Genomic DNA, 54491 nt, shown 5'->3' with positions numbered 1-54491 from the left:
CAGCGCACGGATGATCTCGCTCGCCATCAACATCGCGCTGATGGGCTTCATTCTCGTCGAAAGCGTGCGCGCTTCGCTCGCGACCAGGCTCGCAGCCGGCATCGATGCGGCGACATTGCGCAGCCTGGCGGAAAAGGTTGCGGCTGGCGCGCCCATCGCCCCCGGAACCGGCTTGTCGGCAGCGCTGGCGCGCCAGGCGCTCGCCGACGGCTTCGGAGCGGTCATGCTCTATGGCGGGATCGGCGTCTGGCTGCTCGCGGCAGCGAGTTTCGTAGTCTTCGCCGGAACGTCAGCGCCGAAGGGCGCGGTGCCCTGCCAGGCGCAATGACAGCAGGCGATCAGCCATAGCCGTGCAGACTCGCACCGTGGCGCTTGAGCCAAGCCTCAGCTTCCTCGGTGCGCGGGCAGAGCTTGTGCGTCAGCGCCCAGAAGCGGTGCGAATGGTTCATTTCCTTGAGATGCGCGACCTCGTGGGCGGCGAGATAGTCGAGCACCAGCGCCGGGGCGAGAATCAAGCGCCAGGAGAAGCTGAGATGGCCCTTCGAGGAGCATGAGCCCCAGCGACTAGTGGTGTCGCGCAGCGTGATCTTGCGGGCGGGGATGCCGAGCACGGCGGTGTGCGTGCGCACCGCCTTCTCGAGATCGGCGAGAGCCTCACGACGCAGGAAGTCGCTAACCCGGCGCGCGACATGGGCCGCCTCGCCGCAGACCGCGATGATCGGCTCGCCCTCGGTCGAGACCGTTGCCCGGGTCAGCCCGCGCACCTTGGTCCAGTGCACGATGCGATGCGGCACGCCGCGCAGGGGAACGAGGGCTCCGGCCTCGAAGGCCACGCCTTGCGGGCGCTTGGCGAGGCGCGCCGCGATCCAGCCACCATGATTCTCGGCGAAGATGCGGCCGGTCGCGAAGTCGACGCGTTCAGGCAGGGTCAGCGTGATTTCGCCGGTCGCCTGCGAGACACGCAGCGTCAGCCGGCGCGCCGTCGAGCGCCGCCTGACGGTGACCGGATAGAGCGTGCCGGCATGGGCGACCTCGATCCGGTCGGGATCGGGCTTGCGCCTGAACAGGGAGAACCGCATCCCCGCGATTGTGCGGGATTCGCAGCGGGAGCGGAAGGGGTCGGGCTTAACTCAGCCCGCGACCTTCAGCACCTTGCGGGCCGTTTCCGCGGTGTCGTTGCGGCGCTCCTTGGCCGCCTTCATGTCGAGGGTGAGCATGAAGTCGGCGATGCGCGGCGCGATCTCCGAGCGGAAGCGCGAGCCGTTGAAGACGCCGTAATGGCCGACGCCCTTCTGCAGGTATTCGACCCGCATGTCGTCGGGGATGTTGACGCACAGATCATGCGCCGCCTTGGTCTGGCCGACGCCGGAGATGTCGTCGTTCTCGCCTTCGACCGTCATCAGCGCGACGCTGCGGACCGCCTTGAGGTCGACCGGCTTGCCGCGATGCAGCATCTCGCCCTTGGGCAGGGCGTGCTTGACGAAGACGGTGTCGACCGTCTGCAGGTAGAACTCGGCGGTCAGGTCCATGACCGCGAGATACTCGTCATAGAAGTCGCGGTGCTTCTCGGCCGAATCGCCGTCGCCTTCGATCAGGTGCTTATACATGTCGTAATGGGCGGTGAGGTGGCGGTCGAAATTCATCGCCATGAAGCCGGAGAGCTGCATGAAGCCCGGATAGACTTCGCGGAAGGCGCCGAGATGCGGGAACGGCACGCGGGTGATGCAGTTGCGACGGAACCAGTCGGTGCCACGCTCCATGGCGAGCTGGTTGACCGCGGTCGGCGAGCGGCGCGTGTCGATCGGCCCGCCCATCAGCGTCATCGAGCGCGGCGAAGCCGGATCGCCCTCGGCCTCCATGCGTGCGATCGCAGCGAGCACCGGCACGGAAGGCTGGCAGACGGCCATGACATGGGTGTCGGGGCCGAGCTTCTGCAGCATGGCGATGACGTAGTCGATATAGTCGTCGAGATCGAAGCTGCCGGCGGCGAGCGGCACCAGACGGGCATCGATCCAGTCGGTGATGTAGACCTCATGATCGGGCAGGAAGGCCTCGACCGTGCCGCGCAGCAGCGTGGCGTAATGGCCCGACATCGGCGCGACCAGCAGCACCTTGGGCTGCGGCTTGCGGCGCCCTTCGATCTTGCGGTCGAAATAGATCAGGTTGCAGAAGGGGCGCTGCCAGACGATTCGCTCCTCGACTGCGACGGTGACGCCGTTCATCGTGGTGGTATCGAGGCCGAAGGCCGGCTTGCCGTAGCGGCGCGTGGTGCGCTCGAACAATTCGCAGGAGGCAGCGATCGAGCGGCCGAACGGGGTGTAGGTCAGCGGATTCGCCGGGTTCTTGAAGGCGAGCTGCATGGCATCGGACAGAGCCCGCGCCGGGCTGACCATCATGTGAACCGCCTCATAGGCGTGGTAGGCGAACGACATGGCGGCCCTTTCGCGCTTTCGCAGCGCCGCATCCCACGATGCAGCGCAACAAGGGAACGCAGCCTAAGTAGAATTTGTTCTCATTCAATCGTTCAAAGGGCTAAGATTTCCTTGTGATGCCAATTAGCCACAGCTTCCTACTCCCGATTCGCCGGGCGCTTCGCGAAGATCGCGCGCCGTGACGATCGCCGACCTCGTCCCATCCGCTCCCGGCGGCACGCCGCGCCATTTGCGGCTCGACACGCTGGTGCGCCTGCGCTGGCTGGCGATCGCCGGACAGAGCGTTGCCGTCGCCGGCGTGCATTTCGGGCTCGGCTTCTCGCTGCCCTTCGGCTGGTGTTTCCTCGCCATCGCGGTCTCGGCCTGGCTCAACATCGCCCTGCGCATCCGCTTTCCGCTCAGCCACCGGCTGCGCGAAGGTGCGGCGACCGCGCTGCTCGGCTTCGACATCCTCCAGCTCGCGGCGCTGCTCTATCTCACCGGCGGCCTGCAGAACCCGTTCGCGATCCTGTTCCTGGCGCCGGTGATGATTTCCGCGACAGCACTGCCGCCGCGGCATACGCTGGCACTGGGCCTCCTCGCCGCCGGACTGGCGACGCTGCTGGTGTTCGTGCACTGGCCCCTGCCCTGGGCCGGGAGCGACCGCCCGTTGCTGCCGCCGCAATACCAGCTCGGCAACTGGATCGCGCTTTTGCTCGGGCTCGGCTTCACCGGCATCTATGCCTGGCGCGTCGCCAAGGAAGCCCGCGATCTCTCGGAGGCGCTTGCCGCGACCGAGCTGGTGCTGGCGCGCGAGCAGCATCTCTCGCAGCTCGACGGCCTCGCAGCCGCAGCCGCGCACGAACTCGGCACACCGCTCGCCACGATCGCGCTGGTCGCCCGCGAGCTCTCTCGCCTCGCGCCGGCCGAGGGCGAGATGGCGGAGGACATCACGCTGCTGCGCGAGCAGGTCGAGCGCTGCCGCGGCATCCTCGGCAAGCTCGCCTCGCTGCAGGACGACGATGCCGGCCCGCTCGACCAGCTCTCGCTCAGCCTGCTGATCGAGGAAGCAGCCGGGCCGCAGCGGCCCTTCGGCGTGCCCTTCGAGATCGCCCTCGTCGGTGACAAGCCGGAACCGGTCTGTCGGCGCAATCCCGGCATGATCTACGGGCTGGGCAACATCGTCGACAACGCCGTCGATTTCGCGGGCTCCAAGGTGACGATCACGGCACAATGGACCGAGGGCGCGGTCGTCCTGACCATCGCCGATGACGGGCCGGGCTTCCCGCCCGAGGTGCTGTTGCGGGCGGGCGATCCCTATCTTTCGCGCTCGCATGCCAAGGAATCGCGTGCCGGTGGCGGTCTCGGCCTCGGCCTGTTCATCGCCAAGACGCTGCTGGAACGCAGCGGCGCGACGCTGGAATTCTCCAACCTGCCGCTGCCGGCGACCGGCGCCAGTATCCGCATCACCTGGCTGCGCGCCGTCTTCGAACGCGACGATCGCCTCGCGGGACCTTCAAACCCGGAGCTTTTGGCCCCATATGCGACAGAATGAGGCGTTGCGGCGTTTGAGCGCGTCGCGCAATCGATACAGCGAATATTGAGCCGGGCAGATGGCCCCGGCAGGAGATGATGGCGATGGACACGGCGCCGAGCGCAGAGGTCAGCGACAATGCCGGCAGGGACATGTCCCTGCTGCTCGTTGACGACGACAAGCCGTTCCTGACCCGACTTGCCCGCGCCATGGAAGGGCGAGGCTATTCAGTACGAACGGCCGAATCCGTCGAGGCTGGCCTTGCCGCAGTCGAGGAGGCGGCCCCGGCCTTCGCCGTTATCGACCTGCGCCTCGGCGACGGCAACGGGCTCGACGTGATCGCCCGCCTCAAGGAGAAGCGGCCCGATGCGCGCGGCGTCGTCCTCACCGGCTACGGCAACATCGCGACGGCGGTGAGCGCAGTGAAGCTCGGCGCCTTCGACTTCCTGGCCAAGCCCGCCGATGCCGACGAGATCCATTCGGCGCTGGCGGCCGGACCGAATGCCCGCCCTGTGCCGCCGGAAAACCCGATGTCGGCCGACCGGGTGCGCTGGGAGCACATCCAGCGCGTCTACGAACTCTGCAGCCGCAATGTCTCCGAAACGGCGCGCCGGCTCGGCATGCATCGGCGTACCTTGCAGCGCATCCTCGCCAAGCGCGCCCCACGATGAGCGGAGAGCCGCTCCCCGAGCGGATCACCGAAGAGCTGATCGCGGAGCTGGTCGACACCTTTTACGGCCGCGTTCGCCAGGACCCGCTGATCGGCCCGATCTTCCTCGCCAAGCTCGGCAACGATTGGGGTCCGCACCTTTCCAAGCTGCGCGATTTCTGGTCGTCGGTGACGCTGATGAGCGGGCGCTATCGCGGCAAGCCGCAGCAGGTCCACATGCCGCTCCCGCTCGAGATGCCGCATTTCGAGCGCTGGCTGTCGTTGTTCGAGGCGACGGTGTCCGAACTCTGCACCGGCCCGGCCGAATTCCTGTTCATCGACCGCGCGCGTCGTATCGCCGACAGCCTGCAGATCAGCCTGAACATCGGCCCCAAGGCACTCGACCTGCCGCAGCGGGCGGCGGGTTAGGTTCCCGGATCCTCCAGCAGGGCGAGGCGCCCGGCAGCCAGCCTGGCGAAAGCGATGGTCAGCATCTTCCTGCGCGCCGGCGCCAGTTGGTGACGCGGCGGCTCGCGCAGCATCTCGCCGCCGAAGGCATCGGCGACGATCAGGCCGACATCCTCGGGCAGGATCTCCAGCGGGAATTCGGGCGCGACGGCGAAGAGGAAGCCGTCGCAGTAGTCGCGGTAGTCAGGCCATTTGCCGTCGACCCGATAATCCTCGATCCCCGACTTGACCTCGACGACCAGCAATTCGCCCGACGGCGAGAGCGCGACGATGTCGCCGCGCCGCCCATTGGCGAAGGTCATCTCCTTGACGACGGCATAGCCGCGCTCGCGCAGATGGCGCGAGGCGCCGCGACAGACGGCACGAGTGATCTCCGGACGCGCGGGCGGCGGATTGAGGACGGAATCGGCGACGGCCATATCTGCTATGTTCTTCTTTTGTGCTCGCCGATGCAAGTGCCGCTTGCGGTGACCGCAGGCATGGCTATGGTCCGCCCGCCTTGGAACGCTTCGCTCCCCTCCTGCTGATCGCGCTCGCCGCCGGCCTCGCCTTCGTGCTGTGCCTGCTGCTGCGCCCCCTGATGATGCGCTATGCGCTGGCGCGGCCGAATGCACGCTCCAGCCATCGCGTACCGACGCCGCAAGGCGGCGGCATCGCCGTGCTTGCCGGCGCCTTCCTGGCGTTGGGACTCGCGCTGGCCTTCATTCCGATGGATGCAGGCGCCCGGCACGGCCTCGCCCTGGTCATGGTCGCCTCCGCCCTGCTGGCCGTCGTCGGCGCCTGGGACGACATCAGGCCGCTCTCGCCGGCCCTGCGCCTGCCGCTGCAATTCTTCTGCGTCGGCATCGTCATCTTCTACGCCGCGCCGGAGGTGCGCCTGCTGCCGGAGACGCTGCCGCTATGGGCCGAGCGTGGCCTCGCGCTGATCGCCGGCGCCTGGTTCGTCAACCTCGTCAACTTCATGGACGGGATCGACTGGATCACTCTCGCCGGGCTGGTGCCGCTGACCGGCGCGATCGTGCTGGCCGGCGCCAACGGCATCGTCGATCCCGCCACCGGCTTTCTCGCCGCGGCGCTGCTCGGCGGGCTGCTCGGCTTCGCACCGTTCAACAAGCCGGTCGCACGCATCTTCCTCGGCGATGTCGGCTCGCTGCCGCTCGGCCTGCTCGGAGCCTATCTGCTGTATCGCCTCGCCGGCACTGGCGCGCTGACCGCGGCGCTGATCCTGCCGCTCTACCACGTCATGGACTCGACGATCACGCTCCTGCGCCGCCTGATGCGTGGCGAGAAGGTCTGGCAGGCGCACCGCTCGCATTTCTACCAGCAGGCGACCGACAACGGCTTCAAGGTCATCGAGATCGTCACGCAGATCGGCCTGCTCAACCTTGGCCTGATCGGGCTCGCGGCGGTCAGCATCGCCGTGCCCGGGCTGTGGGCACAGCTCGGCTGCCTGCTGACGGCGCTGGTGCTGACCATCGCCGTGCTGCGCCGCTTCGCGCGCAAGCGAGCGCGGCCGTGAACGGCGAGCGGGTCCTGCTCACTGGCGCGACCGGTTTCGTCGGCCGGCATCTGCTGCATGATCTCGCCGCTCGCGGCTACCGGTTGCGGACCGCGGGCCGTAACGCAGTGCCCGCCATTCCCGGCGTTGAGCATGCCACCATCGGTGATCTCGGCGCCCCGATCGACTGGCAGCCCGTACTCGACGGCATCGATCTCGTCGTCCACAGTGCCGGGCTCGCCCATGCCGACGGTGAGATCCCCGAAGAGCGCTACCGGGCAGTCAACACCGATGCGACGCTGGCGCTGGCACGGGCTGCACAGGCAGCGGGCGTCCGGCGCTTCCTCTTCCTATCCTCGATCCGGGCACAGAGCGGTCCAATCAGCAGCGGACCTCTCAGCGAGGCCGATCCGCCGACCCCGACCGACGCCTATGGCCGCTCCAAGCTCGCGGCCGAACAGGGGCTCGCCGGGCTCGATCTCGACTGGGTCGCGCTGCGGCCGGTGCTGGTCTACGGGCCTGGGGTAAAGGCCAATATGGCGGCGCTGCTGAAGCTGGCGCGGCTGCCCCTGCCGCTGCCGCTCGGCGAACTTTCCGCAAAGCGTTCGCTGCTCGCGATCGAGAACCTCGCGGGGGCGGTCGCCTTCGCATTGACGCAAGCCTGCCCGGCACGGCGCAGCTACATCGTCGCCGATCCGGAGCCCCTCTCGGTCGCGCAGATGCTCGCCGCGATGCGCGCCGGCCTCGGGCGCGGGCCGGGGCTGATCCCGGTTCCGTCGTCCCTGCTGGCGCTGGCGGCACGGCTCGCGGGGCGCCAGGGCGCTTATGAGCGCCTGGCGAACGGACTCGTCGCCTCGTCCGCCGCCCTGATCAGCGCGGGCTGGCGACCGCCTGCGGAGACGAAGGCTGCGCTGGCGCGGCTGGCGGCGAACCCGCTTGACGCCGGCTGAAATCGGGGATCGCCGCCTCGAGCACCGCCTCGGCGCCGAGCCGGTCCTGCGCCGCCAGCGCCCGCTCGAGCTCGTCGAGCCAGCCCCGCATGCGGGCACGGCCGGCGAAGATGGGCTTGGCCGCCATGACGCCGTCGAGCCCGGTCTCGGCCATCGGCTCGTCCTTGGCGAAAAGGATCTCGTTCAGGCGCTCGCCCGGCCTGACGCCGGTCACGGCGATCTCGATATCGACGCCTGGCTCGTAGCCGGCGAGGCGAATCATGCGCTCGGCGAGGTCGATGATCTTGAGCGGCTGGCCCATCTTCAGCACGTAGACGGCGGCACGCTCGTCCTGGGCCTCGTGCTCGGGCGCATGCGAGGCCGAGGTCAGCACGAGGTCGCAGGCCTCGCGGATGGTCATGAAGTAGCGGATCATGTCCGGGCTGGTCACGGTGACCGGGCCGCCGCGCTCGATCTGTGCCTTGAACTTCGGCACCACCGAGCCGACCGAGCCGAGCACATTGCCGAAGCGGACCGCGACGAGCCGCATGCCACGATTGCCGGCGGCGAATTCGGCATCGCGGGCCTGGGCGTACATCTCGGCGAAGCGCTTGGTCGCGCCCAGCATCGAAACCGGCTCGATCGCCTTGTCGGTCGAGATCATCACGAAGATGCCGGCGCCTGCGGCGATCGCCGCCTCGACGGCGACGACCGAGCCGAAGATGTTGGTCTTGATGCCCTCGCCCCAATCGGCCTCGAGATAAGGCACGTGCTTCAGGGCGGCGGCATGGATGACGATGTCGGGCGCGAAGGCCTTGAACAGCGGACCGAGGCGCGCCTCGTCGCGGACATCGGCGAGCGCGCCGGTGACCCGCATCGGCAAGTCCTGAGCCGCCAGCGCTTCCGTGACGTGGAACAGCGCCGGCTCGGAGTTCTCGACGACGAGCAGTTCGGCAGCGCCGAAAGCGGCACAGCGCAGGCAGATTTCGGAGCCGATCGAGCCACCGCCGCCGGTGACGATCACGCGTTTGCCCTTGAGGAAGCCCTCGAGCCGCGCACGGTCGATCTTGACCGAGGGGCGCACCAGGAGGTCCTCGATCTCAAGCGGCGCCAACTCGCTGCCACGCATGCCCTCGCCGAGCGTATCGAGGCGCGAGATCGGGATAGCGAGCTTGCGGGTCTGGGCGAGCCATTTGTCCGGCTCGGCCTCCGGCGCCAGCGCGCTCGGCGTCGCGACGATGCGGCGGAACGACTCGCCACGCCCATCGGCATCGCTCGCGACCGTCTCGATCTGCGAGAGCAGGCCGAGCACCGGGACGCCCCGGATGGACTGGCCGAGATCGTCGGGGCGCGGCGTCAGGATGCCGGCGGGGCGCATCTTGCCCATCGCGCCCGATTCCATGGCGCGGATCACCATTTCGATGTCGGTGCCGCGGCCGAGCAGCAGGGCCGGCAGCGTCGCCTCGCGCGAGGCCTGATGCTTGGAACGGGAGTATTTGAAATAGCGATAGGCCAGGCGCGGACCGCCGAGCAGCGCGATCTGCACCAGCCAATAGAGGACCAGCGTGATCTTGCCGAAGTAGAAGTAGCCATAGAGGTTCGGCGAGACCAGCACGTAGTCGACGACCAGCAAGGTCAGCGTCAGGACCGTCACCGCCCGGACGATGTTGGACAGATCCGGCAGCGAGGCGAAGCGCCATTTCGAGCGATAGAGCTGGAAGAACCAGTAGACCGCGCCGGCATAGGCGACGAGGAAGGGCAGGATCGACGGCAATTGCCGCATCCGCTCGTCGAACAGCCAGCCATCGAAGCGCACGGCGAAGACGAAGACGATCGCGAGTGCGGTCATCGCCAGATCATGGACGACGACGGCGAGCTTCTTGGCGCTCTGTTTGGTGAGATTCAGCATGCGCGGCGGGGTATCCCGCTCCGCCAGCGCCTTGTCAACGCGGCTGAAAGCACATGCTCAGGTCGCGGGGCGGCTCGCACCCAACCCGGAGAGGATGAAATCGATCATCTCATCGATGCTCGGACCCGGCAATTCGGCACATTGGCCGAGCAGGAGCGGGTGACAGAAGCGCAGCATCGCCATGCGCACGCAATGGGTCGCCGTGATCGGATCGCGAGCCGTGAACTCGCCCTTGGCAATGCCGTCGGCGACGACGGCGCGCAGGATCGCATCATAGCGCTCGATATGGCCACGGATGACGTCCCAGCTTTCCTCCATGGCGCAGGCGACCATCTCGTGCAGGCGGTGATTGTCGAGATAGCGGGCTGCATTGATGCGGCAGGTGGCGGCGAGAATGTCGCGAAGACGCTCGGCGGCCGGGCGCTTCTCGGCGGCGATGGCGGCAACCGTCGCCTCGAGCTCCGTCATCGATCGCTCGGCGACGGCCTCGTTGATCGCCTTCTTGGAGTCGAAGAAACGATAGACATTCGCCGGGCTCATGCGCAGCGACTTGGCGATATCGGCGACAGTGGTCTTCTGGTAGCCGATCTGGCGGAAGAACCGCTCGGCGACGTCGATGATCTCGTGCCGTGTATCGCGCTCTATTGTGCTCATGCCAGGGCAACTTCCCGGTCTGACAACTTGTTCCCATAGGCCGTCTGCGGACGCAATCGTTGAGTATGACGAATTTCGTCAGTCGTCAACAAATTGATCGGCAAAGCTTTATTTGTGTCCTCCTGACAGTTTTTCGCCAAAAGGCTCTGCAATGTTAGGGCCGCGAGCGCGCCAGTTCGAGCAGCGCCGCGGTATCGAGATGGCGCTCCAGATGCTCAGCCAGCCGGTCGAGGGTTGCTTCGATCGCCGGCTCGTAGGCCTCTCCAGCGGGCATCGCGCCGCCGGCGAGATCTTCGAGCCAGGCGCGGCGCAACGGGTCGGAGGTGAGCACGCCATGGAGATAGGTCCCGACGACGCGGCCATCAGCGCTACGCGCGCCTTCGAGCTGGCCTTCGACGCGGAACGGTGCGCGCGCCCGGTCAGGGCCTTCACTGACGCCGAGATGGATCTCATAGGCGCGGCCGGCCGTGCCACTGCCGGGATGTTCGACCGCCACCTCCCGAACCGTCTTGCCCGGCGTGAGCTCGGTCTCGATGTCGAGCAGGCCAAGGCCCGGGGCTGCGCTGGCAGGCCCCTCCAGGCCGAGCGGATCACGCACGCTCCTGCCGAGCATCTGATAACCGCCGCAGAGGCCGAGCACATGGCCGCCACGACGATGATGGGCGAGGATGTCGATGTCCCAGCCCTCCTCACGTAGCCTGGCGAGGTCGCGCAGCGTCGTCTTCGAACCCGGCAGGATCACCAGCGCGGCATCGCCGGGCAGGGGTGTGCCGGGGCCGACGAAGACGAGCTCGACACCGGGCTCGAGCTTCAGCGGGTCGAGATCGTCGAAATTGGCGATGCCGGGCAGGACCGGGACGACGATCTTCAACGCGCCCTCGCGCGCCGGCAGGCCTCGCATCAGATCGAGCCCGTCCTCGGCCGGCAGGCGGGCGGCCTCGGCGAACCAGGGCACGACGCCGAGGCTGGGCCAGCCCGTCGCCCGGGTGATGGTGTCGAGCGCCTGCGTGAACAGGCCGACATCGCCGCGGAAGCGGTTGATGACGAAGCCGCGGATCATCGCCCGATCGTCGGCGTCGAGCACAGCATGAGTGCCGACGAGGCTGGCGATCACCCCGCCGCGGTCGATATCGCCGACGAGGATCGCCGGGACGCCGGCCGCACGCGCGAAACCGAGATTGGCGATGTCGCGGGCGCGCAGATTGGTCTCGGCCGGCGAGCCCGCCCCCTCGACCAGAATCAGGTCGGCACCATCACTCAGCCGTTCGAAGCTCTCCAGCACCTTGGGCAGGAAATCACCGCGGCGGCTGAAATCGCCCGAGGACAGATGGCCGGCGACGCGGCCCTGCAGAATGATCTGGCTGCCGCGTTCGCTTTCGGGCTTGAGCAGCACCGGGTTCATGTCGACATGCGGAGCGACCCGCGCGGCGCGCGCCTGCAGCGCCTGCGCCCTGCCGATCTCGCCCTGCGCAGTGGCAGCGGCGTTGTTCGACATGTTCTGCGGCTTGAACGGGCGGACCTTCAGGCCGCGATCGGCGAAGAGACGGCAGAGGCCGGCGACGAGCAGCGACTTGCCGACATTGGAGCCGGTGCCGAGCAGCATCAGGGCGGGGGTTTGGAGGTAGGAGCGCATGGGCCCTGCCTAGCTCGCTTCCGGCCCCAGAAAAAGCTCACCGATCCACGCCAGCGTCCCACGGCTCCAAAGGGGCGAAGAAACCGTGGAAGTGCTGTCGTGAACCGGCTGAGGGCTAGAGAATACTGACTGCTGACGAATGTCAATATTCATCACTCCGCATAATCTGCCGCTTTTTCGGGGCGATGCACACCGGCGTTGCGCGTGCTATGGCGACCTTCAAGCCTTCCCGCCCGCCTTTCCGAGCGAAGCCAGCCGCGATGAATCCGATCTTCTCCGCCCTTCCGACGACCATCTTCGAAACCATGTCGCGGCTCGCGCGCGAGCACCAGGCCGCCAATCTCGGCCAGGGCTTCCCCGATGATCCCGGCCCCGAGGATGTGCGCCGCAAGGCGGCCGAGGCCGTGGTCGACGGCTGGAACCAGTATCCGCCGATGATGGGCCTGCCCGAGCTGCGGCAGGCGACAGCCACGCATTTCCGCCATTGGCAGGGCCTCGCGCTCGATCCGGACACCGAGGTGATGGTGACCTCGGGCGCGACCGAGGCGATCGCCGGTGCGCTAATGGCGATCGTCTCGCCCGGCGACGAGGTCGTGCTGTTCGAACCGATGTACGACGCCTATCTGCCGCTGGTGCGCCGCGCCGGGGGCATTCCCAAGTTCGTGACGCTGACTCCGCCTGAGTTCGGGCTCAGCGAGGAAGCGCTGGCGCAAGCCTTCTCGCCGAAGACCAAAGCGGTGCTGTTCAACAACCCGCTCAACCCGACCGCGACCAATTTCAGCGAGGCCGACCTCGATCTGCTGGCTTCGTTCTGCGTCCGGCGCGACGCAATCGCGATCTGCGACGACGTCTGGGAGCATGTCGTCTTCGACGGCCATCGCCACAAGCCGCTGATGAGCCGTCCCGGCATGCGCGGGCGCACGGTCAAGATCTCCTCGGCCGGCAAGATCTTCTCGCTGACCGGCTGGAAGGTGGGCCTGGTGATGGCGGCGCCGGAGCTGATGCGCGTGCTGGCCAAGGCGCACCAGTACATCACCTTCACCACGCCGCCGAACCTGCAGGCGGCGGTCGCCTACGGCCTCGGCAAGGACGACGCCTATTTCGAGGGGATGCGGGCCGATTTCCAGCGCTCGCGCGACCGCTTCGCCGGCGGCCTCAGGGATCTCGGCTTCAGCGTGCTGCCGAGCGCCGGGACGTATTTCCTCAATGTCGACATCGGTCCGCTCGGCGAGGCGGACGACGTCGCCTTCTGCCAGCGGCTGGTCGCCGAGCACGGCGTCGCCGCCATTCCCGTCAGCGCCTTCTATGCCGAGGGCGCGGTGCGCAATGTCGTGCGCTTCTGCTTCGCCAAGCACGATGCGACGCTGGACAAGGCGCTGGAGCGGCTCGCCGCGCTGCGCGCCAGGGCCTGATCAGCCCTTGCGCAGCGTCTCGACAAGCGTGGCCGCCTGGCGCAGCCTCGGCTCGCGTCGCTTGGCCTCGGACGACAGGCCCAGGCCGCGCAGCGTCTCGATCGCCATGACGAGTTCGGTGGTCGCCTTCTCGGCCTCGGCGCGTTCGCGGGTACGGTCAGCCAGCTCCAGCCGCGCCTCCGCCCGGTTCGCTGCGCTCTCGGCCCAGAGCGAGGGCACGATCTCGCGGCGCCGGACCTCGAGCGCCGCATCGAAGGCGGCGATCGCCTCTTCGAGCACCACCGGCTCGCGATAATAGGTGGCGAGGCCGACGAGCGCAGCGCCGATGCGGTCCTGCACCTCGGCCCATTCGAGCGGAACGCTGTCGCGCGGCCGGTCGTCGAGCACCAGCTTGAAGCAGTTCACCGCCGCTTCGAAGGCCGACACGCCGCTGGCACGCAGGCCGAGCGCGACGTGCGCCTTGCCGAGCTCCCATTGCAGTCGCGCCCATTCGCGCGGCATGTCGGCCCGCGTCAGGCCCGAGAGCCCAGCGCGGAAGGCTGCGACGCCGTCGTCCAGCAGGCCGGCATCGTCCTCGATCTCGCCGAGACGGGCCAGCGCCTCGCCGAGCCGGGTCTGGAGCGCGGCCCAGAGGCGCGGCGCCTTGGCACGGGTCAGGTCCTCCAGGGTCGTGCGGTAGATCTCGACGACCTGGCGGAGCAGGGCGCTGCCGCCGTCGTAATGCGACAGGCCGGTGAGCGAACGCGCCAGCCTGAGCTGCGTCTCGGCCCAGGGCACGGTCTGGTCGAAATTGTCGAGCTTGCCGAGCATGCCGCGCAGCTGGCCGATCGAAGCGACGAAAGCCGTCCTGTCGGAAAAATCGGCGCCGCGCCGCGCCAGCGCATCGGCCTGCATCCACGAATAGGTAAGCCCGCTGCCGGGCTCGGCCGAGTCGGCGATCAATGCGGCCTCGGCATAGCGCTCGGAGGCGTCGTGATAGGCTTGCGGATTGAGATGCAGCATCGCCACCGCGCCACGATCGGCGCGGCCGGCGGCAGCGGCGAGCAAACGATCGCGTGACAGCGCATCGGACGCGGTCGCGCCATCGAGATTGCGCTGTTCGGCTTGGGCGAGCAGCCGGTCGGCCTCGGCGAGCCGGCCATCGGCCAGCGCCTGGATCGCCTGAACCTGCAGCCGGTCCCGCTCCGGATCGGCTCCGGACGGCTTGGCCAGCCGGACCTGCAGGCTGCGGAAATCACCGGCCCTGCGCGCCAGATTGTGCTCGATGCGGGTGAAATCGGGTTTGCCGGAGGCCTCGCCCATCGAAGCGAGCACACCCAACAGCAGCGCGCGGGGAACACCCTCGCGCTGCGAGACCCTGGCCAGGATGGTGGCGAGTTCCGGATTCACGTTTCCCGCCACCCCTAGATCACGATGAATTTGGATCGAATCGATCCAAATTCATAAAACGTGATCGATTCTAAGAACTTAGAGCAGGATTCCAGCGAAAAACCGGTTCCCACTTTTTCGCATCCTGCTCTAATGCGACTGCGGTCAGACCGCAGCGATGACCGCGATCTCGACAGTGTATTGCGGGCCGGCGAGCTTGGCCTCGACGGTGGCGCGGCCCGGCGTGTTGCCCTGCGAGACCCAGCCGTCCCAGACAGCGTTCATCTCGGCGAAGGTCGACATGTCCGAGAGCCAGATGTTGACCATCAGCAGCTTCGACTTGTCGGTGCCGGCCTCGGCGAGGAGGCCGTCGATGATCGAGAGGATGTCCTTGGTCTGCTCGCCGACGCTCTTGCCGGCCGCCTTATCGGCGACCTGACCGGCGAGATAGACGGTGTTGCCATGCACGACGGCCTTGGACATGCGCGGGCCGGGAGCGATGCGCTTGATGCTCATGATCTGGTCTCCATCAGAATGGGCCTCGCTGGTAGCCCGAGACCGGAATCCGCGCAAATGCTTATGCAGCGACCGCCCAGCCCGCCCAGAGCAAGGCATAGCGTGCCGCCTTGCCGATGAATACGAGTACAACGAAGCGCAGCAGCGGATAGTTCAGCGATCCTGCAACGAAGGTCAGCGGATCGCCGCCGATCGGCAGCCAGGCGAAGAGCAGCGAGGGCCAGCCGAAGCGGGCGAACCAGCCCTGCGCCTTGGCGAACCGAACAGGATCCGGCCGCAGACGCGCCGGCAATCGCTCGATGCCTCCGGTCGCGATCAGCCGGCCAAGCCACCAGTTGACGACCGAGCCTGCCGTGTTGGCGACCGAGGCGACGACGAAGAGCAGCGTTGGGTCGACAGTCTTTGCCGCCAATAGCCCGACGAAGACGACCTCCGACTGGGCCGGCAGCAATGTCGCGGCGACAAAGGCCGCGCCGGCCATCAGGCCGAGTGCGGAAAAATCGAGAGGCATCAGTCCAGCATCGCGGCGAGCGCCTTCACCGTATTGGCGTTGCGCAGCGTACCGATACCGAGCTTCTTCGTCGTCAGATGCGAGAGCAGCTTGGTCTCTTCGGGTTTGCCACCGAAATCGACCCACAGATCGCCGTCGGCAAGAGCGAGCACGATACCGGGCGCGGCGATCCCGCGCAGCATGGACAGAGCGTCCGGGCCGAGTGGCTCTCGCATGACGCGGATGCCGATATCGGCGCCTTTCCCGTCCGGGAAGGGATTTTTAGCGGCAAGCCGCCGCCAGGCCTCACCCGTACGCAGGATGATGTCGACATGCTTGCCGAAACGGGCATGGAAAGCTGCTTCCAGCCGGCCCTCGATCGCCGCGAGCGGCGCATCGTCAGCCTCGAAGATCAGATTGCCGGTGGCGACCCAGGTGCGCGGGTCGCCAAAGCCGAGCTCGGTCGCCATCGCCTTCAGGTCCGCCATCACGACGCGCTTGCCGGGGCCGAGCATGATCGAGTGCAGAAGGGCGACATAGGTCGTCATAACAGCTTCTGTCGGCGGCTTCAGGCCCGCGCTACAGCCGCCTCAGCGAGACCTGCTGGATGCGGTGGCTCGCGCCCTTGGTCAGGATCAGGCTGGCGCGCTGGCGGGTCGGCACGATGTTCTCGCGCAGATTGGGCAGGTTGATGCCGGTCCAGAGCCGCTCGGCGATCGAGAGCGCCTCTTCCTCGCCGATCTCGGCATATTTGCGGAAGAAGGAGCGCGGATCGCGGAAAGCGGTCTGGCGCAGCGTCATGAAGCGGTTGACGTACCAGCGATGCAGGTCGTTCTCGTCGGCGTCGAGATAGACCGAGAAGTCGAAGAAATCCGAGACAAAGGGGATGATCGTGCCGTCCCTGGGCAGGCGGCTCGCCTGCAGCACGTTCAGCCCCTCGAGGATCAGGATGTCCGGCCGCTCGACCGTGACCTGCTCGCCCGGCACGACGTCGTAGACCAGATGCGAATAGACGGGGGCGCTGACGGCGCGCTTGCCGGCCTTCACATCCGACAGGAAGCGCAGGATCGCGGCGCTATCATAGCTCTCCGGAAAACCCTTGCGCTGCATCAGGCCGCGGCGCTCGAGCTCGGCGTTGGGCAGGAGGAAGCCGTCGGTAGTGACGAGCTCGACCTTCGGCGTGTTCGGCCAGCGCGAGAGCAGGGCCTTCAGCACGCGGGCCGTTGTCGACTTGCCGACAGCGACCGAGCCGGCGACGCCGATGACATAGGGAACCTTGACCTCGGCCTCGGCGATCAGGAAGCGCTGGGTCGCCTTGAACAGCCCTTGCGTCGCGGCGACGTAGAGCGAGAGCAGGCGCGAGAGCGGCAGATAGATCGCGACGATCTCGTCAAGCGAGATCGGGTCGTTGATCGACTGCAGCTTGGTGAGGTCGTCGACCGAGAGCGTCAGCGGCGCGTCGGCACGCAGATGCGCCCACTCGTCGCGCGTGAACGTGCGATAGGGCGAGACCAGATCAGGGGCGGGTGGCGCCGCGACCGGACGCTGCTCCATGATGCCCCCCGTATTCCAGGCTTCGAGGTTCAACGCGACACTCGCCTCGGCTTCAACGGGGCCGCGCCGCCTTCTCGGCCAGGCCGGAGCGCGCGGTACGGGCCTCAAGCTGGCTCAAGACGTCCCGCAATGCAACATCGCGGGACTTGAGCACGACCAAAAGATGATAGAGCAGATCGGCGCTTTCGGCGATCAGCTCGTCGTGATCGCCCTTCACAGCGGCGATCACGGCCTCGACCGCCTCCTCGCCGAGCTTCTTGGCGGCGCGCTCTGGACCGGCGGCGAGGAGCTTCGCCGTCCAGGATTCCTCCGGCGAGGCGCTCGCCCGCTCGGCGATGATGCGTTCGAGATCGGTGAGGGTGAAGGCGGTCATCGCTCAATCCAGCCGCATCGCCAGACCGGCCGCAGCCATATGCGCCTTGGCCTGCGGGATACTGTAGGTGCCGAAATGGAAGATCGAGGCGGCGAGCACCGCCGAGGCGTGGCCGTCACGGACGCCGGCGACGAGATCGTCGAGGTCGCCGACGCCGCCCGAGGCGATCACCGGCACCGAGACCGCATCGGCGATGCGCTGGGTCAGGCCGATATCGTAACCTGATTTAGTGCCGTCGCGGTCCATCGAGGTCACCAGCAATTCGCCGGCGCCGAGCGAGACGACCTCGCGGGCGAAGGCGATGGCGTCGAGCCCGGTGGCGTTGCGACCGCCATGGGTGAAGATCTCCCAGCGGCCAGGCGTGACCTGCTTGGCGTCGATGGCGACGACGATGCACTGGTCGCCGAACTTTTCCGCCGCTTCCTTGACGAAGGGGCGGTTGGTCACCGCCGCGGTGTTGATCGCGACCTTGTCGGCACCGGCCAGCAGCAGCGCGCGGATGTCCTCGACCTTGCGCACGCCGCCGCCGACGGTCAGCGGCATGAAGCAGGCTTCCGCCGTGCGGGTGACGACGTCGAGCAAGGTGCCGCGCGCCTCGTGGCTCGCGGTGATGTCGAGGAAGCAGAGCTCGTCGGCCCCAGCCGCGTCATAGGCCTTGGCGGCCTCGACGGGATCGCCGGCATCGACGAGATCGACGAACTTCACGCCCTTGACGACGCGGCCGTCCTTGACGTCGAGGCAGGGGATGATGCGGGTCTTCAAGGTCATCGGCGGGCCTGCCCGGGGCGGAACGACAAAATGATCGGCGCATATAGCGCCGCCGCTGCACTGCACGCAAACGCAGCCCGCATCGGCCGGATTGATCGGCGTCGCGATCCCTGCTCTCTTGCGCGCAACAAACAAAATCGAGGGGATTTCCATGACGATCACATCGTCCGTCAAAGGTCTGAAACTGGCTGTGCTCAGCGCCGCCGCCGGGCTCGGCCTGAGCGCCGCCGCGCTGGCGCAGGCCCCGGCCAGCCAGCTCGAGACGATCCAGAGCCGCGGCGCGCTGCAGATCTGCACCACCGGCGACTACAAGCCGTTCACGCTGGCCAAGGACGGCAGCTTCGAGGGCATCGACATCGAGCTGGCAAAATCACTGGCGAAGGCCATCGGCGTCGAAGCCAAGTTCGTGCAGACGAAATGGTCCGATCTGATGAACGATTTCACCGGCGGCAAATGCGACATCGCCATGGGCGGCATCTCGGTGACGCTCGACCGGCAGAAGCGCGCCTTCTTCTCCGCGCCCTATCTGATCAACGGCAAGGCGCCGATCGCGCGCTGCGCCGACAAGGCGAAGTTCCAGACCGTCGCCGACATCGACAAGCCGGAGACCCGCGTCATCGTCAATCCCGGCGGGACCAATGAGCGCTTCGTCCGCGCCAACTTCAAGCAGGCCAAGATCGAGGTCTACCCCGACAACGTCACGATCTTCGACCAGATCCTGGCCGGCAAGGCCGACATCATGATCGCCGAATCGATCGAGACCAAGGTCCAGGAGAAGAGCAAGCCGGGTCTGTGCGCGATCAACCCGGACGAGCCGCTGCAATATGGCGAGATGGGTTACCTGCTGCCGCGCGGCGATACCGTCTTCAAGGCCTTCGTCGACCAGTGGCTGCATCTCGCCAAGGCGACCGGCGAGTTCGGCACGATCTACAATCAGTTCGTGCGCTGATCCTTCAGCCTGGCTGCGCCGCTCCGCTGGCCAATCGCGGCGCGGCGCAACCTGAAGCATGTTCTCGCACAGCGGGATGCAACGCCTGCTAGGCGAGCGATGCGTGCCCGGCACGGGCGCCCTCGTCCGCATGGCGGTTGAAGCTGTTCCCGCACGCTGCTCTCCTTGCGGCAACGACAAGAGAGGGAACGAGGGCTTTTCCATGCTGTCGACGATCATCCGCGGTGCGCTCGCCGCCGCCTGCGCAGGCTTGTTCTCGATCGCCGCCGCCCAGGCGCAAGCGCCTGCGAGTGCGCTCGACGCGATCCAGAGCGCCGGCACGCTTCGGATCTGCACCACCGGCGACTACAAGCCGTTCACCAACGCAGTCGGTGACGGCTATGAGGGCATCGACATCGAGATGGCGAAATCGCTCGCCAAGGCGATCGGCGTCGAGCCCAAATTCGTGCGGACGAAATGGGCCGAGCTGATGGCCGATTTCACCGGCGGCAAATGCGATGTCGCCATGGGCGGCATCGGCGTGACGCTGGAGCGGCAGAAGCGCGTCTTCTACTCGGATCCCGCGCTGCGAACCGGCAAGATCCCGCTGGCGCGCTGCGCCGACAAGGAGAAATTCCAGAGCGTCGCCGATATCGACAAGCCCGGCGTGACCGCGATCGCCAATCCCGGCGGCACCAATGAGCGCTTCGCCAAGGCCAATTTCAAGCAGGCCAAGGTCACGCTGCACCAGGACAACGTCACCATCTTCGACGAGATCCTGGCCGGCCGCGCCGATGTGTTCGTCACCGAGGCGATCGAGGCGACCGTGCAGCAGAAGCTCAAGCCGGGCCTCTGCGCGGTCAACCCCGACAAGCCGCTGACCTTCATCGAGATCGGCTATCTGCTGCCGCGCGGCGACGTGATCTTCAAGGCCTTCGTCGACCAGTGGCTGCACATCGCCAAGGCGACCGGCGAGTACCAGCGCTATTACGAGCAGTATCTGCGCTGAGTCTCAGGCGGCCTTGACCGCAGCGAGCCGCGCCAACGCCGCGGCAGGGTCAATCCGGCCATCGTAAAGGGCGCGGCCGGTGATCGCGCCTTCGAGGATCGCGGCGTCGGGCGCGCAGAGCCGCTCGATATCGGCCATGGAGGCCAGCCCGCCGGAGGCGATCACCGGGATCGTCAGCGCATGCGCCAGCGCGATCGTGCCGTCCCAGTTGATGCCCTGAAGCATGCCGTCGCGGGCGATGTCGGTGTAGACGATCGCGGCGACGCCGGCGTCCTCGAAGCGGCGGCCGAGATCGTCGGCGGCCAGCGCCGAGGTTTCAGCCCAGCCTTCCACCGCGACGAAGCCGTCGCGCGCGTCGATGCCAACCGCGACCTTGCCCGGAAAGGCTTTTGCCGCCTCGCGGACGAAGCCGGGATCGCGCACCGCCGCCGTGCCGATGATGACGCGGACGATGCCTTTACCGAGCCAGCCCTCGACCGTCTTCATGTCGCGGATGCCGCCGCCGAGCTGCACGGGAAAGCGAACGCGCTGCAGGATCGCCTCGACGGCGGCCGCGTTCATCGGCTTGCCGGCGAAGGCGCCGTCGAGATCGACGACGTGCAGCCACTGGAAGCCCTGGCTCTCGAAGGTCGCGGCCTGCGCGGCGGGATCGTCGCTGAAGATCGTCGCCTGGTCCATGTCGCCCTGCTTCAGGCGCACGCAGCGGCCTTCCTTCAGGTCGATGGCGGGGAAAAGGATCACGGCGCCCACCTCAGGAAATTGCCGATCAGCTTGAGGCCGAGCTTCTGGCTCTTCTCGGGATGGAACTGCGTGCCGGCGATGTTGTCCCTCGCGACGATCGCGGTAACCGGACCACCATAATCGGTCAACGCCAGCACCTCCTGCGGCTTTGCGGCCGTCAGCGCATAGGAGTGGACGAAATAGGCGTGCCAGCCAGAGGGGCCGGTCTCGATGCCGGCGAGGAGCGGGTGCTCATCCTGCGGGTGCAGCGTGTTCCAGCCCATATGCGGGATCTTCAGGGCATCGTCGCTCGGACGGATCAGCGCAACATCGCCGGCGATCCAGCCAAGCCCCTCGGTGGTGACGTATTCCAGGCCGCGGCTCGCCATCAATTGCATGCCGACGCAGATGCCGAGGAAGGGCCGGCCCTTGCCGCGCACGGTCTCCTCCAGCGCCTCGACCATGCCGGAGACTGCGTCGAGCCCGCGCCGGCAATCGGCGAAGGCGCCGACGCCCGGCAGCACGATGCGGTCGGCGGCGCGGACCTCAGCCGGGTCGCTGGTGACGCGGATGGTCGCGGCGATGCCGGCCTCGTTGGCGGCGCGCTCGAAGGCCTTGGCAGCCGAGTGCAGATTGCCCGAGCCGTAATCGACGATGGTGACGGTCTGGCTCATCGTCCATTCGCCTCGGGGAAGAGGCCGATCACCGGCGCGGAGCTTGGCGCGAAGCGGGCCGGAGCTGGCGCGGTCTCGACGACGCGCGGCGGCGCGCCGGCCGGCAAAGCCCGCTCGAAGAAGCGGCGCTCGGCGCTGGAGAGATCCGGCGCCTCGACCACGTCGACCAATCGCCAGCCTTTGCGCAAGAGCTTGCGCGCGATCAGGTTCTGGCCTTCGAAGCCGAGGAAGATCGCGAGAGCGGTATGCGACAGCATCACCGCGAAGAAGGAGAAGCCGATCTGGCGCTGCAGATAGATCAGCCCGCCCCAGACCAGCACATAGAAGATGAAGGCGAGCCAGAGCCGTTGGAACAGCAACCACAGGCCGCCGAAGATCAGGGCCGAAAAGGTGAAGCTCTCGGGCAGGAGCCGGGCCTGCTCGACCTCCTCGCGCAAGCCACCGGCACCCGGCGGCGGGATCAGAGCCTGAAAGAACGCCATGGCAGCGATCCCTTACAAAGCGCCCTTGGTCGAGGGCACGCGGCCACCCTCGCGCGGATCGACCTCGATCGCCCCGCGCAGCGCCCGCGCCAGCCCCTTGAAGCAGCTCTCGGCGATATGGTGGGCATTGTCGCCATAGAGCGTCTCGACATGCAGGGTCAGCCCGGCATTGATGGCGAAAGCCTGGAAGAACTCGCGCACCAATTCGGTGTCGAAAGTGCCGATCTTCTCCGCCTTGAACTGCGTCCGGAAGACCAGGAAGGGCCGCCCGGAGACGTCGACCGCGACGCGGGTCAGCGTCTCGTCCATCGGCAGGTGGACATCGGCATAGCGGCGGATGCCCTTCTTGTCGCCGAGCGCCTGTTTCAGGGCTTCGCCGAGCGCGATGCCGGCATCCTCGACCGAGTGGTGGTCGTCGATATGGGTATCACCCTTTACCTTGACCGTGGTGTCGATCAGCGAATGGCGGGCGAAGAGGTCGAGCATATGGTCGAAGAAGCCGACTCCGGTCGAAATCTCGGCCTTACCCGTGCCGTCGAGCACGAGCTTGACCGCGATATCGGTCTCGTTGGTGCGGCGCTTCACTTCGCCCGAACGCATGCTGACCTCTGTAGCCTCGCAAAACCGTGCCCGCTTTAGCAGGCGACCGGGCGGAAGGCCATGGCGATAGCAGCGGATCCGGGTTCGGCCGACCTGCCTCGTCGACCCGGCACCAGGCGCATCTGCTGACAGAAGGCGACAGCCGGGTCCGCTACGAGCGGCGCGGCGAGGCAGGGAGAGGTGCGATGACACAGGCTGACAGAGCGAGCCAGTTCGCCGCACTTCACGTCAAAGGCCGACCGCTCGTTCTCTACAATATCTGGGACGCCGGCAGCGCCCGCTCGGCGGCCAAGGCCGGCAGCAAGGCGATCGCCACCGGGAGCTGGTCGATGGCTGCGGCCCATGGCTTCGACGATGGCGAGGCGATCCCGCTCGACCTGATCGAGACGATCGTCGGCCGCATCGCGTCGGCCGTCGCGCTACCGCTGACCGTCGATTTCGAAGGCGGCTACGCGAAAGACCCCGGCGGCGTCGCGAAGAATGCTGCGCGGATCATCAAAGCCGGCGCAGTTGGCCTGAACTTCGAGGACCAGATCGTCGGGACGGGCACGCTCTACGCCATCGCCGACCAGGCGCAGCGGATCAAGGCGATCCGGGACGCGGCGGATAATCTCGGCATCCCCGTGTTCATCAACGCCAGGACGGATCTTTTCCTGCTGGAGGCCGACAAGACGCGACACCGCGGCCTCGTCGATGCGGCGATCGAGCGGGCGCAGGCCTATCAGCAGGCCGGCTGCAGCGGCTTCTTCATTCCCGGGCTACTCGACGAGAGCGGCATCGCGGCGATCTGCGATGCGCTGACGCTCCCCGTCAACGTGATGATGATGAATGGCGCGCCCGATCGCGAGACCCTGACCGGGCTCGGCGTATCACGGATCAGCTACGGCCCCGGCCCCTATCTGGCGGCGCAGGCCCGTTTCGTCGAGCAATGTGCCGCCAGCCTGGCCGGCGCCTGACTGCGGCGGCCCGAAGCGCGCCAGGAACGCCCGCGCCCGCGGCAAGGCATCGTGGAGGAACTGGCCGGGCTCGCGCAGCCAGAGGCCGTCATAGGTCTTGGATTTCGCCTCGCTGATCAGCACGTCCTGCGGCAGGGGCACCAGCGTCCCGTCCCAGCCTGGCCACCAGAGCCGGCCTTTGGCCCAATGATGCGCGACCAGGGCCTCCTCGCAGCGATAGCCATGGAAATCGAAGGCTGTCTTGCCGTCGGTGACGAAGACGTGGTTGCCGGTGAAGCCCTCGGCCGGCCTGATCCAGACGGCTTGGAAACCGTGCTCCGGATAGGCTTCCAGGAAGGCGTAGGCGAGGATGTGGCAGGCACCGCACGCGAAGAAGATCCGCTCGGACAGATTCCAGCGTTTCACCGGGTCACTCTTGATACCGGGCTTCAGCCTGAACATGTTGGCGGTTCCCGTTGACCGTTTGCCCGAGACCGAATCGCAATGTCAGAGACTAGCAACGCCCCCGTCATGCACGCGACCACCATCCTGATGGTGCGCAAGGGCGGCCGGGTCGTGATCGGCGGCGACGGCCAAGTCTCGCTCGGCCCAACGATCATGAAGGGCAATGCCAAGAAGGTGCGCCGCCTCGCCAAGGGCGCGGTGATCGCGGGCTTCGCCGGCGCGACCGCCGACGCCTTCACCTTGTTCGAGCGGCTAGAGGCCAAGCTGGAGCAGTTCCCGACGCAATTGCTGCGTGCCTGCGTCGAGCTTGCCAAGGACTGGCGCACCGACCGCTATCTGCGCCGGCTCGAAGCGATGCTGCTCGTCGCCGACAAGGATGTCTCGCTGCTGATCTCCGGCACCGGCGACGTGCTCGAGCCGGAAGCTTCCGAGCATGGCTCGGTGATGGCGATCGGGTCGGGCGGTAACTACGCGCTCGCTGCGGCCAGAGCCCTGGTCGATGGCGAGGCCGATGCCGAAACCATCGTGCGCAAGGCGATGAAGATCGCCGGCGACATCTGCGTCTACACCAATCACTCGCTCATCATCGAAAGCCTGGAGACCGCATGAATTTCGTCGCCGACGGCTATGCCTTCGCCCCCGCGACGCCTGACGATTTCCCGATGCTGGCGCGCTGGCTCGAGCAGGACCATGTCCGACGCTGGTGGGGCGATCCCGACGAGGAGCTCGCCGAGATCGCACGCATCTTCGGCGATCCCAGCATGGAGGCGCTGATCGTCAGCCATGACGGGCGGCCCTTCGCCCATCAGCAGAGCTGGGATCCGGCGGTCTGGCCCGACTACCCGCTGCAGGACCAGCCGCCGGGCACGCGCGGTATCGACCAGTTCATCGGCGAGGCCGACATGCTCGGCCAGGGCCATGGCACGCGCTTCATCGGCGCCTTCACCCGGCATTTGCTGGCGCAGGGCGCGCCACGGGTGGTGATCGATCCCGATCCGGAGAATCTCGCCGCGATCCGCGCTTATGAGAAGGCCGGCTTCACGGCCCTAGACGTTCGCGAGACCGGCGACGGCCCCGCGCTGATCATGATCCAGGAACCTGTTTGATGACGTCGTTTTCCCCCCGCGAGATCGTCTCCGAGCTCGACCGCTTCATCGTCGGCCAGAAGGACGCCAAGCGCGCCGTCGCGATCGCGCTGCGCAACCGCTGGCGGCGGCAGCAGCTGGAAGGGCCGCTGCGCGAGGAGGTCGCGCCCAAGAACATCCTGATGATCGGCCCGACCGGCTGCGGCAAGACCGAGATCGCGCGACGCCTCGCCAAGCTGGCGAACGCGCCCTTCCTCAAGGTCGAGGCGACCAAGTTCACCGAGGTCGGCTATGTCGGCCGCGACGTCGAATCGATCGTGCGCGACCTGGTCGAGGTCGCGATCGGCCTGGTGCGCGAAAGCCGGCGCAAGGATGTCGAGGCCAAGGCGCATGTCGCGGCCGAGGAGCGCGTGCTCGACGCCCTGGTCGGGCCGACCGCCAGCCCGACGACGCGCGACTCTTTCCGCCGCAAGCTGCGCAACAACGAGCTCGACGACAAGGAGATCGAGGTCGAAATCGCCTCGGCGGCCTCCGGCGCGCCGATGTTCGAGGTGCCCGGCATGCCCGGCGCCTCGATCGGCGCGATCAACCTCTCCGACATGCTCGGCAAGGCTTTCGGCCAGCGCGGCAAGCCCAAGCGCGTGCTCGTCAAGGACGCCTATCAGCCGCTGCTCGCCGAGGAGAGCGACAAGCTGATCGACCAGGATGCCATCGTCCAGGCGGCGATCCGCGAGGTCGAGAACAACGGCATCGTCTTCCTCGACGAGATCGACAAGATCTGCGCCCGCGAGGGCCGCGGCGGCGCCGACGTCTCGCGCGAGGGCGTGCAGCGCGACCTCTTGCCGCTGATCGAGGGCACGACGGTCGCGACCAAGCACGGGCCGGTGAAGAGCGACCACATCCTGTTCATCGCATCAGGCGCCTTCCACGTCTCGAAGCCGTCCGACCTCTTGCCAGAACTGCAGGGGCGCCTGCCGATCCGGGTCGAGCTCTCGCCGCTCGACGTCGAGGACTTCAAGCGCATCCTGACCGAGACCGAGGCCAGCCTGATCAAGCAGTCGGTGGCGATGCTGGCGACCGAAGAGGTCGCGATCGAGTTCACGCCGGACGCGGTCGCGGCGATCGCGCGCATCGCGGTCGAGGTCAATTCGAGCGTCGAGAACATCGGCGCGCGCCGGCTGCAGACCGTGATCGAGCGCATCCTCGACGAGATCTCGTTCACCGCGACAGATCGCGGCGGCGAGAGCGTCACGATCGATGCCGCCTATGTCGAAGCGCGCATCGGCGATCTGGCGCGGAACACCGATCTCAGCCGGTTCATTCTGTGAGCCATCCGGGCGAGGCAGAGACCCCGTCGTCCCGCCTCGCCCGCGATTCCCTCGTCGTCGGCGCGGCGACGATCCTGTCGCGCCTGCTCGGCTTCGCCCGCGACGTGCTGATCGCCCGCCTGCTCGGGACCGGGCCGGTTGCGGATGCCTTCCTGGCGGCTTTGCGCCTGCCCAATCTGGTCCGACGCGTGCTCGGCGAGGGCGGGCTGAACGCGCCCTTCGTGCCGCTCTATCTCGCCATCAAGGCCGAGCGCGGCGAAGAGGATGCAAGGCGTTTCGCCGGCACGGCAGCGAGCCAGCTCGGGCTCTGGCTGATCGGCTTCGTCGTTCTGGCAGAGATTTTTGCGCCCTGGGTCGTACTCGGACTGGCCGGCGGCTTCGCCGAGGAGCCGCAGACCTTGGCCCTCGCCGCCTTCTACACGCGTCTGATGCTGCCCTTCGTGCTGCTGACCACGCTCGCCGCACTGCTCGCAGCATTACTCAACGCCGAGGGGCGCTTCACGGTGGCGGCACTGGCGCCGGCGCTGATGAACGCGATCCTGCTCGCGGCGCTGCTTGTCGAGCTGATCCGCGGGAGCGACAGCCAGACCAGCGCCACGGTGCTCGCCGCCTGTCTGAGCCTGACCGGCCTCGCCCATCTCGCGATGATCCTTTGGCGCCTGCGCGATATCGGACTGCCGCGCCCGAGCCTGAGCTGGTCGCCGGACATGACGCGGCTGGTCCGGACAGGCGGAGCGACATTGCTCGCCGCCTCGGCCGCGCAGCTCGTCCTGCTGATCTCGACACAGATCGCCTCGACCGAGCCGGGCTCGGTCTCGGCGCTGTACTATGCCGACCGGGTCTTCCAGCTGCCGCTCTCCTTTTTCGGCGTCGCCATGGGCACGGTCGTGCTCTCGGCCATGGCAGGCGAGATATCGCAGGCGGATCACGACGCCTTGCTCGGCCGGGCACTGGCGCTCGGCCTGGCGCTGGCGGTCCCCGCTGCCACGGCCCTCTATGTGCTGGCGGAGCCGATCGTCTCGGTGTTGTTCGAGAACGGGCAGTTCGGCGCAGCCGATCGCGTCCGCACCGCCGCCGCGCTTGCGGCTTTTGCCTGCGGCTTGCCCTTCGCGCTCGCCGCCAAGGTCTTCGGGCAGGTCTATTTCGTGCGCCGGCAGCCGCGGTTGCCGCTGATCGCGGGCCTTGTTGCCGTCCTCGTGGCGGCATTGACCGGGTTCGTCCTGCTCGGCTGGCGCGATGCCGCGATGATCGGGGCGCTCGCTGCAAGCCTCGCCTTCATCGTTCAGACCAGCCTCATGGGGATCCATCTCCTGCAAGCCGGGCTGTGGCGACCTCGCCGGGCGGATGCCAGAGCGATCCTTGTGATCCTGGTGGCAACCATCCTCATGGTGCTGGCACTGAATACCCTGATCGGACTGTTCCTTCCTGCGCTGGACCCCGGCGAGCCGGCCTTGCGGCGCGCCTGCGCGCTGATGCTCCTGTGCTGCGCCGGCGCTGCTATTTACGCCGTCGCCGGCTTCCTGCTTGGCGCCTTCGACGCTGTCCTGCCGCCCTGGCTCTTGCGCCTTCGCGGCGCTTCCGTCAGAACGCCGCGTTCCTGAGCGGATCGACCCCCGACTCAAGACTTTTTTCGCCCTGACGACGGAGCGCCCCATGGCCGCTTTCTCTCCCCGCGTCTTCTCCGGCATGCAGCCGACCTCGACGCTCCATCTCGGCAACTATCTCGGCGCGCTGGTGAACTGGGTCGCGATGCAGAAGACCCATGACTGCATCTACTGCGTCGTCGACATGCACGCGATCACGCAGGGGCTCGACGTCTGGGGCGGCCCGACTGAGCTGACCCGCGCCACGCGCGAGGTCGCCGCCGCCTATATCGCCGCCGGCGTCGACCCGAAGAAGAGCATCATCTTCAACCAGAGCCAGGTCTCCGGCCATGCCGAACTCGCCTGGGTCTTCAACACGATCGCGCGCCTCGGCTGGCTCAACCGCATGACCCAGTTCAAGGAGAAGGCCGGCAAGGACCGCGAGAACGCCTCGGTCGGGCTCTACGACTATCCCGTGCTGATGGCGGCCGACATCCTGCTCTACAAGGCGACGCATGTCCCGGTCGGCGAGGACCAGAAGCAACATCTCGAATTGACCCGCGACATCGCCCAGAAGTTCAACAACGACTTCGCCGAGCGCATCGCCGAGCTCGGCGTCGGCACCAGCGATCTCGGCTACTTCCCGCTGCCCGAGCCGATGATCCAGGGCCCGGCGCCGCGGGTGATGAGCCTGCGCGACGGCACCAAGAAGATGTCGAAATCGGATCCGTCGGACTATTCGCGCATCAACCTGACCGATGATGCCGACATGATCGCCCAGAAGATCCGCAAGGCGAAGACCGACCCGGAGGCACTGCCGTCCGAAGAGAAGGGTCTGGACGGCCGGGCGGAAGCCGAGAACCTAGTCGGAATCTATGCCGGCCTCTCCGGCGAGACCAAGGCGCAGGTGCTGGGCCAGTTCGGCGGCAGCCAGTTCTCCGGCTTCAAGGCGGCGCTGGTCGAGCTCGCCGTCGGCAAGCTCGCGCCGATCGCCGACGAGATGCGCCGCCTCCTGGCCGATCCCAGCCATATCGACGGCATCCTCAGCGACGGCGCCGACCGGGCCGCCGCCATCGCCGCGCCGATCATGCTCGACGTCAAGGACATCACCGGCTTCGTGCGCCGGCGCTGATCCGGCAGGTGCCGCGAGGGAGGCTTGCGCTGACCTTGCGGCGCCTGTCACCATGACACGTCCTCGAAGCGGCGAGAGGCAGCAATGGTCAAGAGACGGCGGTCCTACGAGACGGGCCATCGCCCGAAATTCCTCGCTGTCGTCGACGACAGCCCGGAATGCGCCAAGGCGGTGCGCTTCGCGGCGCGCCGCTGTGCCCGTCTGGGCGCATCGATCGTTCTGCTCGGTGTGATCACGCCGCCGCCGGACGAGACCTGGCTCGGTGTCGGCGACATGGTGCAGGCCGACGCCGAAGCGGAAGCCGAGGAGCTGATCGACGCGGCCGCGGCCGCCGTGCGCTCGCTTGCAGGGCTGGAGCCCGAGAAAGTCGTGCGCACCGGCATCAAGGCCGACGAGATGGTCAAGCTGATCGAGGCCGACGAGGACATCTCGCTGCTGGTGCTCGCCGCCGGCACCGGCCGTGACGGACCTGGCCCGCTGGTCAGCGCCCTCGCCGGCAAGGGAGCCGGCAGCTTCCCGATCCCGGTTGCGATCGTGCCCGGCCATCTCGCCGACGAGGAAATCGACGCATTGGCCTGAGCTGAGGTCGCAACTGCTGGAATCGTTCCAGCGTCCGGCCTATATCGGGAACAGGAACGGCGGCCTTGACCCGCCGGCGCCGGAGAGAAGACATGTTCATCCAGACCGAAGCCACGCCCAACCCCGCCACATTGAAGTTCCTGCCCGGCCGCAGCGTCTCGCCGGAAGGGCCGATTGAACTGCGCGACCCGGCGCTTGCCGAACGCTCGCCGCTCGCCACGCGCCTGTTCGGCGTCAAGGGCGTCTCCGCAGTGTTCTTCGGCTCGGACTTCATCACCGTGACCAAGGCCGAGGGCGAATGGCCGCATCTCAAGCCCGCCATCCTCGGCGCAATCATGGAACATTACATGTCGGGCGCGCCGCTGATGAGCGCTGGCGCCCCGATCGACGAGCTCGCCGAGAGCGAGGATGAGTTCTTCGCCGACGAAGACGCCGAGACCGTCGAAACGATCAAGGAACTGCTCGAGACCCGCATCCGCCCGGCGGTCGCCGGTGATGGTGGCGACATCACCTTCCGCGGCTACAGGGACGGCACCGTCTATCTCGCCATGAAGGGCTCCTGCTCGGGCTGCCCTTCCTCGACCGCGACGCTGAAGCACGGCATCCAGAACCTGCTGCGCCATTTCCTGCCGCAAGTGCGCGAGGTCGAGGCGGTTTGATCGCCGTCGAATTCAGGGCATGATTCTGGTCAGCAGCTGCATCGCAATAGTCCGGACCCAGCCCTGATGCGCATCCTCGCGATAGATACCGCGCTCGGAGCCTGCTCGGCCTGTGTGCTCGACACCAGTGATCCCGTTCCGGTCGCGATCGAGCAGACTGCGATGGAGCGCGGCCATGCCGAGGCGCTGATGCCGATGATCGAGCGCGTGATGGCCAAGGTCGAGGGCGGCTTCGCCTCACTCGACCGCGTCGCCGTGACCATCGGCCCCGGCAGCTATACCGGCCTGCGTGTCGGCATCAGCGCGGCGCGGGCGATCGCGTTCGCCGCCGGCATTCCCGCGATCGGTGTCTCGACGCTGGCCGCCAGCGCCGCGCCCTTCATCGGCCGCGAGGGTGGACGCGTCGTCGCAGCCGCGGTCGACGCCAAGCATGGCCAGGTCTGGTTCCAGGCCTTGAACGCGCAGGGCAAGCAGCTCGTCTCGGTCCGCCAGGTCAACCATCGCGACGCCGCCCGCGCCATCGGCGCCGGCCCGGTCTCGCTGGTCGGCTCGGCCGCACTTGCGGTCGCCAACGAGGCCTGGGCGATCGGACTCGACGCGCTTGTCGTCGATGACGCCAAGGCGCCGGACGTGACCTGGGTGGCGCGGCTCGGCCTGATCGCCGACCCCGAGAGCGCACCGCCGCGCCCGCTCTATCTCAAGGCGCCGGAAACGACGCCACAGGATCGCGCCCGGCTGCCGCGGCGCTAGCGGGCGATGAATTGGTTCCAATCCCTGTTCAGGCGTCGGTCGAAGACGGGCCGCACCGGCCTGCTCGATGTCCGCCATGCCAGGCAGGTCGCGGCCCTGCATCACCAGGGCGGCTTCGCGCGGCTCTGGGAGCCTGGCGAATGCGCCGCGCTGCTCGCCGACCCGTCGATCGTTGCGGACGGCGTGTTCATCGGCAGCGCTGGCGAGCCTTGCGGCTTCGTGATGTCACGCATAGCCGTCGACGAGGCGGAGATCCTCAGCATCGTCGTTGCTGGCGGCAAGCGCCGGTCCGGGCTCGGACAGACGTTGCTCTCAGCCCATCTGGCGCAGCTGGCGGCGCGTGGGACCGCACGCCTCTTCCTCGAGGTCGAGGAGGGCAATGCGCCGGCGATCGGCCTCTACCATCGGCTCGGCTTCGAGACCGTCGGGCGGCGCGAAGGCTATTACCCCAAGCCGGACGGCAGCCGCGTCGCGGCGCTGGTGATGCGGCGCGATCTCGGTTGAGCCAGGCGAAGTAGACGCCTGCCGAAAGCCCCACTATAGCCGGGGCCGCAGAAGCGGGGCGCCAACGCAGAGAATGAACGGCTCAGCATGAAAGGCCTCCGTCCCGGCGCCATGGCGCGGCTTGCGCTGCTCGTCATTGGCACGCTCATCCTGATCCCGCCACAGCTCGTGGCGATGCGCTTCGGTCGGCCCTTCTATTTCACCCGCCTGTTCCAGAAGCTGGGCTGCCGCTGCTTTGGCGTGCGCATCACCACGCGCGGCGCGGCTCCGCCGGTCGGACAGGGCGGCTTGATCGTGGCCAACCACATCTCCTGGCTCGACATCCCCGTCATCGGCACGACCGGGCCGCTCTCCTTCGTCGCCAAGGCCGAGGTCGCGACCTGGCCGGTCATCGGCTGGCTCTCGACGCTGCAGCGCACCGTCTTCATCGACCGGATGCGCCGCGGTGCCACCGCGGGCGTCGCCAGCGAGATGGGCAAGCGGCTGCAGAACGGGCAATCGGTGGTGCTGTTCGCCGAAGGCACGACCGGCGACGGCACGCGTATCCTGCCGCTCCGTTCCTCGCTGCTCGGAGCTGCTCACGAAGCCGTGCGCGAGGCGGACGAGGCCGAGACAACCGTCTACCCGCTCTGCATCACCTATACCGGCTTCCACGGCCTGCGCGGCGGCCGCGCCGAACGCTCGGCGCTGTCCTGGTATGGCGACACCGAACTCGCGCCGCATTTGCAGGCGATGATCAATGCCGGTGCGATCGATGTCGAGCTCGCCTGGGGCGAGCCGATCCGGATGGGCCGCAAGCTCTCGCGCAAGGAGGCGACGCGCCTCGCCGAGATCGCGATCCGGCGGGCGCGGCAGGAGGCCGTCACGGGTCGGTCACGCGCCTGAGTCAGATTCGTATCGGCTGCGGACTGTTGCGGCCCGGATATTGCGTGGTGGCAAGCGGCGGCGATATGATTCCCATGCTCGGGGCGATTGGGATAAGGAGACGCGGTTGAGGCCGGATCAGCGTTGATGAAGAAAGTCCACATCAAGTCCTATGGCTGCCAGATGAACGTCTATGACGGCCAGCGCATGGCCGACGTCCTTGGCCAGCAGGGCTATGTCGAGACTGCGACGCCCGATGACGCCGACCTCGTTCTGCTGAATACCTGCCATATCCGCGAGCGGGCGGCGCACAAGGTCTATACCGAACTCGGCAAGCTGCGGGATCTGAAGCGCGAACGGAAGGCGCAGGGACGCGAGACCACGCTCGTCGTCGCCGGCTGCGTTGCGCAGGCCGAAGGTGCCGAGATCCAGCGACGCCAGCCGGCGGTCGACCTCGTGATCGGCCCGCAGACCTATCACCGCCTGCCGGAGCTGCTCGCCCAGGCGAAGCATGGCCGCGTCGTCGACACCGACCTGCCGCCCGAGGACAAGTTCGGGCATCTGCCCGCGCCGAAGCCAGCCGCGATCCTCGCCCGTGGCATCTCGGCATTCGTCACGGTGCAGGAAGGCTGCGACAAGTTCTGCGCCTTCTGCGTCGTGCCCTATACGCGCGGCGCCGAGTTCTCGCGGCCGGTCGCGCAGGTGATCGCCGAGGTCGAACGACTGGCGGAAGCGGGCGTGCAGGACATCTCGCTGCTCGGCCAGAACGTCAACGCCTATCATGGCGCGGGGCCGGGTGGCGGCACCTGGACCCTGGCGCGATTGATGCTCCGGATCGCGCAGGTGCCGGGAATCGCCCGCATCCGCTACACCACGAGCCATCCGCGCGACATGGACGAGGAACTGATCGCCGCTCATCGCGACCTGCCGCAGGTGATGCCGTTCCTGCACCTGCCGGTGCAGGCCGGTTCCGACCGGATCCTTGCGGCGATGAACCGCAAGCATACCGGCGACGACTATCGCCGGCTGATCGACAGGATCCGCGAAGCGCGGCCCGACATCGCCCTCTCATCGGACTTCATCGTCGGCTTCCCCGGCGAGAGCGATGCTGATTTCGAGGAGACGCTGCGGCTGATCGCCGATATCCGCTTCGCCTCGGCCTATTCGTTCAAGTACTCGCCGCGCCCTGGCACGCCGGCGGCCGAGCTTTCCGAGCAGATCCCGCTCGCCGTGATGGACGAGCGTCTCCACCGGTTGCAGGCCCTCGTCGAGGACCACAGGCAGGAGTTCAACCATGCCATGGTGGGGCGCACGGTCGAGGTGCTGCTCGAGCGCAGCGGCCGCCATCCCGGCCAGCTCGCCGGCAAGACACCCTATATGCAGGCGGTCCAGATCGAGAGTGCGACGCACCGGATCGGCGACCGTGTCATGGTCCTGATCGAGCGCGCCGGCTCGAATTCGCTGTTCGGCCGCGCGGTGGAGCGGCCGGGTCTGGCTGCCTGAGACGGTTCGAGTGCGTAGCGTGCGATGGCGTCGGCGTTGCGGTGAAGGTTTCTGACTGCGCCTGTCCGACTCATTCCCAATGGAGACAATGGCATTGGCCCAGGCCGATCAATTCAATCCGAGAGCCGAGCGCGGCGCACGCCGCGACGAGCCGCTGACGCGCGAGGGCCTGCCCGGCGCCGAGGTCGAGCTCACCTTCGACAACAACCAGACCGCCGGCCTGGTCTTCGGTCATTACGACCAGAACCTGGCGCATCTGGAGCGCCGCCTCGGCGTCGTCGTCGCCCCGAACGGCAATCACGTCACCATCAAGGGGCCACGCGAGACCGCCGAGCAGGCGAGCCGCGTGCTGCGCACGCTCTACGCCCGCGCCAAGACCGGCGCCGCCGTCAATCTCGGCGAGGTCGACGGCGCGATCGAGGAGAGCAATGTGCAGCGCTCGCTTTTTCCTGCCGACAATGCCGGCAAGGCCGCCTTCGACGCGGTGGTGACGCGCAAGCGCGGTCCGGTCAGGGCGCGTAATGCGGCGCAGGACGCCTATCTGCGTCAGCTCAAGCGCCATGAGCTCGTCCTCGCCGAGGGCCCGGCCGGCACCGGCAAGACCTGGCTCGCGGTCGGCCATGCCGTCTCGCTGATCGAGCAGGGTGTGGTCGAGCGCATGGTGCTGTCGCGCCCGGCCGTCGAGGCCGGCGAGCGTCTCGGCTTCCTGCCCGGCGACATGCGCGAAAAGGTCGATCCGTATCTGCGGCCGATCTACGACGCGCTCAACGACTTCATGGAGGCGCGCCATGTCGAGCGCGCACTGCAGACCGGCATGATCGAGATCGCGCCGCTCGCCTTCATGCGCGGGCGCACGCTGAGCAATGCCGTGGTGCTGCTCGACGAAGCGCAGAACGCCACCTCGGTGCAGATGAAGATGTTCCTCACCCGCCTGGGCGAGGGCTCGCGCATGATCATCACCGGCGATCCCTCGCAGGTCGACCTGCCACCGGGCCAGCGCTCCGGTCTGGTCGAGGCGGTCAGGCTGCTCTCGGGTGTCGAGGGCGTCGGCCATGCCCGCTTCGAGGAGGGCGACGTCGTCCGCCACGCGCTCGTGCGCCGCATCGTCATGGCCTATGAGGACGCCTCCCGGAAGGAGCGCGACGAGCGCGAGGCCCGGCTTGCCGCCCTGCCCGCGCCGGATGCGCCCGTCGAGGGCGATGCCGACGGGCTGAAGCGCATGCTGTCGCGGGAGCGGCCGCGATGACCGACCGACCTCGTTCGCGGCGCGCAGCGCCGCGAACCGAAGCTCCGGAGCCCGACCCAAGCGGGCCCTCGCTCGACATCCGCCTGCAGTCGCGGCGCTGGCGCGACGTCGAGGATTTGCGGCCCCGCATCGCCGCCGCCATCGACGCTGCGCTGGCGCTGGCTCCGGTCGCCCCGCAACCCGGGGCCGAGCTCAGCCTGCTGCTCACTGACGACAAGCGCATCCGCGTCGTCAACCGGGACTGGCGCGGCTTCGACAAGGCGACCAACGTCCTCTCGTTCCCGGCCGCGCCGCCTGAGCGGATCGCGTCGAGCCCGGTGATCGGCGATATCGTGCTCGCCTTCGAGACGATCGCCCGGGAGGCCGAGAGCGAGGCAAAATCCTTCGGCGACCATCTCAGCCATCTCGTCATCCACGGCCTGCTGCATTTGCTCGGCGAGGACCATGAGACGGAAACGGAGGCGCAGCGCATGGAAGCGCTTGAAACCGCCGCCCTCGCCCGGCTCGGCATCGCCGATCCCTATGCCGGCTCCGATCCGGAGCCCGTCCAGCCCCGCCCAGCGGCCAAGAACCCGAAGTCCCAGCCAGCGTCATGAGCGACGACACCCGATCTACCTCATCGTCGGAACCGAGCAGTCGCGGCCTGTCGCACTGGCTCGGCCAGTTCCTCGACCGTCTTGGCCTGCGCCATGGCGGCTCGATCCGCGAGGACATCACCGAGGCGCTGGCGCAGGACAGCGGCGGGGTCACCGATCTTTCCCCGCAAGAGCGGGCGATGCTCTCCAACGTGCTGAGCCTGCGCGAGCGCCGCGTCGCCGACGTGATGGTGCCGCGCGCCGACGTCATCGCGGTCTCCTCGGAAGCGACGCTCGGCGACCTGCTCGCGCTGTTCCGCACCGCCGGCCATTCGCGCCTGCCGGTCTATGGCGAATCGCTCGACGACCCCCGCGGGATGGTCCACATCCGCGACTTCCTCGATTTCATCGCCGCCCGCGCCAAGCCCGGCCGGCGGGCACGCGGCGAGGCGGAAGCCGGCGCAGGACCGAGCCTCGGAGCCATCGACCTGTCGATGACGCTGGCCCAGGCGAAGATCCTGCGGCCGGTGCTCTACGTCCCGCCCTCGATGCCGGCGGTCGACCTCCTGGTCCGGATGCAGGCGACGCGCACCCATATCGCCCTGGTGATCGACGAATATGGCGGCACCGACGGGCTGATCTCGATCGAGGACCTGGTCGAGATCGTCGTCGGCGACATCGAGGACGAGCACGATCTCGACGAGGCACCGGCGATCGCGCCGGCCGGCGAGAACCGCTTCATCGCCGATGCCCGCGCCACCCTCGACGAGTTGAAGGAGGCGACCGGAATCGACCTGTCGAGCGCCGAGGTCGCCGAGGAGGTCGATACGCTCGGCGGGCTGATCGTGACGCTCGCTGGCCGCGTGCCGGTGCGCGGCGAATTGATCAAGGGACCCGAGGATCTCGAATTCGAGGTGCTCGACGCCGATCCGCGCCGGGTCAAGCGCCTGCGCATCCATCGCCGCGATGCGATCGCGACCGAGGCACCAGCCGCGCCGGACGCCGCATGATCAAGCTGTCAGTGCTGGCCGACCGCGTCATCCTCGCCTGGGGCTGGCCGCGCCGGCTGATCGCGCTCATCTGCGGGGCGAGCGGCGCACTGGCGCTGGCCCCGCTCGATCTCTGGCCGCTGATGGTCGTGCCGATGACAGCCGCGGTCTGGCTGATCGACGGCTCCGTCGCCGAAAGCCGGCGCGGGCGCCTCTGGGCGGCAGCGACTGTCGGCTGGTGGTGGGGCTTCGGCTATCATCTCGCCGGGCTCTGGTGGCTGGGGGCTGCCTTCCTGGTCGAGGCCGACAAGTTCGCCTGGGCGATGCCGCTCGGCGTCGTCGCCCTGCCCGCCTTCCTCGCGATATTCCCGGCCGCCGGCTTCGCCCTGGCGCGGGCGCTCTGGCCGACCGGTGCCGGCCGCATCCTGGTTCTGGCCGCAGCGCTGGCGCTGAGCGAGTGGCTGCGCGGCCATGTCCTCACCGGCTTCCCTTGGAACGTCTACGGCATGATGCTGGCAGGGCCGGCCTGGCTTGCCCAGAGCGCCAGCCTGATCGGGCTCTACGGGTTGACGGCGCTCGCAGTCGCAATCGGCGCGGCGCCGGCGACACTCTGCACGGGGGAGACCGACACCGCGCGCTGGCGCGCGCCGACTCTCGCAGCTGCCATGCTGGTTGTCATGGCGGGCTTCGGCGCCTGGCGGATTCCGGCGGAGCCGGTCCCGGCGGTCAGCGGCGTCAAGCTGCGATTGATGCAGCCGAACCTGCCGCAGGACGCCAAGTTCAGCCCGCGCAACAGCGAGATGATCCTGTCGCACTATCTTGCGCTCAGCGACCGGGCGACCAGCCCGGCGACGACGGGCGTGCAGGATGCGACCCATCTGATCTGGCCGGAATCGGCCTTTCCCTTCCTGCTCGGGCGCACGCCGCAGGCGCTGGCGCGGATCGCCGCCCTGCTGCCGCCGAACACGACGCTGATCACCGGCGCAGCCCGCGCCGGCGAGACCCTGCCGGGCGAGAGCCGGCCGCCGATCTACAATTCGATCCAGGTCGTCAACGACGAGGGCACGATCACCGGCAGCTACGACAAGGTCCATCTCGTGCCGTTCGGCGAATACCTGCCGGCCTTCCTCGATCGGCTGATTCGCGCCGTCGGGCTGTCGGAGTTCGTCTCGGTCCCCGGCGGCTTCGCTTCGGGGAGCCGACGCACGCCGCTGCCGATTCGCGGGCTGCCGCCGGCCGCGGCGCTGATCTGCTACGAGGTGATCTTCCCGGGCGCGGCGATGCCGAGCGGCCCGCGGCCCGGGTTCATGCTCAACCTGACCAATGACGGCTGGTTCGGACAGACCAGCGGGCCCTATCAGCACCTCGCACAGGCCCGCTTACGCGCCATCGAGGAAGGCCTGCCGCTGGTGCGCGTCGCCAACACCGGCATCTCGGCTGTGGTCGATCACTATGGGCGCATCCGCGCGGCACTGCCCCTCGGCGAAACGGGAGTTCTCGACACCTCATTGCCGCGGGCAGGGCCGGCTACGCCCTATTCACGCTTCGGCGACCTTTTCTTTGCAGGTGTAGTTGCCAGCTCAATGCTCGCTGGAGTATTAATGCGGAGACGGTGATCCCATTTGGAACTTTCTTACGGGAAGACCGCCGAATGGTCGGTGGCGCCTGGCCTTCAATAGGCCGCCGACAGGTCTGGACGGAGAAAATTAAGGGGACCGGCGAGACATGTTGAAGAAAGTACCCAACCCAATCGACCGCCATGTCGGCAGCCGCGTCCGGATGCGGCGCATGCTTGCCGGAGTCAGCCAGGAACGGCTCGGCGAAGCGCTCGGCCTGACCTTCCAGCAGGTCCAGAAATACGAGAAGGGCACCAACCGGATCAGTGCGAGCCGGTTGCAGCAGATCTCCAAGATGCTGGGCGTGCCAGTCGCCTTCTTCTTCGACGGCGCACCGACCGACGAGACGATGGAGAACGGCTTCGCCGATGCATCGGCCACGACCTATGTCGCCGACTTCCTCGCGACCAGCGAGGGCGTGCAGCTGACCAAGGCCTTCGTGCGCATCAAGAACCCGCGCGTGCGCCGCCGCATCGTCGATCTCGTCGAATCGCTCGGCGACACGCCGACCGAAACCATCGAGCAGTAAGGCTCGGTCCTCGCGCCAAACGCGAGTTCGCCTTGATCCGGCCAGGTCAGTCGGCCTGGCCGCCAAGTGCGTTTCGATACGCCGATCGACACCGTTCTTGCCGGCAGGCCCTAGTGCAGGGCCGGCGCGGCATCCTGCGTCAGCACGAGCGTGTTCCGGTTAACCCGCTGCAGCTGCGGGCTGGGGTTCATCAGCAGGAAATCCCTGAGCTTCGACTGATCCGGCTCCGACATGGAAAGGATCTGGACGGCGAGCCAGAGCTCATCCGGCAGGTCCATGCGGTAGGCGACATCGACCAGCTCCTGATGCACAGGCTGGCTACGCAGCAGATTGGTCAGCAATCCCAGCGCGTACTCGATCTTGTCGCGGCTGCTGCTGCCGGTGTCATGTTGATTAGACATGCGAGATCCTCCTCTCGCCCGGAGCCCGCTTGGCCTGACGGCGCGGCAGGATGACCGGCCCCTCGATGTTCTTGAAAGCGAGCGTGCGACGGTAGGCCTCTTCGCTCACCGTGATGATCGTGCCGACACAGTTCATCCCGTCGATCATCGTCGGCAGGCCGAGCGGCCGAACCTCCCAGCCCAGCTGCAGGAAACGCGGCATCCACCAGGTCTCCATCACCACCGTGATCGCCGCGATGTCATTGGCCAGGCAATGCTCGAACATGCCGGCGAGGACGGTGTGCAGGACCTTGCTATCGCTGCCGCGCCATTCCGGCACGACAAAGATGCGCGTCCATTCGACGATGTCGTTGCCGCGCTGCAGCCCGCGCACATCGGCCAGGAACGGAAAGACATCCGCCATCAGATGCGGGCACGTCGTGGGAACGAGCCGCGTGCCGCCGATCACGCGTCCGTTCTCGATCGCCAGCAGATAGGTCGCGTCCGCGGTGTCGAACTGGTCGACCTCCCGGCCATCGGGTCGTTCGAGCGCCATCCATTTGCGCTCGCCGACATAGATCTGATGCCGAATCCTGAAATGCTGTTCGAGTTCGGCCCCATAGAGATGCCGATTCCCGGCATCGACAACATGGATCATCGCCGCGTCCCTCTTCCTTGAGGGACTAAGGCTGGCTCCATTCAGGTTTCATGGGTATTCCGGAATTCCGGAAGAAGCGGTCGAATTCGACCGGATTCGAACGGTCGTTCCTATCGCAAAAGTGGTCCCGCCGCTACGAAACACGCTCTAGATGCTGATCTCGCCCCGGCGGTAGGCTTCGATCACGGTCCGCGTGCGACCCCTCACGCCGAGCTTCCTGGCGGCGTTCTCGAAATGAGCCTCCGCGGTCCCCGGCGAAACGCCCAGACGCTCGGCGACGCCCTCGGTCGTCTTGCCGGTCGCGAACCAGGTCAGGACCTCGCGCTCGCGGACTGTCAGGACATGTTCGAGACGGGCCGGCCGCAAGCAGTCCGCTGCCTTGCCATGGGCATAGATCGACATCAGGTGAATGGCCGAGCGGGCCTGCCGCGACAGATCGGGTCGGTCTCCCGCCATGGTGACGACGGCCTGAAAGCCGGACTCGCCGTGGATTGGTACGCAGAAGCCCTCGACCATGTTGAAGTCGCGGGCCCGGTGCATCACCTCGCGCTGGCGCGCGGACGCCCCGCCATCCTGATAAACATCGGCCCAGGCGAACGGGTCGACCGTCGTCTTGCAGTGGGCCGCGATCGGGTCCCAATCCGAGAAAGACTTCTCCAGATAGAGCTCAAACCAGCCCGGCGGCCAGCCGTTGAGGAGCACGAGCGGATCAATCCGGTCGCCGATCTCCGGCAGGCCGGTAATCAGGAAAGCGTGGAAACCATAGCTCGCAAGCTTGTCGCGCAAGGCAGCGATCACCGCACCCGGATCGTTGAGCGCGCCTAGCCGATCGATGAAATCGAGTGCGTCGCGTCCCGCGTTGAAATGCCGTCCCGACATGCCCCGCCTTCCTTGGCCCCATCATTTTCTCCGCAGTCGGGCCAAGAATCAACGCATATTGATACGTTTCTGTCCGGAGCCGGCGGTAGACGCGCGACCGGAAGTGCGGTTGAGTAAGGCAAGAGGTGAACGGCACATGCTGAAGAAGCTCCCAAATCCGATCGACCGCCATGTCGGCAGCCGCGTGCGCATGCAACGTATGCTGGTGGGCGTCAGCCAGGAAAAGCTCGGCGAGGCGCTCGGCCTGACCTTCCAGCAGGTGCAGAAATACGAGAAGGGCACGAACCGGATCAGCGCGAGTCGATTGCAGCAGATCGCCAAGATGCTGGGTGTGCCTGTCGCTTTCTTCTTTGAGGGTGCCCCGAGCGACGAGACAACCGCCGGCGGCTTCGCCGATGCGGCGGCCACGACCTATGTCGCCGACTTCCTCACGACCAGCGAAGGCGTCCAGCTGTCCAAGGCGTTCGTGCGCATCAAGAACCCACGCGTGCGCCGGCGGGTGATCGATCTCGTCGAGGCTCTGGCTGGCGACTCCAGTGAAATGCCTTGATTCTGCATTTTTTTGTTCGCCTTAACGAACGAAGCGTCTTCCAAAAAAATTTCTTCCCTTGACGGCGAACCTTTCCGCTGCAAAAGACGCTGCGCCTTTTTTATCCGGGCGCAGGTCTCCGCCGGCGCCGATTTCGCAGCCCTGAAAAGGATCCTCCGACCGTGTCGCGCCAGAACTATCTCTTCACCAGCGAGTCCGTTTCCGAAGGTCACCCGGACAAAGTCTGCGACCGGATTTCCGACGAGATCGTGGATCTGTTCTTCAAGGAGGCGATCAAGGCGGGCCATGATCCGGCGCAGGTGCGCGTCGCAGCCGAGACGCTCGCGACCACCAATCGCATCGTCGTCGCCGGCGAGGTCCGCACCCATCTCGACGAGAAGCAGATCAAGTCGAAGGTGAAGTCGGCGGCACGCAAGGCGGTCCGTGCGATCGGCTACGAGCAGGACGGCTTCCACTGGAAGAAGGCCAAGATCGACGTGCTGCTGCATCCGCAGTCGGCCGACATCGCCCAGGGCGTCGACGAAGGCAGCAACAAGGATGTCGGCGCCGGCGACCAGGGCATCATGTTCGGCTATGCCTGCCGCGAGACGCCCGAGCTGATGGCGGCCCCGATCTATTACGCCCACAAGATCCTCGAAGTCCTCGCCAAGGCCCGCCATGCCGGCGAAGGCGCGGCCGCCAAGCTCGGCCCCGACGCCAAGAGCCAGGTCACGGTCAAATACGAGAACGGCAAGCCGGTCGGCGTCACCCAGATCGTGCTCTCGACCCAGCATCTCGACGAGAAGCTGTCCTCGGCCGATGTCCGCAAGATCGTCGAGCCCTATATCCGTCAGACCCTGCCCGATGGCTGGATCTCCAAGGACACCGTCTGGCACGTCAACCCGACCGGCAAGTTCGTGATCGGTGGCCCCGACGGCGATGCCGGCCTGACCGGCCGCAAGATCATCGTCGACACCTATGGTGGCGCGGCTCCCCATGGCGGCGGCGCCTTCTCGGGCAAGGACCCGACCAAGGTCGACCGTTCGGCTGCCTATGCGGCGCGCTATCTCGCCAAGAACGTCGTCGCGGCCAAGCTCGCCGATCGCTGCACGATCCAGCTCTCCTACGCCATCGGCGTCGCCAAGCCGCTGTCGATCTATGTCGACCTGCACGGCACCGGCAAGGTCGACGAGGCCAAGCTCGAGGGCGTGCTCGGCGAGGTCATGGACCTGACGCCGCGCGGCATCCGCAACCATCTTGCTCTCAACAAGCCGATCTATGCCAAGTCGGCCGCCTATGGCCATTTCGGCCGCAAGGCCGGCCGTGACGGCAGCTTCTCCTGGGAGAAGACCGATCTGGTCGACGCGCTGAAGAAGGCCGTCGCCTGATCCGCCCGTCCGCGCGGACATCAAGGCCGGGGCGTCGCCCCGGCCTTTTTCTTTCCGGCCGCTCGCCGTAAAGGCATCCTCATGACAGAGCAGCACGATCCAGACCGGGCCTTCTTCGGCCGACGCAAGGGCAAGGGCCTGCGCCAGGGCCAGGCCGAGCGCATCGCCGAGACCCTGCCGGCGCTTCGCCTGCCGGACGGGCCGATCGCCGATCTGAAGGCGCTCTTCCCGGTTCCCGTCGAGGCGGTCAGGCTCGAGATCGGCTTCGGCGGTGGCGAGCACCTGCTGGCGCGCATGCGCGAGAGCCCGCAGATCGGCTTCATCGGCGTCGAGCCCTTCATCAACGGCATGGCCAAGTTCCTGGCCGTGATCGAACAGGAGGGCCTGCGCAACATCCGGCTCTGGGATGGCGACGCAGCGCTGCTCCTGCCGCGATTTCCGGCCGGCAGCATCGACGCGGCCGACCTGCTCTACCCGGACCCCTGGCCGAAACGCCGGCAGCGCAAGCGCCGCTTCGTCTCGGAGCGGACGCTTTCGCTGCTCGCCAGGGTGCTGCGGCCGGACGGGCGCTTCCGCTTCGCCAGCGACATCGACGACTATGTCGGCTGGACGCTGGCGCGTCTCATCGCCTCGCCCGATTTCGACTGGGTCGACGAAAATGCCGCCGACTGGCGCCAGCCCTATCCGGGCTGGGTCCGGACCCGCTACGAGGCCAAGGCGATCAAGGCCGGGCGAGTGCCGAGCTATCTGACTGCGCGCCGTCGCGCATCCTGAGGAAGCCGAGCACGCGCTGCGCCGTCGTCGGCGTCAGATTGCGGAAGCTCTGCCGCGCCCGCTCCAGCACCGGGGCGGACTTGCCGTCGCCCTTGCGCAGGCCGATCAGCGCCCTGGTCGTTTCCCACGACCAGCCCATGCCGCGTCCGACCAGCAGGACGGCATCGCGATCGGGCCCGAACACGATCTGCTCGGTCGCCGGCAAGGTGAGCCGTGCCAGCGTGGCGACGCCGCAGATCGCGTGCTCGACCGCGCCGGAGATCGCGTATTGCGCGACCACCGATTCATCGAGCTTTCCGGCCTCGTCGAGGATCTTGACGTCCGCCAGCGCCTTTCCGAACCGGCCCAATTCATCGCCGATGGCTGCCTGGACCGATACGGCCTCGGCACCGCGCTCGACCGCACCGGCGACGGCACCAGCCAGGGACGGCTCGAGCGAGGCTTCGAGCCGACGGCGAGCCGAGCTCTTGGCCGCCGCCATCAGCTGTTCGGCAAGATCGGCCGGGATGTCGGCGCGCGAGCCCAGTGTCGCCTGCAGGGCGTCGTCCTGGGCCGCGCGCATGACGAGGACGCCCATGCCATGGCGGGAGAAGCGAGCGGTCTGGTTGGCGGCGACCGCATGGCTCACGACGCGTCCGCCACGCAGGATCAGGAAATCGGTGACCGGCTCGCCCAGATCCGGCCGCTCGGTGATAGCGAGCATGTGGTCGCGCCCCTTCGCAGCGGCGATGGCGACGAGATCATGATCGCTGAGGCGCTTCGAGGCGACGAGGACAGGCCGCGCGACCGCAATCTCGTCGAGGGCGAGCTGGCGGACGACGCCGCTCGGCGCATTGGGGACGGGAGCGAGCCGCTCGGCCAGCTCGATGCGCGCCCTCATCTCGATCGCACGGGCAAGGCGGCCGATCACCACGTCGAAAACGCCGACCTGATCCTCGCCCATGTCCTTGGCCGTGCTGAGGAAGAGATCGGTCAGCCGTGACAGGATGACAGCGCGCTCATCGGTCGAGCCGCGCGACATCGTCGTCTCGAGATCGCGCAACAACGCTCCGACAGGACTCATCACGCAACCTCGCGACACACCATCCCGACGTCGTAGCAGTGAAGAATGACCAGCCCGTTAGCGGGATCGTCGAAATCGAGGACAGGCTTGCAAGATCGCAGAAACGGGACTAGATAGCGGCCAACAGCTCTGGTTTCGGTGTAAGCCGGCGATCAAGAGCGGGCCCACCGGCCCGCTCTTTTTTATTGGCCGAACCGCCCATGAGTCTTTTTTGGAGCCGGCGGGAGACGGGCGAGCCATACGGATGGTCGAGCAGAACAGCCAAGGTCAGGAAGAGCGGATCGTCGTCGAGAGCGGCGTCGCCGCGCGCGTCGCGGCAATCGTCGAGCCGGCGATCATGGATCTCGGCTACCGGCTGGTGCGCGTGCGCGTCTCCGGCCAGAACGGCTGCACCGTCCAGATCATGGCCGAGCTCCCGGACGGCACCATGACCGTCGAGGGTTGCGAAGCCGTGAGCCAGGCAGCGTCGCCGGCACTCGACGTCGACGATCCGATCCAGGCGGCGTATCATCTGGAAGTGTCGTCGCCGGGTATCGACCGGCCGCTGGTCAGGCCGAGCGATTTCGAGCGCTGGGCCGGCCACCTGACCAAGATCGAGACCAGCGAGCCCTTCGCCGGGCGCAAGCGCTTCCGCGGCATCCTGCGGGGCGCCAGCGGAACCGACGCCCTGCTGAGCCGCGATGACGCCAAGGCCGACGAGGAGCGCGATGTCGCGATCCCGATGCGCCTGATCGCCGAGGCGCGGCTGGTGCTGACCGACGCGTTGGTCACCGAATCGCTCCGGCGCGGCAAATCGGGCCTGGCGCCGGAAATGCCGCCCGCCGACGAGATCGCCCAGCCCGTACCCGGGCGCGGCAAGTCGCTCGGCCCCCGTGATCCCAAGGCCCGCAAGCCGGGCAAGGGCGCCAAGGGGCCGGTGCAGAACACAGAAGAAGAGGAGTGAGCGCCATGGCCGTCAGCGCCAACCGGCTCGAGCTGTTGCAGATCGCCGACGCCGTCGCCCGCGAGAAGTCGATCGACCGGCAGATCGTGATCGACGCGATGCAGGACGCGATCGCCAAGGCGGCGCGCTCGCGCTACGGCGCCGAGACCGACGTCCATGCCGAGATCAACCCGAAATCGGGCGAACTGCGGCTGGCACGCCATCTCCAGGTCGTCGACCTCGTCGAGAACGGTGCCGTCGAGATCACGGTCGACGAAGCCAAGCGCCACAACCCGGCTGCCCAGGTCGGCGATGTGATCGCCGATCCGCTGCCGCCCTTCGATTTCGGCCGCATCGCGGCGCAGTCGGCCAAGCAGGTCATCGTGCAGAAGGTGCGCGAGGCCGAGCGTGACCGGCAGTACGACGAATACAAGGACCGCATCGGCGAGATCGTCAACGGCGCGGTCAAGCGCGTCGAATACGGCAACGTCTTCGTCGATCTGGGCCGCGGCGAGGCGATCATCCGCCGCGACGAGATGATCCCGCGCGAGACCTTCAAGGTCGGCGACCGCGCCCGCGCCTATGTCTACGACGTGCGCCGCGAGCCGCGTGGACCCCAGATCTTCTTGTCGCGCACCCATCCGCAGTTCATGGCCAAGCTGTTCGGCCAGGAAGTGCCTGAGATCTATGACGGCATCGTCGAGGTCAAGGCCGTCGCCCGCGATCCGGGCTCGCGCGCCAAGATCGCCGTGATCTCGCGTGATTCCTCGATCGATCCGGTCGGCGCCTGCGTCGGCATGCGCGGCTCGCGCGTGCAGGCCGTGGTCGGCGAGCTCCAGGGCGAGAAGATCGACATCATCCCGTGGTCGCCCGATGTCGCGACCTTCGTCGTCAACGCCCTGCAGCCGGCGGAAGTCGCCAAGGTCGTGCTCGACGAGGAAGCGGACAAGATCGAGGTCGTGGTGCCGGACGAGCAGCTCTCGCTCGCGATCGGCCGCCGCGGCCAGAATGTCCGCCTCGCCTCGCAGCTCACCGGCTGGGATATCGACATCCTGACCGAGGCCGAAGAATCGGAGCGCCGCCAGAAGGAGTTCGTGCAGCGCACCGAGCTGTTCATGAACGCCCTCAACGTCGACGAAACCGTCGGCCAGCTGCTCGCCTCGGAAGGCTTCCGCTCGGTCGAGGAGGTCGCCTATGTCGAGCCGAGCGAATTGTCCTCGATCGAGGGCTTCGACGAGGATACCGCTGCCGAGATCCAGAACCGTGCCCAGGAGTATCTGGCCGCGGTCGAGGCCGAGCTCGATGACAAGCGCAAGGCGCTGGGGGTCGAGGACGAGCTGCGCGAGGTCGAAGGCATCACCACCGCGATGATGGTCGCGCTCGGCGAGAACGACGTGAAGAACGTCGAGGACCTCGCCGGCTGCGCCACCGACGATCTGGTCGGCTGGACCGAGCGCAAGGACGGCGAGACCACCCGCCATTCCGGCTATCTCGACGGTTTCGACCTGTCGCGGCAGGACGCCGAGGCGATCGTGATGGCGGCCCGCATCAAGGCGGGCTGGGTCGAGGCGCCGGAGCCGGAAGCCGAGGTCGAGGCTGAAGCCGAGGAGTCGCAGGCCTGAGCCGGCGCGCCGAACGAGAAGGTCCGGAGCGGACCTGCGCGGTGACGCGCCAGGCACGGGTACCGGAGGATCTGATCCGCTTCGTGGTCGGCCCCGGCGAGGTGCTGGTGCCGGACATCAGGCGCAAGTTGCCGGGGCGCGGCGTCTGGGTCTCGCTCAGCGAGGCTGCCGTCCGCGAGGCGGTGAAGCGGCGCGCTTTCGAGCGCTCGCTGAAGACGAAGGTCACGGTGTCGCCCGAGCTTGCGGCCGAGGTCGACGCCCTGCTGGCCAAGGATGCGGTCCAGGCGCTGGCGATGGCCAACAAGGCCGGTCTCGTCGTCAGCGGCTTCGCCAAGGTCGAGGCGCTCGCCCAGGCCGGACGCGCTGCCGCGGTGATCGCCGCCAGCGATGGCGCCGAGGACGGCAAACGCAAGATCGGCCAGGCGCTGCGGCGGGCGCCGATGCCGAAAGAGATACCGGTCGTGGCGAATTTCGCCGCGGCCGAACTGGAACTGGCGCTCGGGCGGGAGCATGTGATACATGCAGCGCTTGCTCCGGGTCCGGCGACTGAGGGTTTCCTCGCGCGCTGGCGTCGGCTCGTCCGCTTCCGGACGAACGATGCTGGCGAAACGGCGTTTATCGACCCGGTCGAATCCGACGCGCGCGACCATACGAAGACCGAACCGGCAGGACCGAAAGCGGAATGAGTGACACCAAGACCCCCGGCGACAAGACCTTGAGCGTGACGCCTCCCAAGACGTTGTCGCTGAAGCGCCCTGTCGAACAGAGCACGGTTCGTCAGAGCTTCTCGCATGGGCGTTCGAAGCAGGTCGTCGTCGAGGTCAAGCGCCGCGTCGGCGGCCACGAGCCCGCTCCGGCGCCCGTCGCCCGTGCGCCCCAGCCACCTCAGGCTCCGACGCCGCCGCGGCCGCAGGCGCCCCAGCCGGCACCGCAGGCCAATCGGCCAGCCAGTGGCATGCTGCTGCGCACGCTCTCGGACGACGAGAAAGATGCGCGCCAGCGCGCCCTTTCCGATGCCCGCGCGGTCGAAGCGGAGGCTCGTGCCCGCGCCGAGGACGAGGCACGCCAGCGCGCCGCCCGCGAAGCCCGCGAACGCTCCGAGCGTGAGGCCGCCCAGGCCCGCCAGCGCGAGGAGGAAGATCGCCGCCGCCAGGAAGACGAGCACAAGCGCCGGGCCGAGAGCGCCGCTCGCCAGCGCATGGGCGAAGAGGCCGCGCCGCCCCGTCCTGCGCCACCGCGCGACGCCGCTCCGCCGGCCGCGCCGCAGCAACCCTATGCCCAACAGCAGCGCCCGGCGCCGTCCGGCCCGCGCGAGCCGCGCGAAACGCGCGAGTATGGCTCGCCGCGCCCGCCGTCCCGCGATGTCGGCGCCCGCCCGCCGCGGCTCGATTTCCGTCCACCGCGCTCGGATGCGCCGCGCGGCCCCCGTCCCGATCCCAACGCGACCGCCGAGCCGCTCGTCGCCCGGCCCGCGCGCCAGGCGCCGTCTTCGGCAGGCGCGCCGCGCAGCCGTCCCGATGACGGCGAAGCGCGTCCCGCCTTCCGTCGCCCCGGCGGCAGCCCCGGCGGTGCCCCGCGCGGCGCCCCGGCACCGGCTCCAAAGACCCCGAAGGTCGGCGAGAAGCCGCGCGGCCGCCTGACGCTGTCGACCGCCACGGGCGGGGACGACGAGCGGACCCGCTCGCTCGCCTCGTTCCGCCGCCGTGTGCAGCGCATGACCGGCCATCGCGCCTCGGACGTCGCCAAGGAGCGCGTGATGCGCGAGGTGATCATCCCGGAGACGATCACCATCCAGGAACTCGCGAACCGTATGACGGAGCGCGGCGTCGACGTCATCCGCCTGCTGATGAAGCAGGGCGCGATGCACAAGATCACCGACGTGATTGACGCCGACACCGCCCAGCTCGTCGCCGAGGAAATGGGCCACACCGTCAAGCGCGTCGCCGAATCCGACGTCGAGGAAGGCCTGTTCGACACGCCGGACACCGATGAGACCCTGGTCTCGCGTCCGGCGGTCGTGACCATCATGGGCCATGTCGACCACGGCAAGACCTCGCTGCTCGACGCGATCCGCAAGACCCATGTCGTCTCCGGCGAAGCCGGTGGCATCACCCAGCATATCGGCGCCTATCAGGTGACGACGCCGAATGGTGCCAAGGTGACCTTCATCGACACGCCCGGCCACGCCGCCTTCACGGCGATGCGCGCTCGCGGCGCCAAGGTGACGGACGTGGTCGTGCTGGTGGTCGCCGCTGATGACGGCGTGATGCCGCAGACGGTCGAGGCCATCAACCACGCCAAGGCGGCGAAGGTGCCGCTGATCGTGGCGATCAACAAGATCGACAAGTCCGACGCCAACCCGGACCGGGTCCGTTCCGAGCTGCTGCAATACGAGATCCAGGTCGAGTCGCTCGGCGGCGAGACCCTGGAAATCGAAGTCTCGGCCAAGACCGGCCAGGGACTCGACACGCTGCTCGAGGCGATCGCGCTGCAGGCCGAGGTGCTCGACATCAAGGCCAATCCCGAGCGCGCCGCAGAAGGCACGGTGATCGAGGCCAAGCTCGACCGCGGCCGCGGCCCGGTCGCGACCGTCCTCGTCCAGCGCGGCACGCTGCGTACCGGTGACATCATCGTCGCCGGCTCGGAATGGGGCCGCGTCCGCGCGCTGATCTCCGATACCGGCGCCCAGATCAAGGAAGCGGCGCCGTCGCTTCCGGTCGAGGTGCTCGGCTTCAACGGCACGCCGGAAGCCGGCGATCGCGTCGCGGTCGTCGAGTCGGAAGCCCGTGCCCGCGAGATCACCGACTACCGTGAGCGCCAGAAGCGCGACCGCCTCGCCGCCCGCGGCGCCGGCTCGGGCGCCGGCCGCTCGCTCGCCGAGATGATGCGCGAACTGAAGGAAGGCGCCGGCCGCAAGGAGTTCCCGCTCGTCGTCAAGGGCGACGTGCAGGGCTCGGTCGAAGCCATCGTCGGCTCGCTCGAGAAGGTCGGCAATGACGAGGTCCGCGCCCGCGTGCTCTCGTCCGGCGTCGGCGCGATCACCGAATCCGACGTCACGCTGGCCCAGGCTTCGGGCGCGGTGGTGATCGGCTTCAACGTCCGCGCCCACAAGGAAGCGCGCGAAGCGGCCGAACGGGCCGGCGTCGAGATCCGTTACTACAGCATCATCTACAACCTGATGGATGATGTGAAGGACGCGATGTCGGGCCTGCTGGCGCCGACCCTGCGCGAGACCATGCTCGGCAACGCGCAGATCCTCGAGATCTTCAACGTCTCGAAGGTCGGCAAGATCGCCGGCTGCCGCGTCACCGACGGCACGATCGAGCGCGGCGCCAATGTCCGCCTGATCCGCGACGGCGTCGTGGTTCACGAGGGCAAGCTCGCCCAGCTCAAGCGCTTCAAGGACGACGCCAAGGAAGTGGTCGCCGGCCAGGAGTGCGGCATGTCCTTCGAGAGCTACCAGGACATGCGCGCTGGCGACGTGATCGAGTGCTTCCGTGTCGAGGAGATCAAGCGCAGCCTCTGACAGGCACGCTTGCTCCCCGGATAGCTACAAATGGCCGGGCTTTCGCCCGGCCATGACGTTTCAAACCCGTCCGTCCGGTCCGATCCCGGAGAACGAGAACCATGGCAAAGAAACCCAACACACAGGGCTCCGGGCCCTCGCAGCGGCAATTGCGCGTCGGCGAACTGATCCGTCACGCCTTGGCGGAGATGCTGGCGCGCGGCGGCATCCATGACGATGTGCTGGCCAAGCACGTCATTACCGTGCCCGAGGTCCGGCTCTCGCCCGATCTCAAGCTCGCAACCTGCTACATCATGCCGCTCGGCGGCCAGGACATCGCGGCGGTGCTGAAGGCACTCGACGGGCACAAGCGCCATATCCGTGGCGAGATCGCCCATCGCGTGAACCTGAAATATGCGCCGAACGTCCGTTTCCTGCAGGATGAGAGCTTCGCCGAGGCCGAGCGCATCGATGCGCTGCTCTATTCGGACAAGGTGCGCCAGGACATCCTGAAGCAGCCGTTGCGCATCGACCAGGACATTGACCAGGACCTGGACCAGCAAGACAAGCATCATGACGACGACTGACGAGAACCGCCCGGCAGAGGCGGATGGCGGCCGGCCGCCGCGGCCCAAGAAGCGCGACGTGCATGGCTGGGTCGTGCTCGACAAGCCGATCGGGATGACCTCGACCCATGCGGTCGCCGTGGTGAAGCGCGCCTATAACGCCAAGAAAGCCGGCCATGCCGGCACGCTCGACCCGCTTGCCTCGGGCCTTCTGCCGATTGCGCTGGGCGAAGCGACCAAGACCGTCCCCTTCGTGATGGACGGGCGCAAAGCCTATGAATTCACCGTCGCCTGGGGCTCGCAGACCGATACCGACGACACCGAGGGCAAAGTCGTCGCGACCTCCGAGCTCCGGCCCGACGAGCCGGCGATCGCAGCCCTGCTGCCGCGCTTCACCGGCACGATCCAGCAGGTGCCGCCGAAGTTCTCGGCGATCAAGATCGCCGGCGAGCGCGCCTACGACCTCGCCCGCGATGGCGAGGAGGTGACGCTGGAAGCCCGCCCGGTCGAGATTACCGCGCTGCGCATCGTCCGCCATGATGGCCCGACCACGACCTTCGAGGCCGAATGCGGCAAGGGCACCTATGTCCGCGCCATCGCCCGCGACCTCGGACTGGCGCTCGGCTGCCTCGGCCATGTCGCGCATCTGCGCCGCACCCGCGTCGGCCCGTTCGCGGTGGCCGATGCGGCCACGGTGGAGATTCTGCGCGAGGGCGACGGTGCCGCAGAGGCATTGCTGCCGGTCTCGGCGGCGCTGGCGCTGATTCCGGAGATCGTGATCCATCGCGACGCTGCGCTTCGGCTGAAGCGCGGCCAGAGCGTGCTGCTGCGCGGCCGCGACGCGCCCTTGGAGGCGGACGCAGTCTATGCGGTGAGCGGCGGCGTGCTGATCGCGACCGGCTCGATCACGCAGGGCGAATTCGTGCCGCATCGCGTCTTCAACCTGTAGAAGAGCGCTCTGAAGCGCACACGCATGTCGTGGTGCAGTTCGTCCTGAATGGAACGAATTGCCCGCAAAACAGGGCCTTTTTGGTCGATTTCGACCCTGTTTAAAGCGAAATTTACCAGTTTGGACGGGTTCTTGAGTCTGGTCGACCTCGGCCGCCTCAAGGAGCCGCCCGTGAAGAAGCTCGCCTCCCTCTGGCTACCCATCTCCAACCGGCTCGCGATCGTCGGTATCGCCATCTTCGCTGCCGCAATTGCGGCATCGGTGATCGTCTCGATCCGCGCCGCCGACAGCGCGATGCGCGAACGGGCTCAGGCAAGCCTGACCATCAACATCAACCTGCTTCGGGATATCCTCTCCGCCAAGGGCGAGCCGCGGCTGGAGGGCGACAAGCTCTATTTCGGCTCTGAGCCGGTCAACGGCAATTTCGCCGCCGTCGACAAGGTCAAGGCACTCTCCGGTGGCACCGCGACCGTGTTCATGGGCGACACGCGCGTCACGACCAACGTCCAGAAGCCGGATGGCTCGCGCGCGGTGGGCACCAAGCTCGCGCAGGGTCCCGCCCATGACGCTGTCTTCAAGGAACGCCGTACCTATTCCGGCGCCGCCGACATCCTCGGCGTTCCCTATTTCACCATCTACGAGCCGATCATCCAGAAGTCGGACAATGCCGTGATCGGCATCCTCTATGTCGGCATCAAGCAGTCGGATTTCCTCACCGTCATCGACGAGATGATCCGCAACAACGTCATCGCCGGCCTCGTGATCGCCGCGATCGGCGGGACGCTGCTGTTCTGGCTGACCCGCCGGACGTTGAGACCCCTGGGCCAGCTCAAGGAAACGATGCTGAAGCTCGCAGCTGGCGATCTCGCCAGCGAGCCGCCAAAGCTGCGCAGCGGCGACGAAGTCGCGGCGATGGCCGATGCCGTCGGCATCCTGCGCGAAGCCGCGATCGAGAAAGCGCGACTGGAGACCGAGGCGACCGAGCAGTCGGAGCGGACGGACGCCGAGCGCCGCAGCAACCAGGCCGAACGCGAGCGTACGGCTGCGCTGCAGCGCGACCATGCCCAGCAGCAGGAGGCGATCGTCCGCGCCCTCGCCGCCGGGCTGGAACGCCTCGCCCAGGCCGACCTGACGTGCCGGATCGAGGATGCCTTCCCGGCGGAGTACGAACAGCTCCGCGCCGATTTCAACGAAGCCGTCGATCGCCTTTCGGCGACGGTGTCGACGATCCAGGCGACGGCGTCGGATGTCGGCATCGCGGCGCGCGAGATCAATATGGGCGCCGACGACCTGTCAAAGCGGACCGAGGAGCAGGCCTCCTCGCTGGAGGAGACGGCGGCGACGACCGAGGAGCTCGCCGCCTCGGTGAAGGCTTCGGCGCAAGGCGCGCGCCAGGCGGCTGCGGTCGCCGAGGAGGCGATGAAGGCGGCCCAGGATGGCGGCGCCATCGCCGGCGAGGCGGTCAGCGCCATGGCCCGCATCGAGGAGGCCTCCCGCAAGATCTCCGACATCATCCGGGTGATCGACGACATCGCCTTCCAGACCAACCTGCTGGCGCTCAATGCGGCGGTCGAGGCGGCAAGGGCCGGCGATGCCGGCAAGGGCTTTGCCGTGGTCGCTAGCGAAGTGCGCACCCTCGCCCAGCGCTCGGGCGAGGCGGCCAAGGACATTTCCGGGCTGATCTCCTCGTCCAATGCCGAAGTCGAGCAGGGCGTGCGGCTGGTGCGCCGGGCCGGGGACTCGCTCGAAAAGATCCTCGCCGCCTCGCAGAAGGTCACCGGCACGATCCAGGAGATCTCGGCGGCCTCGGCCGAGCAGGCGCATGGCATCGACGAGATGAGCCAGGCGGTCGCCCATCTCGACGAGATGACGCAGGCCAATGCGGCCCTGGCCGAACAGAGCGCCGCATCGGCCGGGGCGCTCTCCGGCCGCATCGGCGAACTCAACACGCTGGTCGCCAGCTTCCGCACCGGGAATGGCAGCAGCGGCGTCCTGGCAACCGGAGCGGCCTCCGGCAGCACCGGCACGCGCTCTGCCGCCAGGACCGCCCTGCGGGCTCCTGCACGCCCCATCAGCGCGGCGCCGCACCCGGCCGGCCCGGCCGATCGCGCCAGCGGCCAGGCACCCGAGCCCGAGCGCCTGCGCCAGCTCGCCGAGGCCGCCTTCGCCCAGAGCAAGGCAGCACCGGCGCGCAAAGCCGCCAATGGCCGCGCCGGCGATGCCGGATGGGAGGAATTCTAGGCGGCGTCAGCCGCTGCGACGCCGCGGAAACGCGCGACATCGCGCAGCGGTGGAGCACCGAACAGGCGGCTGTATTCCCGGCTGAACTGCGAGG

59 protein-coding genes (2 of these 59 running past the window's edge) are annotated in these 54491 nt (G+C 67.6%); 36 read left to right on the top strand and 23 right to left on the bottom strand.

Annotated features, from left to right (window positions below; translation table 11 throughout):
* On the top strand, window positions 1-328 hold the end of the coding sequence (locus tag ACWIGM_RS26250; RefSeq protein ID WP_454028921.1) for an MFS transporter. The gene continues 1214 nt to the left of window position 1, outside the view; only the last 328 of its 1542 coding nucleotides appear in the window; its start codon lies beyond the left edge, outside the window; the stop codon is at window positions 326-328.
* Between the two features lie 10 nt (window positions 329-338).
* Here the strand turns inward: ACWIGM_RS26250 and ACWIGM_RS26245 are convergent, their stop codons facing one another.
* Both ACWIGM_RS26245 and ACWIGM_RS26240 read right to left on the bottom strand, forming a co-directional pair.
* Window positions 339-1079, bottom strand: coding sequence for a M48 family metallopeptidase (locus ACWIGM_RS26245; RefSeq protein WP_454028920.1), 741 nt, complete (start codon window positions 1077-1079; stop codon window positions 339-341).
* A 51-nt stretch (window positions 1080-1130) separates the two neighbouring features.
* Window positions 1131-2432: a polyhydroxyalkanoate depolymerase gene (locus ACWIGM_RS26240; protein WP_454028919.1), complete on the bottom strand. Its 1302-nt coding sequence runs from the start codon at window positions 2430-2432 to the stop codon at window positions 1131-1133.
* A gap of 184 nt (window positions 2433-2616) precedes the next feature.
* Between ACWIGM_RS26240 and ACWIGM_RS26235 the strand changes: the two genes are divergently transcribed.
* The 3 genes from ACWIGM_RS26235 (at window position 2617) to ACWIGM_RS26225 (ending at window position 5023) form a co-directional block, all read left to right on the top strand.
* Window positions 2617-3966: an ActS/PrrB/RegB family redox-sensitive histidine kinase gene (locus ACWIGM_RS26235; RefSeq protein ID WP_454029405.1), complete on the top strand. Its 1350-nt coding sequence runs from the start codon at window positions 2617-2619 to the stop codon at window positions 3964-3966.
* Between the two features lie 77 nt (window positions 3967-4043).
* Entirely contained in the window at window positions 4044-4616 is a 573-nt protein-coding gene (locus ACWIGM_RS26230; protein ID WP_454028918.1) for an ActR/PrrA/RegA family redox response regulator transcription factor, read from the top strand.
* Entirely contained in the window at window positions 4613-5023 is a 411-nt protein-coding gene (locus ACWIGM_RS26225) for a group III truncated hemoglobin (protein WP_454028917.1), read from the top strand. Before ACWIGM_RS26230 ends, ACWIGM_RS26225 begins: the two co-directional genes overlap by 4 nt.
* Here the strand turns inward: ACWIGM_RS26225 and mmcB are convergent.
* Window positions 5020-5481 carry a DNA repair putative endonuclease MmcB gene (gene mmcB / locus ACWIGM_RS26220; RefSeq protein ID WP_454028916.1) on the bottom strand — a complete coding sequence of 154 codons (462 nt, stop codon included), beginning with the start codon at window positions 5479-5481 and terminating at the stop codon, window positions 5020-5022. The two genes, ACWIGM_RS26225 and mmcB, sit on opposite strands and share 4 nt — an antisense overlap.
* A gap of 80 nt (window positions 5482-5561) precedes the next feature.
* Here mmcB and ACWIGM_RS26215 point away from each other — a divergent pair, with 80 nt between their 5' ends.
* Together ACWIGM_RS26215 and ACWIGM_RS26210 are read left to right on the top strand one after the other, a co-directional pair.
* Window positions 5562-6581 (top strand): MraY family glycosyltransferase, encoded by a 1020-nt coding sequence (locus ACWIGM_RS26215; RefSeq protein WP_454028915.1) that lies wholly within the window; start codon window positions 5562-5564, stop codon window positions 6579-6581.
* Window positions 6578-7510, top strand: a complete 933-nt coding sequence (locus ACWIGM_RS26210) for an NAD-dependent epimerase/dehydratase family protein (RefSeq protein ID WP_454028914.1) — start codon at window positions 6578-6580, stop codon at window positions 7508-7510. The genes ACWIGM_RS26215 and ACWIGM_RS26210 overlap by 4 nt, the downstream gene beginning before the upstream one ends.
* Here the strand turns inward: ACWIGM_RS26210 and ACWIGM_RS26205 are convergent.
* The 3 genes from ACWIGM_RS26205 to ACWIGM_RS26195 form a co-directional block, all read right to left on the bottom strand.
* A complete protein-coding gene (locus ACWIGM_RS26205) occupies window positions 7431-9398 on the bottom strand; it encodes an SDR family NAD(P)-dependent oxidoreductase (protein WP_454028913.1) in 1968 nt (655 codons plus the stop codon). The genes ACWIGM_RS26210 and ACWIGM_RS26205 overlap by 80 nt on opposite strands.
* Before the next feature lie 57 nt (window positions 9399-9455).
* The gene (locus ACWIGM_RS26200; RefSeq protein ID WP_454028912.1) at window positions 9456-10052 is read right to left on the bottom strand and encodes a TetR/AcrR family transcriptional regulator; all 597 of its coding nucleotides are present in this window, start codon (window positions 10050-10052) and stop codon (window positions 9456-9458) included.
* Between the two features lie 154 nt (window positions 10053-10206).
* Window positions 10207-11685 carry a cobyric acid synthase gene (locus tag ACWIGM_RS26195; protein WP_454028911.1) on the bottom strand — a complete coding sequence of 493 codons (1479 nt, stop codon included), beginning with the start codon at window positions 11683-11685 and terminating at the stop codon, window positions 10207-10209.
* Window positions 11686-11945: 260 nt separating this feature from the next.
* Here ACWIGM_RS26195 and ACWIGM_RS26190 point away from each other — a divergent pair, with 260 nt between their 5' ends.
* Window positions 11946-13097, top strand: a complete 1152-nt coding sequence (locus ACWIGM_RS26190; RefSeq protein ID WP_454028910.1) for an aminotransferase — start codon at window positions 11946-11948, stop codon at window positions 13095-13097.
* Here the strand turns inward: ACWIGM_RS26190 and ACWIGM_RS26185 are convergent, their stop codons facing one another.
* The 7 genes from ACWIGM_RS26185 to hisF form a co-directional block, all read right to left on the bottom strand.
* Window positions 13098-14498 (bottom strand): hypothetical protein, encoded by a 1401-nt coding sequence (locus tag ACWIGM_RS26185; protein ID WP_454028909.1) that lies wholly within the window; start codon window positions 14496-14498, stop codon window positions 13098-13100. It lies immediately after the preceding gene.
* Window positions 14499-14630: 132 nt separating this feature from the next.
* Window positions 14631-14981: a RidA family protein gene (locus tag ACWIGM_RS26180; RefSeq protein ID WP_454028908.1), complete on the bottom strand. Its 351-nt coding sequence runs from the start codon at window positions 14979-14981 to the stop codon at window positions 14631-14633.
* A 61-nt stretch (window positions 14982-15042) separates the two neighbouring features.
* Window positions 15043-15492 (bottom strand): YqaA family protein, encoded by a 450-nt coding sequence (locus tag ACWIGM_RS26175; RefSeq protein WP_454028907.1) that lies wholly within the window; start codon window positions 15490-15492, stop codon window positions 15043-15045.
* Window positions 15492-16019, bottom strand: a complete 528-nt coding sequence (locus tag ACWIGM_RS26170) for a DUF1697 domain-containing protein (protein WP_454028906.1) — start codon at window positions 16017-16019, stop codon at window positions 15492-15494. Before ACWIGM_RS26170 ends, ACWIGM_RS26175 begins: the two co-directional genes overlap by 1 nt.
* A 31-nt stretch (window positions 16020-16050) precedes the next feature.
* On the bottom strand, window positions 16051-17025 hold the full coding sequence (gene coaA, locus ACWIGM_RS26165; RefSeq protein WP_454028905.1) for a type I pantothenate kinase: 975 nt from the start codon (window positions 17023-17025) through the stop codon (window positions 16051-16053).
* A 52-nt stretch (window positions 17026-17077) separates the two neighbouring features.
* Window positions 17078-17398 carry a phosphoribosyl-ATP diphosphatase gene (locus tag ACWIGM_RS26160; protein WP_454028904.1) on the bottom strand — a complete coding sequence of 107 codons (321 nt, stop codon included), beginning with the start codon at window positions 17396-17398 and terminating at the stop codon, window positions 17078-17080.
* 3 nt (window positions 17399-17401) lie between these two features.
* Window positions 17402-18166: an imidazole glycerol phosphate synthase subunit HisF gene (hisF, locus tag ACWIGM_RS26155; protein ID WP_057189329.1), complete on the bottom strand. Its 765-nt coding sequence runs from the start codon at window positions 18164-18166 to the stop codon at window positions 17402-17404.
* A gap of 151 nt (window positions 18167-18317) precedes the next feature.
* Here hisF and ACWIGM_RS26150 point away from each other — a divergent pair, with 151 nt between their 5' ends.
* Together ACWIGM_RS26150 and ACWIGM_RS26145 are read left to right on the top strand one after the other, a co-directional pair.
* A complete protein-coding gene (locus ACWIGM_RS26150; protein WP_454028903.1) occupies window positions 18318-19115 on the top strand; it encodes a transporter substrate-binding domain-containing protein in 798 nt (265 codons plus the stop codon).
* 202 nt (window positions 19116-19317) lie between these two features.
* A complete protein-coding gene (locus ACWIGM_RS26145; protein ID WP_454028902.1) occupies window positions 19318-20103 on the top strand; it encodes a transporter substrate-binding domain-containing protein in 786 nt (261 codons plus the stop codon).
* Window positions 20104-20106: 3 nt separating this feature from the next.
* On the opposite strand, the gene hisA is transcribed toward ACWIGM_RS26145, so the two are convergent.
* Genes hisA through hisB form a run of 4 tightly spaced genes read right to left on the bottom strand, consistent with a single transcriptional unit; the run spans window position 20107 to window position 22579 of the window.
* Window positions 20107-20853, bottom strand: a complete 747-nt coding sequence (gene hisA, locus ACWIGM_RS26140; protein ID WP_454028901.1) for a 1-(5-phosphoribosyl)-5-[(5-phosphoribosylamino)methylideneamino]imidazole-4-carboxamide isomerase — start codon at window positions 20851-20853, stop codon at window positions 20107-20109.
* Entirely contained in the window at window positions 20841-21497 is a 657-nt protein-coding gene (gene hisH / locus ACWIGM_RS26135; RefSeq protein ID WP_454028900.1) for an imidazole glycerol phosphate synthase subunit HisH, read from the bottom strand. Before hisH ends, hisA begins: the two co-directional genes overlap by 13 nt.
* Window positions 21494-21979 (bottom strand): DUF2628 domain-containing protein, encoded by a 486-nt coding sequence (locus tag ACWIGM_RS26130; RefSeq protein WP_454028899.1) that lies wholly within the window; start codon window positions 21977-21979, stop codon window positions 21494-21496. The genes hisH and ACWIGM_RS26130 overlap by 4 nt, the downstream gene beginning before the upstream one ends.
* 12 nt (window positions 21980-21991) lie before the next feature.
* On the bottom strand, window positions 21992-22579 hold the full coding sequence (gene hisB / locus ACWIGM_RS26125; RefSeq protein ID WP_454028898.1) for an imidazoleglycerol-phosphate dehydratase HisB: 588 nt from the start codon (window positions 22577-22579) through the stop codon (window positions 21992-21994).
* A 185-nt stretch (window positions 22580-22764) separates the two neighbouring features.
* On the opposite strand from hisB, the gene ACWIGM_RS26120 reads away from it, so the two are divergent.
* Window positions 22765-23535: an isocitrate lyase/PEP mutase family protein gene (locus tag ACWIGM_RS26120; RefSeq protein WP_454028897.1), complete on the top strand. Its 771-nt coding sequence runs from the start codon at window positions 22765-22767 to the stop codon at window positions 23533-23535.
* Here ACWIGM_RS26120 and ACWIGM_RS26115 read toward each other — a convergent pair.
* On the bottom strand, window positions 23449-23976 hold the full coding sequence (locus ACWIGM_RS26115; protein WP_454028896.1) for a hypothetical protein: 528 nt from the start codon (window positions 23974-23976) through the stop codon (window positions 23449-23451). The genes ACWIGM_RS26120 and ACWIGM_RS26115 overlap by 87 nt on opposite strands.
* Before the next feature lie 42 nt (window positions 23977-24018).
* Between ACWIGM_RS26115 and hslV the strand changes: the two genes are divergently transcribed.
* The 16 genes from hslV (at window position 24019) to ACWIGM_RS26035 (ending at window position 38921) form a co-directional block, all read left to right on the top strand.
* The gene (gene hslV, locus ACWIGM_RS26110; protein WP_454028895.1) at window positions 24019-24588 is read left to right on the top strand and encodes an ATP-dependent protease subunit HslV; all 570 of its coding nucleotides are present in this window, start codon (window positions 24019-24021) and stop codon (window positions 24586-24588) included.
* Complete coding sequence (locus tag ACWIGM_RS26105) at window positions 24585-25085, top strand: GNAT family N-acetyltransferase (protein WP_454028894.1); 501 nt, start codon at window positions 24585-24587, stop codon at window positions 25083-25085. The genes hslV and ACWIGM_RS26105 overlap by 4 nt, the downstream gene beginning before the upstream one ends.
* A complete protein-coding gene (gene hslU / locus ACWIGM_RS26100) occupies window positions 25085-26392 on the top strand; it encodes an ATP-dependent protease ATPase subunit HslU (protein WP_454028893.1) in 1308 nt (435 codons plus the stop codon). The genes ACWIGM_RS26105 and hslU overlap by 1 nt, the downstream gene beginning before the upstream one ends.
* Entirely contained in the window at window positions 26389-27993 is a 1605-nt protein-coding gene (gene murJ, locus ACWIGM_RS26095) for a murein biosynthesis integral membrane protein MurJ (protein ID WP_454028892.1), read from the top strand. The genes hslU and murJ overlap by 4 nt, the downstream gene beginning before the upstream one ends.
* Window positions 27994-28045: 52 nt before the next feature.
* Complete coding sequence (gene trpS / locus ACWIGM_RS26090; protein ID WP_454028891.1) at window positions 28046-29107, top strand: tryptophan--tRNA ligase; 1062 nt, start codon at window positions 28046-28048, stop codon at window positions 29105-29107.
* 84 nt (window positions 29108-29191) lie between these two features.
* A complete protein-coding gene (locus ACWIGM_RS26085) occupies window positions 29192-29686 on the top strand; it encodes a universal stress protein (protein ID WP_454028890.1) in 495 nt (164 codons plus the stop codon).
* 92 nt (window positions 29687-29778) lie between these two features.
* Window positions 29779-30345, top strand: a complete 567-nt coding sequence (locus tag ACWIGM_RS26080) for a NifU family protein (protein ID WP_454028889.1) — start codon at window positions 29779-29781, stop codon at window positions 30343-30345.
* Window positions 30346-30411: 66 nt separating this feature from the next.
* A complete protein-coding gene (tsaB, locus tag ACWIGM_RS26075; protein ID WP_454028888.1) occupies window positions 30412-31095 on the top strand; it encodes a tRNA (adenosine(37)-N6)-threonylcarbamoyltransferase complex dimerization subunit type 1 TsaB in 684 nt (227 codons plus the stop codon).
* 6 nt (window positions 31096-31101) lie between these two features.
* Window positions 31102-31599 (top strand): GNAT family N-acetyltransferase, encoded by a 498-nt coding sequence (locus tag ACWIGM_RS26070; protein WP_454028887.1) that lies wholly within the window; start codon window positions 31102-31104, stop codon window positions 31597-31599.
* An 87-nt stretch (window positions 31600-31686) separates the two neighbouring features.
* Window positions 31687-32484 carry a lysophospholipid acyltransferase family protein gene (locus tag ACWIGM_RS26065; RefSeq protein WP_454028886.1) on the top strand — a complete coding sequence of 266 codons (798 nt, stop codon included), beginning with the start codon at window positions 31687-31689 and terminating at the stop codon, window positions 32482-32484.
* 126 nt (window positions 32485-32610) lie between these two features.
* Window positions 32611-33966 (top strand): tRNA (N6-isopentenyl adenosine(37)-C2)-methylthiotransferase MiaB, encoded by a 1356-nt coding sequence (gene miaB / locus ACWIGM_RS26060; protein ID WP_454028885.1) that lies wholly within the window; start codon window positions 32611-32613, stop codon window positions 33964-33966.
* An 88-nt stretch (window positions 33967-34054) separates the two neighbouring features.
* Window positions 34055-35212 (top strand): PhoH family protein, encoded by a 1158-nt coding sequence (locus tag ACWIGM_RS26055; protein WP_454028884.1) that lies wholly within the window; start codon window positions 34055-34057, stop codon window positions 35210-35212.
* Window positions 35209-35808: an rRNA maturation RNase YbeY gene (gene ybeY / locus ACWIGM_RS26050; RefSeq protein WP_454028883.1), complete on the top strand. Its 600-nt coding sequence runs from the start codon at window positions 35209-35211 to the stop codon at window positions 35806-35808. The genes ACWIGM_RS26055 and ybeY overlap by 4 nt, the downstream gene beginning before the upstream one ends.
* The gene (locus tag ACWIGM_RS26045) at window positions 35805-36797 is read left to right on the top strand and encodes a hemolysin family protein (protein ID WP_454028882.1); all 993 of its coding nucleotides are present in this window, start codon (window positions 35805-35807) and stop codon (window positions 36795-36797) included. Before ybeY ends, ACWIGM_RS26045 begins: the two co-directional genes overlap by 4 nt.
* A complete protein-coding gene (gene lnt, locus ACWIGM_RS26040; protein WP_454028881.1) occupies window positions 36794-38392 on the top strand; it encodes an apolipoprotein N-acyltransferase in 1599 nt (532 codons plus the stop codon). The genes ACWIGM_RS26045 and lnt overlap by 4 nt, the downstream gene beginning before the upstream one ends.
* A gap of 109 nt (window positions 38393-38501) precedes the next feature.
* Window positions 38502-38921, top strand: a complete 420-nt coding sequence (locus ACWIGM_RS26035) for a helix-turn-helix domain-containing protein (protein ID WP_454028880.1) — start codon at window positions 38502-38504, stop codon at window positions 38919-38921.
* A 110-nt stretch (window positions 38922-39031) separates the two neighbouring features.
* Here the strand turns inward: ACWIGM_RS26035 and ACWIGM_RS26030 are convergent, their stop codons facing one another.
* From ACWIGM_RS26030 to ACWIGM_RS26020, 3 genes are all read right to left on the bottom strand, one after another.
* Window positions 39032-39322: a hypothetical protein gene (locus tag ACWIGM_RS26030; RefSeq protein WP_454028879.1), complete on the bottom strand. Its 291-nt coding sequence runs from the start codon at window positions 39320-39322 to the stop codon at window positions 39032-39034.
* Window positions 39315-39959 (bottom strand): acyl-homoserine-lactone synthase, encoded by a 645-nt coding sequence (locus ACWIGM_RS26025; protein WP_454028878.1) that lies wholly within the window; start codon window positions 39957-39959, stop codon window positions 39315-39317. Before ACWIGM_RS26025 ends, ACWIGM_RS26030 begins: the two co-directional genes overlap by 8 nt.
* Window positions 39960-40106: 147 nt before the next feature.
* Window positions 40107-40838 carry an autoinducer binding domain-containing protein gene (locus tag ACWIGM_RS26020; RefSeq protein ID WP_454028877.1) on the bottom strand — a complete coding sequence of 244 codons (732 nt, stop codon included), beginning with the start codon at window positions 40836-40838 and terminating at the stop codon, window positions 40107-40109.
* A 136-nt stretch (window positions 40839-40974) separates the two neighbouring features.
* On the opposite strand from ACWIGM_RS26020, the gene ACWIGM_RS26015 reads away from it, so the two are divergent.
* The 3 genes from ACWIGM_RS26015 (at window position 40975) to trmB (ending at window position 43529) form a co-directional block, all read left to right on the top strand.
* A complete protein-coding gene (locus ACWIGM_RS26015) occupies window positions 40975-41388 on the top strand; it encodes a helix-turn-helix domain-containing protein (RefSeq protein ID WP_454028876.1) in 414 nt (137 codons plus the stop codon).
* A gap of 161 nt (window positions 41389-41549) precedes the next feature.
* Entirely contained in the window at window positions 41550-42755 is a 1206-nt protein-coding gene (gene metK, locus ACWIGM_RS26010) for a methionine adenosyltransferase (RefSeq protein WP_454028875.1), read from the top strand.
* Between the two features lie 81 nt (window positions 42756-42836).
* A complete protein-coding gene (trmB, locus tag ACWIGM_RS26005; protein WP_454028874.1) occupies window positions 42837-43529 on the top strand; it encodes a tRNA (guanine(46)-N(7))-methyltransferase TrmB in 693 nt (230 codons plus the stop codon).
* On the opposite strand, the gene ACWIGM_RS26000 is transcribed toward trmB, so the two are convergent.
* Entirely contained in the window at window positions 43477-44592 is a 1116-nt protein-coding gene (locus ACWIGM_RS26000) for a DUF2336 domain-containing protein (RefSeq protein WP_454028873.1), read from the bottom strand. The two genes, trmB and ACWIGM_RS26000, sit on opposite strands and share 53 nt — an antisense overlap.
* 244 nt (window positions 44593-44836) lie before the next feature.
* On the opposite strand from ACWIGM_RS26000, the gene rimP reads away from it, so the two are divergent.
* From rimP to ACWIGM_RS25965, 7 genes are all read left to right on the top strand, one after another.
* Window positions 44837-45535 (top strand): ribosome maturation factor RimP, encoded by a 699-nt coding sequence (gene rimP / locus ACWIGM_RS25995; RefSeq protein ID WP_454028872.1) that lies wholly within the window; start codon window positions 44837-44839, stop codon window positions 45533-45535.
* 5 nt (window positions 45536-45540) lie between these two features.
* A complete protein-coding gene (gene nusA, locus ACWIGM_RS25990; protein ID WP_454028871.1) occupies window positions 45541-47136 on the top strand; it encodes a transcription termination factor NusA in 1596 nt (531 codons plus the stop codon).
* The gene (locus ACWIGM_RS25985) at window positions 47133-47822 is read left to right on the top strand and encodes an RNA-binding protein (RefSeq protein WP_454029404.1); all 690 of its coding nucleotides are present in this window, start codon (window positions 47133-47135) and stop codon (window positions 47820-47822) included. Before nusA ends, ACWIGM_RS25985 begins: the two co-directional genes overlap by 4 nt.
* Window positions 47819-50662 (top strand): translation initiation factor IF-2, encoded by a 2844-nt coding sequence (gene infB / locus ACWIGM_RS25980; protein WP_454028870.1) that lies wholly within the window; start codon window positions 47819-47821, stop codon window positions 50660-50662. Before ACWIGM_RS25985 ends, infB begins: the two co-directional genes overlap by 4 nt.
* 101 nt (window positions 50663-50763) lie before the next feature.
* Window positions 50764-51228: a 30S ribosome-binding factor RbfA gene (gene rbfA / locus ACWIGM_RS25975; protein WP_454028869.1), complete on the top strand. Its 465-nt coding sequence runs from the start codon at window positions 50764-50766 to the stop codon at window positions 51226-51228.
* Window positions 51215-52156, top strand: coding sequence for a tRNA pseudouridine(55) synthase TruB (gene truB, locus ACWIGM_RS25970; RefSeq protein ID WP_454028868.1), 942 nt, complete (start codon window positions 51215-51217; stop codon window positions 52154-52156). Before rbfA ends, truB begins: the two co-directional genes overlap by 14 nt.
* A gap of 132 nt (window positions 52157-52288) precedes the next feature.
* A complete protein-coding gene (locus ACWIGM_RS25965; RefSeq protein WP_454028867.1) occupies window positions 52289-54397 on the top strand; it encodes a methyl-accepting chemotaxis protein in 2109 nt (702 codons plus the stop codon).
* On the opposite strand, the gene ACWIGM_RS25960 is transcribed toward ACWIGM_RS25965, so the two are convergent.
* Window positions 54394-54491 carry the 3' end of an AraC family transcriptional regulator gene (locus ACWIGM_RS25960; protein WP_454028866.1) on the bottom strand. The gene runs 802 nt beyond the window's last position, so only the last 98 of its 900 coding nucleotides appear in the window; the start codon falls outside the window, past its right edge; the stop codon is at window positions 54394-54396. The two genes, ACWIGM_RS25965 and ACWIGM_RS25960, sit on opposite strands and share 4 nt — an antisense overlap.

The sequence above is a fragment of the Allobosea sp. NPDC055332 genome (assembly GCF_053645455.1).
This window is presented reverse-complemented; position numbering and strand designations above follow the sequence as displayed.

Excerpts from the sequence above, each read along its gene's own strand:
- ACWIGM_RS26245 (WP_454028920.1), bottom strand. The coding sequence starts at position 1,079 with ATGCGGTTCTCCCTGTTCAGGCGCAAGCCCGATCCCGACCGGATCGAG.
- ACWIGM_RS26240 (WP_454028919.1), bottom strand. The coding sequence starts at position 2,432 with ATGTCGTTCGCCTACCACGCCTATGAGGCGGTTCACATGATGGTCAGC.
- ACWIGM_RS26230 (WP_454028918.1), top strand. The coding sequence starts at position 4,044 with ATGGCGATGGACACGGCGCCGAGCGCAGAGGTCAGCGACAATGCCGGC.
- ACWIGM_RS26225 (WP_454028917.1), top strand. The coding sequence starts at position 4,613 with ATGAGCGGAGAGCCGCTCCCCGAGCGGATCACCGAAGAGCTGATCGCG.
- mmcB (WP_454028916.1), bottom strand. The coding sequence starts at position 5,481 with ATGGCCGTCGCCGATTCCGTCCTCAATCCGCCGCCCGCGCGTCCGGAG.
- ACWIGM_RS26205 (WP_454028913.1), bottom strand. The coding sequence starts at position 9,398 with ATGCTGAATCTCACCAAACAGAGCGCCAAGAAGCTCGCCGTCGTCGTC.
- ACWIGM_RS26200 (WP_454028912.1), bottom strand. The coding sequence starts at position 10,052 with ATGAGCACAATAGAGCGCGATACACGGCACGAGATCATCGACGTCGCC.
- ACWIGM_RS26195 (WP_454028911.1), bottom strand. The coding sequence starts at position 11,685 with ATGCGCTCCTACCTCCAAACCCCCGCCCTGATGCTGCTCGGCACCGGC.
- ACWIGM_RS26190 (WP_454028910.1), top strand. The coding sequence starts at position 11,946 with ATGAATCCGATCTTCTCCGCCCTTCCGACGACCATCTTCGAAACCATG.
- ACWIGM_RS26180 (WP_454028908.1), bottom strand. The coding sequence starts at position 14,981 with ATGAGCATCAAGCGCATCGCTCCCGGCCCGCGCATGTCCAAGGCCGTC.
- ACWIGM_RS26175 (WP_454028907.1), bottom strand. The coding sequence starts at position 15,492 with ATGCCTCTCGATTTTTCCGCACTCGGCCTGATGGCCGGCGCGGCCTTT.
- ACWIGM_RS26170 (WP_454028906.1), bottom strand. The coding sequence starts at position 16,019 with ATGACGACCTATGTCGCCCTTCTGCACTCGATCATGCTCGGCCCCGGC.
- coaA (WP_454028905.1), bottom strand. The coding sequence starts at position 17,025 with ATGGAGCAGCGTCCGGTCGCGGCGCCACCCGCCCCTGATCTGGTCTCG.
- ACWIGM_RS26160 (WP_454028904.1), bottom strand. The coding sequence starts at position 17,398 with ATGACCGCCTTCACCCTCACCGATCTCGAACGCATCATCGCCGAGCGG.
- hisF (WP_057189329.1), bottom strand. The coding sequence starts at position 18,166 with ATGACCTTGAAGACCCGCATCATCCCCTGCCTCGACGTCAAGGACGGC.
- ACWIGM_RS26150 (WP_454028903.1), top strand. The coding sequence starts at position 18,318 with ATGACGATCACATCGTCCGTCAAAGGTCTGAAACTGGCTGTGCTCAGC.
- ACWIGM_RS26145 (WP_454028902.1), top strand. The coding sequence starts at position 19,318 with ATGCTGTCGACGATCATCCGCGGTGCGCTCGCCGCCGCCTGCGCAGGC.
- hisH (WP_454028900.1), bottom strand. The coding sequence starts at position 21,497 with ATGAGCCAGACCGTCACCATCGTCGATTACGGCTCGGGCAATCTGCAC.
- ACWIGM_RS26130 (WP_454028899.1), bottom strand. The coding sequence starts at position 21,979 with ATGGCGTTCTTTCAGGCTCTGATCCCGCCGCCGGGTGCCGGTGGCTTG.
- hisB (WP_454028898.1), bottom strand. The coding sequence starts at position 22,579 with ATGCGTTCGGGCGAAGTGAAGCGCCGCACCAACGAGACCGATATCGCG.
- ACWIGM_RS26120 (WP_454028897.1), top strand. The coding sequence starts at position 22,765 with ATGACACAGGCTGACAGAGCGAGCCAGTTCGCCGCACTTCACGTCAAA.
- ACWIGM_RS26115 (WP_454028896.1), bottom strand. The coding sequence starts at position 23,976 with ATGTTCAGGCTGAAGCCCGGTATCAAGAGTGACCCGGTGAAACGCTGG.
- hslV (WP_454028895.1), top strand. The coding sequence starts at position 24,019 with ATGTCAGAGACTAGCAACGCCCCCGTCATGCACGCGACCACCATCCTG.
- ACWIGM_RS26105 (WP_454028894.1), top strand. The coding sequence starts at position 24,585 with ATGAATTTCGTCGCCGACGGCTATGCCTTCGCCCCCGCGACGCCTGAC.
- hslU (WP_454028893.1), top strand. The coding sequence starts at position 25,085 with ATGACGTCGTTTTCCCCCCGCGAGATCGTCTCCGAGCTCGACCGCTTC.
- trpS (WP_454028891.1), top strand. The coding sequence starts at position 28,046 with ATGGCCGCTTTCTCTCCCCGCGTCTTCTCCGGCATGCAGCCGACCTCG.
- ACWIGM_RS26085 (WP_454028890.1), top strand. The coding sequence starts at position 29,192 with ATGGTCAAGAGACGGCGGTCCTACGAGACGGGCCATCGCCCGAAATTC.
- ACWIGM_RS26080 (WP_454028889.1), top strand. The coding sequence starts at position 29,779 with ATGTTCATCCAGACCGAAGCCACGCCCAACCCCGCCACATTGAAGTTC.
- tsaB (WP_454028888.1), top strand. The coding sequence starts at position 30,412 with ATGCGCATCCTCGCGATAGATACCGCGCTCGGAGCCTGCTCGGCCTGT.
- ACWIGM_RS26070 (WP_454028887.1), top strand. The coding sequence starts at position 31,102 with ATGAATTGGTTCCAATCCCTGTTCAGGCGTCGGTCGAAGACGGGCCGC.
- ACWIGM_RS26065 (WP_454028886.1), top strand. The coding sequence starts at position 31,687 with ATGAAAGGCCTCCGTCCCGGCGCCATGGCGCGGCTTGCGCTGCTCGTC.
- miaB (WP_454028885.1), top strand. The coding sequence starts at position 32,611 with ATGAAGAAAGTCCACATCAAGTCCTATGGCTGCCAGATGAACGTCTAT.
- ACWIGM_RS26055 (WP_454028884.1), top strand. The coding sequence starts at position 34,055 with ATGGCATTGGCCCAGGCCGATCAATTCAATCCGAGAGCCGAGCGCGGC.
- ybeY (WP_454028883.1), top strand. The coding sequence starts at position 35,209 with ATGACCGACCGACCTCGTTCGCGGCGCGCAGCGCCGCGAACCGAAGCT.
- ACWIGM_RS26045 (WP_454028882.1), top strand. The coding sequence starts at position 35,805 with ATGAGCGACGACACCCGATCTACCTCATCGTCGGAACCGAGCAGTCGC.
- lnt (WP_454028881.1), top strand. The coding sequence starts at position 36,794 with ATGATCAAGCTGTCAGTGCTGGCCGACCGCGTCATCCTCGCCTGGGGC.
- ACWIGM_RS26035 (WP_454028880.1), top strand. The coding sequence starts at position 38,502 with ATGTTGAAGAAAGTACCCAACCCAATCGACCGCCATGTCGGCAGCCGC.
- ACWIGM_RS26030 (WP_454028879.1), bottom strand. The coding sequence starts at position 39,322 with ATGTCTAATCAACATGACACCGGCAGCAGCAGCCGCGACAAGATCGAG.
- ACWIGM_RS26025 (WP_454028878.1), bottom strand. The coding sequence starts at position 39,959 with ATGATCCATGTTGTCGATGCCGGGAATCGGCATCTCTATGGGGCCGAA.
- ACWIGM_RS26020 (WP_454028877.1), bottom strand. The coding sequence starts at position 40,838 with ATGTCGGGACGGCATTTCAACGCGGGACGCGACGCACTCGATTTCATC.
- ACWIGM_RS26015 (WP_454028876.1), top strand. The coding sequence starts at position 40,975 with ATGCTGAAGAAGCTCCCAAATCCGATCGACCGCCATGTCGGCAGCCGC.
- trmB (WP_454028874.1), top strand. The coding sequence starts at position 42,837 with ATGACAGAGCAGCACGATCCAGACCGGGCCTTCTTCGGCCGACGCAAG.
- ACWIGM_RS26000 (WP_454028873.1), bottom strand. The coding sequence starts at position 44,592 with ATGAGTCCTGTCGGAGCGTTGTTGCGCGATCTCGAGACGACGATGTCG.
- rimP (WP_454028872.1), top strand. The coding sequence starts at position 44,837 with ATGGTCGAGCAGAACAGCCAAGGTCAGGAAGAGCGGATCGTCGTCGAG.
- nusA (WP_454028871.1), top strand. The coding sequence starts at position 45,541 with ATGGCCGTCAGCGCCAACCGGCTCGAGCTGTTGCAGATCGCCGACGCC.
- infB (WP_454028870.1), top strand. The coding sequence starts at position 47,819 with ATGAGTGACACCAAGACCCCCGGCGACAAGACCTTGAGCGTGACGCCT.
- rbfA (WP_454028869.1), top strand. The coding sequence starts at position 50,764 with ATGGCAAAGAAACCCAACACACAGGGCTCCGGGCCCTCGCAGCGGCAA.
- truB (WP_454028868.1), top strand. The coding sequence starts at position 51,215 with ATGACGACGACTGACGAGAACCGCCCGGCAGAGGCGGATGGCGGCCGG.